The organism is Paraconexibacter antarcticus, from assembly GCF_024220175.1.
GTDB lineage: Bacteria > Actinomycetota > Thermoleophilia > Solirubrobacterales > Solirubrobacteraceae > Paraconexibacter > Paraconexibacter antarcticus.
The window spans coordinates 4,076,858-4,132,136 of record NZ_CP098502.1 but is presented as its reverse complement, the minus strand read 5'-3'; the positions used below and the strand labels follow the sequence as shown (position 1 = coordinate 4,132,136).

Annotated in this window: 54 protein-coding genes (2 of these 54 cut by a window edge); 33 read left to right on the top strand and 21 right to left on the bottom strand. The window is 73.2% G+C overall.

The window, feature by feature from the left end; all coding sequences use genetic code 11:
• On the top strand, window positions 1–752 hold the 3' end of the coding sequence (locus NBH00_RS20200; RefSeq protein ID WP_254570377.1) for an MMPL family transporter. The gene continues 2,509 nt to the left of window position 1, outside the view; 752 of the gene's 3,261 nt are visible here — the last part of the coding sequence; its start codon lies beyond the left edge, outside the window; its stop codon occupies window positions 750–752.
• Between the two features lie 39 nt (window positions 753–791).
• On the opposite strand, the gene NBH00_RS20195 is transcribed toward NBH00_RS20200, so the two are convergent.
• From NBH00_RS20195 to NBH00_RS20185, 3 genes are all read right to left on the bottom strand, one after another.
• On the bottom strand, window positions 792–1,559 hold the full coding sequence (locus NBH00_RS20195) for a glutathione S-transferase family protein (RefSeq protein WP_254570376.1): 768 nt from the start codon (window positions 1,557–1,559) through the stop codon (window positions 792–794).
• 35 nt (window positions 1,560–1,594) lie between these two features.
• Window positions 1,595–3,301: a class I adenylate-forming enzyme family protein gene (locus NBH00_RS20190; RefSeq protein WP_254570375.1), complete on the bottom strand. Its 1,707-nt coding sequence runs from the start codon at window positions 3,299–3,301 to the stop codon at window positions 1,595–1,597.
• A gap of 74 nt (window positions 3,302–3,375) precedes the next feature.
• Window positions 3,376–4,227 (bottom strand): PhzF family phenazine biosynthesis protein, encoded by an 852-nt coding sequence (locus NBH00_RS20185; RefSeq protein ID WP_254570374.1) that lies wholly within the window; start codon window positions 4,225–4,227, stop codon window positions 3,376–3,378.
• 166 nt (window positions 4,228–4,393) lie between these two features.
• Between NBH00_RS20185 and NBH00_RS20180 the strand changes: the two genes are divergently transcribed.
• Both NBH00_RS20180 and NBH00_RS20175 read left to right on the top strand, forming a co-directional pair.
• Window positions 4,394–5,152, top strand: coding sequence for an enoyl-CoA hydratase/isomerase family protein (locus tag NBH00_RS20180; protein ID WP_254570373.1), 759 nt, complete (start codon window positions 4,394–4,396; stop codon window positions 5,150–5,152).
• Window positions 5,153–5,171: 19 nt separating this feature from the next.
• Window positions 5,172–6,320, top strand: coding sequence for a CaiB/BaiF CoA transferase family protein (locus NBH00_RS20175; protein WP_254570372.1), 1,149 nt, complete (start codon window positions 5,172–5,174; stop codon window positions 6,318–6,320).
• A gap of 108 nt (window positions 6,321–6,428) precedes the next feature.
• On the opposite strand, the gene NBH00_RS20170 is transcribed toward NBH00_RS20175, so the two are convergent.
• From NBH00_RS20170 to NBH00_RS20160, 3 genes are read right to left on the bottom strand one after another with little or no spacing between them, the layout of a single operon-like run.
• On the bottom strand, window positions 6,429–8,519 hold the full coding sequence (locus NBH00_RS20170; protein ID WP_254570371.1) for a xanthine dehydrogenase family protein molybdopterin-binding subunit: 2,091 nt from the start codon (window positions 8,517–8,519) through the stop codon (window positions 6,429–6,431).
• On the bottom strand, window positions 8,516–9,499 hold the full coding sequence (locus NBH00_RS20165) for an FAD binding domain-containing protein (protein WP_367401350.1): 984 nt from the start codon (window positions 9,497–9,499) through the stop codon (window positions 8,516–8,518). Before NBH00_RS20165 ends, NBH00_RS20170 begins: the two co-directional genes overlap by 4 nt.
• Before the next feature lie 11 nt (window positions 9,500–9,510).
• Entirely contained in the window at window positions 9,511–10,011 is a 501-nt protein-coding gene (locus NBH00_RS20160) for a 2Fe-2S iron-sulfur cluster-binding protein (protein ID WP_254570369.1), read from the bottom strand.
• Between the two features lie 145 nt (window positions 10,012–10,156).
• Between NBH00_RS20160 and NBH00_RS20155 the strand changes: the two genes are divergently transcribed.
• On the top strand, window positions 10,157–11,455 hold the full coding sequence (locus NBH00_RS20155; RefSeq protein ID WP_254570368.1) for a cytochrome P450: 1,299 nt from the start codon (window positions 10,157–10,159) through the stop codon (window positions 11,453–11,455).
• On the top strand, window positions 11,455–13,008 hold the full coding sequence (locus tag NBH00_RS20150; RefSeq protein ID WP_254570367.1) for an acyl-CoA synthetase: 1,554 nt from the start codon (window positions 11,455–11,457) through the stop codon (window positions 13,006–13,008). The genes NBH00_RS20155 and NBH00_RS20150 overlap by 1 nt, the downstream gene beginning before the upstream one ends.
• Window positions 13,009–13,289: 281 nt before the next feature.
• Here NBH00_RS20150 and NBH00_RS25330 read toward each other — a convergent pair whose 3' ends face one another.
• Complete coding sequence (locus NBH00_RS25330) at window positions 13,290–14,450, bottom strand: helix-turn-helix transcriptional regulator (RefSeq protein ID WP_302182657.1); 1,161 nt, start codon at window positions 14,448–14,450, stop codon at window positions 13,290–13,292.
• 84 nt (window positions 14,451–14,534) lie between these two features.
• A complete protein-coding gene (locus NBH00_RS20135) occupies window positions 14,535–15,788 on the bottom strand; it encodes an acyl-CoA dehydrogenase family protein (RefSeq protein WP_254570366.1) in 1,254 nt (417 codons plus the stop codon).
• A gap of 132 nt (window positions 15,789–15,920) precedes the next feature.
• On the opposite strand from NBH00_RS20135, the gene NBH00_RS20130 reads away from it, so the two are divergent.
• Together NBH00_RS20130 and NBH00_RS20125 are read left to right on the top strand one after the other, a co-directional pair.
• On the top strand, window positions 15,921–17,108 hold the full coding sequence (locus NBH00_RS20130) for an acyl-CoA dehydrogenase family protein (protein WP_254570365.1): 1,188 nt from the start codon (window positions 15,921–15,923) through the stop codon (window positions 17,106–17,108).
• Between the two features lie 77 nt (window positions 17,109–17,185).
• Entirely contained in the window at window positions 17,186–17,605 is a 420-nt protein-coding gene (locus NBH00_RS20125) for a GFA family protein (protein ID WP_254570364.1), read from the top strand.
• A gap of 38 nt (window positions 17,606–17,643) precedes the next feature.
• Here the strand turns inward: NBH00_RS20125 and NBH00_RS20120 are convergent, their stop codons facing one another.
• Entirely contained in the window at window positions 17,644–18,678 is a 1,035-nt protein-coding gene (locus NBH00_RS20120; RefSeq protein WP_254570363.1) for a helix-turn-helix transcriptional regulator, read from the bottom strand.
• Window positions 18,679–18,680: 2 nt separating this feature from the next.
• On the bottom strand, window positions 18,681–20,309 hold the full coding sequence (locus NBH00_RS20115; RefSeq protein ID WP_254570362.1) for a class I adenylate-forming enzyme family protein: 1,629 nt from the start codon (window positions 20,307–20,309) through the stop codon (window positions 18,681–18,683).
• Window positions 20,310–20,358: 49 nt separating this feature from the next.
• On the opposite strand from NBH00_RS20115, the gene NBH00_RS20110 reads away from it, so the two are divergent.
• Window positions 20,359–21,564 carry an FAS1-like dehydratase domain-containing protein gene (locus NBH00_RS20110; RefSeq protein ID WP_254570361.1) on the top strand — a complete coding sequence of 402 codons (1,206 nt, stop codon included), beginning with the start codon at window positions 20,359–20,361 and terminating at the stop codon, window positions 21,562–21,564.
• Window positions 21,565–21,577: 13 nt separating this feature from the next.
• A complete protein-coding gene (locus tag NBH00_RS20105; RefSeq protein ID WP_254570360.1) occupies window positions 21,578–22,093 on the top strand; it encodes a MarR family winged helix-turn-helix transcriptional regulator in 516 nt (171 codons plus the stop codon).
• A gap of 101 nt (window positions 22,094–22,194) precedes the next feature.
• On the opposite strand, the gene dmpG is transcribed toward NBH00_RS20105, so the two are convergent.
• The 3 genes from dmpG to NBH00_RS20090 are packed head-to-tail and all read right to left on the bottom strand — an operon-like array spanning window position 22,195 to window position 24,981.
• On the bottom strand, window positions 22,195–23,229 hold the full coding sequence (gene dmpG, locus NBH00_RS20100) for a 4-hydroxy-2-oxovalerate aldolase (RefSeq protein ID WP_254570359.1): 1,035 nt from the start codon (window positions 23,227–23,229) through the stop codon (window positions 22,195–22,197).
• Window positions 23,226–24,152: an acetaldehyde dehydrogenase (acetylating) gene (locus NBH00_RS20095; protein WP_254570358.1), complete on the bottom strand. Its 927-nt coding sequence runs from the start codon at window positions 24,150–24,152 to the stop codon at window positions 23,226–23,228. The genes dmpG and NBH00_RS20095 overlap by 4 nt, the downstream gene beginning before the upstream one ends.
• A 4-nt stretch (window positions 24,153–24,156) precedes the next feature.
• The gene (locus NBH00_RS20090) at window positions 24,157–24,981 is read right to left on the bottom strand and encodes a 2-keto-4-pentenoate hydratase (protein ID WP_254570357.1); all 825 of its coding nucleotides are present in this window, start codon (window positions 24,979–24,981) and stop codon (window positions 24,157–24,159) included.
• A gap of 63 nt (window positions 24,982–25,044) precedes the next feature.
• On the opposite strand from NBH00_RS20090, the gene NBH00_RS20085 reads away from it, so the two are divergent.
• From NBH00_RS20085 to NBH00_RS20045, 9 genes are all read left to right on the top strand, one after another.
• A complete protein-coding gene (locus tag NBH00_RS20085) occupies window positions 25,045–25,821 on the top strand; it encodes an IclR family transcriptional regulator (protein WP_254570356.1) in 777 nt (258 codons plus the stop codon).
• Window positions 25,822–25,900: 79 nt separating this feature from the next.
• The gene (locus NBH00_RS20080) at window positions 25,901–26,854 is read left to right on the top strand and encodes a VOC family protein (RefSeq protein WP_254570355.1); all 954 of its coding nucleotides are present in this window, start codon (window positions 25,901–25,903) and stop codon (window positions 26,852–26,854) included.
• Window positions 26,854–28,236: an aromatic ring-hydroxylating oxygenase subunit alpha gene (locus NBH00_RS20075; protein WP_254570354.1), complete on the top strand. Its 1,383-nt coding sequence runs from the start codon at window positions 26,854–26,856 to the stop codon at window positions 28,234–28,236. The genes NBH00_RS20080 and NBH00_RS20075 overlap by 1 nt, the downstream gene beginning before the upstream one ends.
• A complete protein-coding gene (locus NBH00_RS20070; protein WP_254570353.1) occupies window positions 28,233–28,958 on the top strand; it encodes an SDR family NAD(P)-dependent oxidoreductase in 726 nt (241 codons plus the stop codon). Before NBH00_RS20075 ends, NBH00_RS20070 begins: the two co-directional genes overlap by 4 nt.
• Complete coding sequence (locus tag NBH00_RS20065; protein ID WP_254570352.1) at window positions 28,955–29,461, top strand: aromatic-ring-hydroxylating dioxygenase subunit beta; 507 nt, start codon at window positions 28,955–28,957, stop codon at window positions 29,459–29,461. Before NBH00_RS20070 ends, NBH00_RS20065 begins: the two co-directional genes overlap by 4 nt.
• Window positions 29,461–30,153 (top strand): class II aldolase/adducin family protein, encoded by a 693-nt coding sequence (locus tag NBH00_RS20060; protein WP_254570351.1) that lies wholly within the window; start codon window positions 29,461–29,463, stop codon window positions 30,151–30,153. The genes NBH00_RS20065 and NBH00_RS20060 overlap by 1 nt, the downstream gene beginning before the upstream one ends.
• Window positions 30,154–30,173: 20 nt before the next feature.
• Window positions 30,174–31,076, top strand: a complete 903-nt coding sequence (locus tag NBH00_RS20055) for an alpha/beta fold hydrolase (protein ID WP_254570350.1) — start codon at window positions 30,174–30,176, stop codon at window positions 31,074–31,076.
• 2 nt (window positions 31,077–31,078) lie between these two features.
• Window positions 31,079–32,776 carry an acetate--CoA ligase gene (locus tag NBH00_RS20050; protein WP_254570349.1) on the top strand — a complete coding sequence of 566 codons (1,698 nt, stop codon included), beginning with the start codon at window positions 31,079–31,081 and terminating at the stop codon, window positions 32,774–32,776.
• Between the two features lie 72 nt (window positions 32,777–32,848).
• Complete coding sequence (locus tag NBH00_RS20045; RefSeq protein ID WP_254570348.1) at window positions 32,849–32,992, top strand: hypothetical protein; 144 nt, start codon at window positions 32,849–32,851, stop codon at window positions 32,990–32,992.
• Window positions 32,993–32,995: 3 nt separating this feature from the next.
• Here NBH00_RS20045 and NBH00_RS20040 read toward each other — a convergent pair whose 3' ends face one another.
• On the bottom strand, window positions 32,996–33,757 hold the full coding sequence (locus NBH00_RS20040) for a hypothetical protein (RefSeq protein ID WP_254570347.1): 762 nt from the start codon (window positions 33,755–33,757) through the stop codon (window positions 32,996–32,998).
• Window positions 33,758–33,869: 112 nt separating this feature from the next.
• Between NBH00_RS20040 and NBH00_RS20035 the strand changes: the two genes are divergently transcribed.
• Window positions 33,870–34,739, top strand: a complete 870-nt coding sequence (locus NBH00_RS20035) for an alpha/beta hydrolase (RefSeq protein ID WP_254570346.1) — start codon at window positions 33,870–33,872, stop codon at window positions 34,737–34,739.
• Here NBH00_RS20035 and NBH00_RS20030 read toward each other — a convergent pair.
• The gene (locus NBH00_RS20030; RefSeq protein WP_254570345.1) at window positions 34,736–36,544 is read right to left on the bottom strand and encodes an AMP-dependent synthetase/ligase; all 1,809 of its coding nucleotides are present in this window, start codon (window positions 36,542–36,544) and stop codon (window positions 34,736–34,738) included. The two genes, NBH00_RS20035 and NBH00_RS20030, sit on opposite strands and share 4 nt — an antisense overlap.
• Window positions 36,544–37,803 (bottom strand): cytochrome P450, encoded by a 1,260-nt coding sequence (locus NBH00_RS20025; protein WP_254570344.1) that lies wholly within the window; start codon window positions 37,801–37,803, stop codon window positions 36,544–36,546. Before NBH00_RS20025 ends, NBH00_RS20030 begins: the two co-directional genes overlap by 1 nt.
• A gap of 108 nt (window positions 37,804–37,911) precedes the next feature.
• Between NBH00_RS20025 and NBH00_RS20020 the strand changes: the two genes are divergently transcribed.
• The 3 genes from NBH00_RS20020 (at window position 37,912) to NBH00_RS20010 (ending at window position 39,902) form a co-directional block, all read left to right on the top strand.
• Complete coding sequence (locus tag NBH00_RS20020; RefSeq protein ID WP_254570343.1) at window positions 37,912–38,730, top strand: enoyl-CoA hydratase/isomerase family protein; 819 nt, start codon at window positions 37,912–37,914, stop codon at window positions 38,728–38,730.
• 111 nt (window positions 38,731–38,841) lie between these two features.
• Window positions 38,842–39,258 (top strand): cobalamin B12-binding domain-containing protein, encoded by a 417-nt coding sequence (locus NBH00_RS20015; RefSeq protein ID WP_254570342.1) that lies wholly within the window; start codon window positions 38,842–38,844, stop codon window positions 39,256–39,258.
• A complete protein-coding gene (locus NBH00_RS20010; protein ID WP_254570341.1) occupies window positions 39,258–39,902 on the top strand; it encodes a hypothetical protein in 645 nt (214 codons plus the stop codon). The genes NBH00_RS20015 and NBH00_RS20010 overlap by 1 nt, the downstream gene beginning before the upstream one ends.
• Before the next feature lie 89 nt (window positions 39,903–39,991).
• On the opposite strand, the gene NBH00_RS20005 is transcribed toward NBH00_RS20010, so the two are convergent.
• Window positions 39,992–41,092, bottom strand: a complete 1,101-nt coding sequence (locus tag NBH00_RS20005; protein ID WP_254570340.1) for an NAD(P)-dependent alcohol dehydrogenase — start codon at window positions 41,090–41,092, stop codon at window positions 39,992–39,994.
• Window positions 41,093–41,330: 238 nt separating this feature from the next.
• Here NBH00_RS20005 and NBH00_RS20000 point away from each other — a divergent pair, with 238 nt between their 5' ends.
• The 3 genes from NBH00_RS20000 (at window position 41,331) to NBH00_RS19990 (ending at window position 42,953) form a co-directional block, all read left to right on the top strand.
• Window positions 41,331–42,098 (top strand): enoyl-CoA hydratase/isomerase family protein, encoded by a 768-nt coding sequence (locus NBH00_RS20000; protein WP_254570339.1) that lies wholly within the window; start codon window positions 41,331–41,333, stop codon window positions 42,096–42,098.
• Entirely contained in the window at window positions 42,095–42,520 is a 426-nt protein-coding gene (locus NBH00_RS19995; RefSeq protein ID WP_254570338.1) for an FAS1-like dehydratase domain-containing protein, read from the top strand. Before NBH00_RS20000 ends, NBH00_RS19995 begins: the two co-directional genes overlap by 4 nt.
• Before the next feature lie 67 nt (window positions 42,521–42,587).
• Window positions 42,588–42,953: a MaoC/PaaZ C-terminal domain-containing protein gene (locus tag NBH00_RS19990; RefSeq protein ID WP_254570337.1), complete on the top strand. Its 366-nt coding sequence runs from the start codon at window positions 42,588–42,590 to the stop codon at window positions 42,951–42,953.
• A 164-nt stretch (window positions 42,954–43,117) separates the two neighbouring features.
• On the opposite strand, the gene NBH00_RS19985 is transcribed toward NBH00_RS19990, so the two are convergent.
• Window positions 43,118–44,161 (bottom strand): acyl-CoA dehydrogenase family protein, encoded by a 1,044-nt coding sequence (locus NBH00_RS19985; RefSeq protein ID WP_254570336.1) that lies wholly within the window; start codon window positions 44,159–44,161, stop codon window positions 43,118–43,120.
• Between the two features lie 67 nt (window positions 44,162–44,228).
• On the opposite strand from NBH00_RS19985, the gene NBH00_RS19980 reads away from it, so the two are divergent.
• Together NBH00_RS19980 and NBH00_RS19975 are read left to right on the top strand one after the other, a co-directional pair.
• Complete coding sequence (locus tag NBH00_RS19980) at window positions 44,229–44,987, top strand: SDR family NAD(P)-dependent oxidoreductase (RefSeq protein ID WP_254570335.1); 759 nt, start codon at window positions 44,229–44,231, stop codon at window positions 44,985–44,987.
• A gap of 88 nt (window positions 44,988–45,075) precedes the next feature.
• Window positions 45,076–45,879 (top strand): enoyl-CoA hydratase-related protein, encoded by an 804-nt coding sequence (locus NBH00_RS19975; protein WP_254570334.1) that lies wholly within the window; start codon window positions 45,076–45,078, stop codon window positions 45,877–45,879.
• A 151-nt stretch (window positions 45,880–46,030) separates the two neighbouring features.
• On the opposite strand, the gene NBH00_RS19970 is transcribed toward NBH00_RS19975, so the two are convergent.
• The 3 genes from NBH00_RS19970 to NBH00_RS19960 form a co-directional block, all read right to left on the bottom strand.
• Window positions 46,031–47,014: a zinc-binding dehydrogenase gene (locus tag NBH00_RS19970; RefSeq protein WP_254570333.1), complete on the bottom strand. Its 984-nt coding sequence runs from the start codon at window positions 47,012–47,014 to the stop codon at window positions 46,031–46,033.
• Window positions 47,015–47,024: 10 nt separating this feature from the next.
• Window positions 47,025–48,194: an acyl-CoA dehydrogenase family protein gene (locus NBH00_RS19965; protein WP_254570332.1), complete on the bottom strand. Its 1,170-nt coding sequence runs from the start codon at window positions 48,192–48,194 to the stop codon at window positions 47,025–47,027.
• A gap of 105 nt (window positions 48,195–48,299) precedes the next feature.
• Window positions 48,300–49,127, bottom strand: coding sequence for an alpha/beta fold hydrolase (locus tag NBH00_RS19960; RefSeq protein ID WP_254570331.1), 828 nt, complete (start codon window positions 49,125–49,127; stop codon window positions 48,300–48,302).
• A gap of 186 nt (window positions 49,128–49,313) precedes the next feature.
• On the opposite strand from NBH00_RS19960, the gene NBH00_RS19955 reads away from it, so the two are divergent.
• The 6 genes from NBH00_RS19955 to NBH00_RS19930 all read left to right on the top strand — a co-directional run.
• Complete coding sequence (locus NBH00_RS19955; protein WP_254570330.1) at window positions 49,314–50,486, top strand: acyl-CoA dehydrogenase family protein; 1,173 nt, start codon at window positions 49,314–49,316, stop codon at window positions 50,484–50,486.
• 2 nt (window positions 50,487–50,488) lie between these two features.
• Window positions 50,489–51,229 (top strand): SDR family NAD(P)-dependent oxidoreductase, encoded by a 741-nt coding sequence (locus NBH00_RS19950; RefSeq protein WP_254570329.1) that lies wholly within the window; start codon window positions 50,489–50,491, stop codon window positions 51,227–51,229.
• The gene (locus NBH00_RS19945; protein ID WP_254570328.1) at window positions 51,230–52,423 is read left to right on the top strand and encodes a thiolase family protein; all 1,194 of its coding nucleotides are present in this window, start codon (window positions 51,230–51,232) and stop codon (window positions 52,421–52,423) included.
• Window positions 52,424–52,429: 6 nt separating this feature from the next.
• Window positions 52,430–53,626, top strand: coding sequence for an acetyl-CoA hydrolase/transferase family protein (locus NBH00_RS19940; RefSeq protein ID WP_254570327.1), 1,197 nt, complete (start codon window positions 52,430–52,432; stop codon window positions 53,624–53,626).
• 91 nt (window positions 53,627–53,717) lie between these two features.
• Window positions 53,718–54,641 (top strand): LLM class flavin-dependent oxidoreductase, encoded by a 924-nt coding sequence (locus tag NBH00_RS19935; protein ID WP_254570326.1) that lies wholly within the window; start codon window positions 53,718–53,720, stop codon window positions 54,639–54,641.
• A 132-nt stretch (window positions 54,642–54,773) separates the two neighbouring features.
• Window positions 54,774–55,279, top strand: the beginning of a protein-coding gene (locus NBH00_RS19930; protein ID WP_254570325.1) for an aldehyde dehydrogenase. Its footprint extends 976 nt past the window's final position; only the first 506 of its 1,482 coding nucleotides appear in the window; it begins with the start codon at window positions 54,774–54,776; its stop codon lies beyond the right edge, outside the window.

Below are 55,279 nucleotides of genomic sequence, written 5' to 3'. Positions count from 1 at the left end.
GCCTGAACGTCGACCGCGGCGGCCAGGCCGCGCGGATCCTCATCGTCCCGCGGCTGGGCCCGAGCGATCCCGGGGCGGGCGCCCTCTATCACCGCCTGACGCTCGCCGCGCAGCGCTTCGGCCGGGCGACGGGGAGCGACACGGCCGTCGGCGGCTCGTCGGCGCTGCTGCTCGACTACGAGCACGCCGCGCACACCCGGTTCCCCGGCATCGTGCTCGTCCTCGCGCTCGCGACGACGCTCCTGCTCGCGGTGCTCCTGCGGTCGCTCCTCGTCCCGCTCATCGGCGTCGGGCTGACGCTCCTCACCGTTGCCGCGACGATCGGCCTGATGGGGACGCTCTTCGCCGGGAGCCTCGACGCGACGACCGTCATCGCCGTCTTCGCGGTGATGTTCGCCCTCTCGATCGACTACCAGCTGTTCATCGTCGGCCGGATCCGCGAGGAGGTCGACCGGCACGGTGACCCGCGGCGCGCGATCACCGCGGGCCTGTCCTCCACCGCCCACGTCGTCAGCGGTGCGGCGATCTCGATGCTCGCGGTCTTCGCCGCCTTCGCGACGACCGACGTGCCGTCGATCCGCGAGTTCGGTGTCGGCCTCGGCATCGCCGTCGCCCTCGACGCGACCCTCGTGCGCCTCGTCGTCCTGCCCGCGGCGCTGAAGCTCGCGGGACGGCGGGCGTGGGGGCCGGCGCGTCCGCTCAGCGGGGTTCACGTCCCGGGCGGGCTCGTCCCGGTGCCGGAAGCGACCTGAGCGCTCGGGCCCGCCGGGCGCCGGCCGGTCCTGCCCCGGTCAGCTCGCGACGAGGCGCCGCTCGCGTGCGAAGAGCGCCAGCGCGAACCGGCCCGCGGGGGTCTCGCGCAGGCGCCGGACCTCGCGGGCGTAGGCCGTGGGCATGGCGTCGAGGGACGGCAGCGGTGACCCGTACTGCTCGGGGCAGATGACCGGCGCGGAGAGGGCGGCGAAGGTGATGTCGGCGGCGGTGAGGCGGTCGCCGCAGAGGTAGGGCCGGCCGTCCTGCAGGCGGTCGCCGATCGTCGCGAAGACGTCGTCCACCCGGGCGAGCGCGGCCGCGGCCGTCTCCGCGTTCACGCCGAGGTAGCGGCAGACGAAGGCGTTCAGCGGCGTCCGGCCGCGACGGAAGAGGTGCCGCTCCCAGGCCGGGATGCCGTGGACGACCGAGGCCTCCAGCGTCTGCACCGCGGGCAGCGTCTCGTGGTACATCCACAGCCGCCCGTCCGCGCCGAAGTCCCCGTCGAGCCACGCCTCCAGGCGCGCGGCCTCGGCGCCGGCGACCCCGACGGGGTAGAGCCGCCGCTCCGGGTCGGCGAGCTGGCCGTCCGCCCAGCGCATGATCGCCGAGGACTCCGGGACGACGTCGCCGTCGGCGGTGAGGAGCACGGGGACCGTCCGGCTGCGACCGCGCCGCAGCGCGTGCGCGACGTGGACGCCCTGCAGGTGCGGCTCCTCGACGTAGGGGACCCCCGCCCGCTCGAGCGCCCAGCGCGCCTTCTCGCAGAAGTGGCTGATCGGGATCGTGATGAGGCGGTGCTCGGCCACGCCCGGACGGTAGCCGAGCGGCGGGCCGCCGGCCGCTATCCCGTCCGCCCGGCCAGCCGCTCGGCCGCCCGCGCGGCGAGGCGGAACTTCTGCACCTTGCCCGTCGGCGTCGTCGGCAGCTCGCCGGCGGTGATGAGGAACACGTGCCTGGGGACCTTGAAGCGCGCGAGCTGCTCGCGGCAGAGCGCGATGAGCTCGGCGGGGTCGAGGTCCGCGCCGGGCTCGGCGACGATCCACGCGCAGCCGACCTCGCCCCAGCGGTCGTCCGGGACCCCGACCGCGTAGGCCTGGCTCACACGGGGGTGGCGCGTGAGGAGGTCCTCGACCTCCTTCGGCATGACGAGCTCGCCGCCGGACTTGTAGAGCTCCTTGCTGCGCCCGGTGAGCTGCAGGTATCCGTCGGCCCCGACGCGTCCGAGGTCGCCCGAGTGCACCCAGCCGTCCCGCAGCGCCGCCGCCGTCTCCTCGGTCTTCTCCCAGAAGCCGAGCATGTGGGTCGGGCCCGAGGAGACGAGCTCGCCCTCCTCGCCCTCGGGCAGCGCCTCGCCGGTGAGCGGGTCGATGGTGCGGTAGTGGCAGAGGTCGCCGCCGCGGCCGCGCAGGCCGGCGACGCCCGCGAGCTTCGGCCGCCCGACGGTCGACGCGTGGCGCTCGAGCCCGTCCTCCGGCAGCGTCATCGTCATCGCGCCGCCGCACTCGGTCATGCCGTAGCCCGTCGTCATCTCGGTGATGCCGAGCTCGTCACGGACCTTCTCCCACAGCCACACCGGGGCGGGCGCCGCGCCCGACAGCAGCGCGAAGACCGACGACAGGTCGCGTGTGCGCCGGTCGGGATGCTCGAGCAGCGCGACGGTCATCGTCGGGACGCAGAGGATCTCGGTCGCCCGGTGGCGCTCGATCGCGGCGAAGTGGTCGGCGGCGGAGAAGGCCGTCCGCGGGACGATCGCGCCGCCCGCGATCATCGCCGCGATCAGCCCCTCGACGTACCCGAACATGTGGTAGCAGGGAAGCGAGAAGAGGACGCGCCGGCCGTCCTCGAACGCCCGGGTCAGCGCCGACGCGTAACCCGTCCGCTGGACCGCGTCGTGGGTGACCATGACGCCCTTCGGCGAGCCGGTGGTGCCGGAGGTGTAGAGGATGTCCCCGAGGTCGCCGGGGCTGACCCCGGTGGCGTCCGCGGCGCCCGGATGCCGGTCGCCGAGGCCGGCGAGCGCGTCGACCGTCAGGACGCCCTCGCGCGCGGGACCCTCGGCCGGGAACTGGACGACCGCCCGCAGGTCGGGGAGCGCCTCGGCCTGCCCGGTCTCCCAGCCGGGGGCGATGCGGTCGAGCATCCCGACGTGGTCGAGCCCCGCGAACCCCGTCATCGTCACGAGCACCGTGCAGCGCGACTGGCGCAGGACGTAGAGCAGCTCGTCCTCGCGGTAGAGGTAGTTGAACGGGATCGCGGCGGCGCCCGTCCGCGCGACGGCGAACTTCAGCGGGACGAACTCGAGGTAATTGGCCATGAGCAGGCCGACACGGGCACCCGGCCCCGCGCCGAGCGTCGCCAGCCCGTCCGCCAGCCGCGCCGCCCACGCCGCCGTCTCCGCGTAGGTGACGGTGCGCGCGTCGGTGATGACGAGCGGGCGGTCCGCGAACGCCGCCGCCCGCTCGTCGAGGAAGTCGCCCAGCGTCCGCGGGGTCCACGCTCCGAACCGCGCCTGCAGCGCGGCTCGCCGCTCGTCGATCGTGCCGGGCATGGGCGTGCTCTCCTCGTCAGACATGGTCTCCGGGCATTATGTCCGAGCTGGATGCGCCGGGGCGCGGGTCGCGGTCAGATCGCCACCGTCCCCGTGACGACCGTCGTCGTCGCGCCGCCGACCCACACGCCGCCGTCCTCGTCCTGCGTGATGTGGATCCGGCCGGACCGTCCGAGCACCGTCCCCTGCCGGGCGAGGTAGGGCGCGCGCAGCCGCGCGGCCCCGAGCAGCCACCCGGCGAGGGACGCGTTGAGGCTGCCGGTGACCGGATCCTCGAGGACGCCCTGCCCGTCGCCGTCGCGGCAGAACGCCCGCACCTCGAGGGCCGCGCCGTCCGGGTCCTCGCCCGCCGCGGTGAGCGCCGCGACCCCGACGTCGACCGGCAGCGGGCCCGGCCGCAGCGCGAGGACCGCGTCCACCGAGCCGAGCAGCACCGCGGCCCAGCCCGGGCCGTTGTCCGCCCACGCCGCGTCGACGATGTCCCCGCGCGCGACGCCGAGCGCGGCGGCGATCTCGTCCAGCAGCGCCTCCTCCACCGGCCCCGAGCGCAGGAGCGGCGGTGCCGCGAACGCGAGCCCGTCCGGCGTGCGCCGGATGGCGATGAGCCCCGCGGCGCACTCCTGCACGACATGCTCGCGACCCGGCTCGCCGACGGCCTCGAGCCACGCGTGGCAGGTGCCGAGCGTCGGGTGGCCGGCGAACGGGAACTCCGTCGTCGGCGTGAGGATCCGGACGCGGTAGTCGGCGCCGGGCTGCGTCGGCGGGAGGACGAACGTCGTCTCCGAGAGGTTCGTCCAGCGGGCGACGCGGCGCAGCTCCTCGTCCTCCCAGCCCTCGGCGTCGAGGACGACCGCGACGGGGTTGCCGCCGCACGGCTGCGCCGAGAAGACGTCGACCTGGGCGAAGGGGCGGGGGCGCGACGGCATGGGGCCAGGGTACGCCTGCGGCGCACCGGCGATGCAGCCAGTCAGGCCTGGCCTGACTGGCTGCATCGCGGTGGGCGGCTGCGCCTGCCCCTCCGCTGTCGTTGCCGCCGTCGACGCCGGCCCCGCCGACACGCAGGCGGATGACCGGCCCGATACGGTCCGCCGCATGGGAACCGTGACGCTCACCAACGACGGCGCCGTCGCCGAGCTGCAGATCAGCGGCGCGATCGACCTCGCCTGGACGCAGCAGCTGCGCGACCACGCGGCGGCGCTCCGCGCGGACGGCGGCGTCCGCGTCGTGAAGCTCACCGGCGAGGGGCGCTTCTTCTGCCCCGGCGGCGACCTCGCGTGGATGGACGGGCAGCCGGACCGCCAGGCGGCGATCCACGAGCTCGCCTCGACCCTGCACACCGGCCTGAAGGACCTCATGGCTCTCGACGCCCCGGTCGTCGCGCGAGTCCACGGGCCCGCCGCGGGCGCCGGCCTCTCGCTCGTCCTCGGCGCCGACATCGCGATCGCCGCCGAGAGCGCGACGCTCGTCATGGCCTACGCCGGCGTCGGCCTCTCGCCGGACGGCGGCTCCTCGTGGCTGCTCCCGCGGCTCGTCGGCCGCCGCCGCGCCGCGGAGATCATGATGCTCAACGGGCCGATCAAGGCGCCCGACGCGGTCGGCATGGGGATCCTCACGAAGGCCGTCCCGGAGGACGAGCTCGACGCCGCGGTCGACGCCGTCGTCACCCGGTTCGCGACCGGCCCGACGGCGACCTACGGCGCCATCAAGCGGCTGCTCGGCAGCTCCTCGCAGAACGACTACGAGACCCAGCTCGGGCTCGAGGCCGACCAGATCGCCGCGCTCGCCGGGTCACCGACCGGGGCGGAGGGCATCGCCGCCTTCCTCGAGAAGCGCAAGCCGAGCTTCGGGTGAACCTGATTCACTTCCGCGCATGAGCGAGAACACCGACCGGCCGCGCGGCCCCCTCCACGGCGTCAAGGTCCTCGAGATCGGCGGGATCGGACCCGTCCCGTTCGCCGGGATGATGCTCTCGGACATGGGGGCGGACATCCTCCGCATCGAGCGCCCGAACGACCCCGGCCTCGCGTTCCCGCCCGCGTTCGACCCGACGAAGCGCGGCCGCGCCGCCGTCCCGGTCGACACGCGCAGCGAGGCGGGCCGCGAGCTCGTCCTCGGCCTCGCCGAGCAGGCCGACGCGCTCATCGAGGGCTTCCGCCCCGGCGTCATGGAGAAGCTCGGGCTCGGCCCGGAGGACGTCCACGCCCGCAACCCGCGCCTGACGTACGGCCGCATGACCGGCTTCGGCCAGGACGGCCCGATGGCGAAGGTCGCCGGCCACGACATCAACTACATCTCGGTCGCGGGCGCGCTCGGCGCGATGCGCCGGGCCGGCGAGGCGCCCCTCGCGCCGCTGAACCTCGTCGGGGACTACGGCGGCGGCGCGATGTTCCTCGCCTTCGGCATCGTCTGCGGCATCGTCGAGGCCCGGACCTCCGGCCAGGGCCAGGTCGTCGACGCCGCGATGGTCGACGGCACCGCGCTGCTCACGTCGCTGCAGCTCGGCCTCAGCGCGGGCGGCGCCTGGGCGGCCGACAAGCCCGGCACGAACCTCCTGGACTCCGGCGCGCACTTCTACGAGACGTACGAGACCTCCGACGGCGGCCACGTCTCGGTCGGCGCGATCGAGCCGCAGTTCTACGCGAAGCTCATCGAGCTCATGGGCCTCACCCACGAGGAGGTCCCGCAGTTCGAGACCGCCCGCTGGCCCGAGTTCAAGGGTCGCTTCGCCGAGGTCTTCAGGACGAAGACGCGGCAGGAGTGGGCGGACCTCCTCGAGCCCGAGGACACCTGCGCGACGGCGGTCCTCACGCTCGGCGAGGCCGCCGGCCACCCGCACATGCAGGCGCGCGGGACGTTCGTCGAGGTCGGCGGGGTCCTGCAGGCGCAGGCCGCGCCGCGCTTCAGCCGGACGCCCGGCGAGGCCCGCCCGCGCCGCGAGGACTCAGGTGCCGCGCTCGCGGAGTGGGGCATCGACGCCGGCGCGCAGGACGCGCTGCGCGCCGCGGGCGCCTTCGGCTGAGCGCGCGCCCCTCGCCGAACCCCGAGGGCACCCTTAGGGTGGCGCGGCGCCGTGCCCATGCAGCCACTGTCGCCCGGCGACAGTGGCTGCATCCGCGGCGGCTCAGGCCTACCCGAGCCCCAGCAGCTTGTCCGGGGTGATCGGCAGCTCGCGCACCCGCCGCCCGGTCGCGTGGTGGACGGCGTTGCCGATCGCCGCGGCGGCGCCGACGATGCCGATCTCCCCGATGCCCTTCGAGCCCATCGGGTTGACGTAGGGGTCCTCCTCGTCGATCCAGTGGACCTCGAGGGCGGGCACGTCCGCGTGCGAGGCGACGTGGTACTCGGCGAGGTCGGGGGTGACGATCGCGCCGTGGCGGTGGTCGAGGATCGTCGCCTCGTGGAGCGCCATCCCGAGGCCCATCGTCATGCCGCCCATGAACTGCGAGCGCGCCGTCCGGGGGTTGACGATGCGGCCCGCGGCGAAGACGCCGAGCATCCGCGCGACGCGGGCCTCGCCGGTGTCGGAGTCGACGCGCACCTCGGCGAAGTGCGCGCCGAACGCGTGCATCGCGACGTCGTCCGCGTGGGGGTTCGGCGGCGCGTCGGCGGTCACCTCGGCGCCGGCGGGCGGGTCGCCGTCGTGCTCGGCCAGGAGCTTCTGCGCCGCGGTGACGATCGCGGTGCCCCAGGTCGTCGTCCCGGACGAGCCGCCGGCGACGCTCGCCGGCGGCAGGGCGCTGTCCCCGATGCGCAGCTCGATGTCCTCGACGGCGACGCCGAGCGCGTCGGCCGCGATCTGCGCGAGGACGGTCCACGCCCCGGTCCCGATGTCCGCGGCGGCGATCGTGACGCCGAAGCGCCCGCCGCCGAAGGCCCGGACGCGGGCGGTCGCGCTCTGCCGGTAGACGGGGTAGGTCGCGGCCGCGACGCCGGAGCCGACGAGCCACCGGCCGTCCCGCCGGACGCCGGGCTCGGGGTCGCGTCCCGCCCACCCGAAGCGCTCGGCGCCCTCGCGCAGGCAGGCGACGAGCCCGCGGCTCGAGAACGGCTTGCCGCTCGACGGATCGGTCTCCGGCTCGTTGCGCACGCGCAGCTCGATCGGGTCGATCCCGGCGGCGCAGGCGAGCTCGTCGAGCGCCGACTCGAGCGCGTACATCCCCGGCGTCTCGCCCGGTGCGCGCATCCACGAGGGCGCGGGCACGTCGAGGGCGACGAGCCGGTGGCGCGTGCGGCGGGCGCCCGCCGCGTACATCATCCGCGTGGCGACGGCCGTCTGCTCGGCGAACTCGGTGATGCGCGAGGTGTGCTCGGCGACGTCGTGCTCGATGGCGACGAGCCGCCCGTCCGCCTCCGCGCCGAGGCGCACCCGCTGGATCGTCGGCGTCCGGTGCCCCGCGTTCGGGACGAGCTGGCGCCGCGTCAGCGCGAGCTTCACCGGACGGCCCGGCACCGTCTGCGCCGCCATGCACGCGAGGACGGCGTGCGCGTGCAGCTGGCCCTTGCCGCCGAAGCCGCCGCCGACGTACGGCGCGACGACGCGCACCGTCTCCGGGTCCAGGCCGAAGAGCTCGGCGACGGTGGCGCGCACGCCGTGCGGGTGCTGCGTCGACTCGTGGAGCTCGACCCCGGCGTCCGACCACGTGACGACCGTCGTGTGCGGCTCCATCGGGTGGTTGTGGTGCATCGGCGTGCGGTACGTCACGTCGACCGCGTGGGCGGCGGACGCGAGCGCCCCGTCGACGTCGCCGTCCTCGGTGACCGCCGGGTAGTCGGGGTTCACCGTGTCGGGGACGTAGGCGTCCGGGTGGTCCCAGGCGAGCGCCGTGTCGTGCGCCGCGGCGTCGACCTCGACGCGCACGAGCCCCGCGGCCCGCGCCGCCGCCTCCGGGGTGTCCGCGAGGACGCCGCCGACGAACTGCCCGCGGTGTGTGATGTCGGGCGACTGCAGGATGCGCAGCGGCGGCCGCGCGTGCTCGGGCAGGGCCGGCGCGTTCTCGTGGGTGAGGACCCCGAGGACGCCGTCGACCGCGAGGGCGGCCGCGGCGTCGATCGCGGTGATCCGGCCGCGGGCGACCGGCGCGAGCAGCGGGACGAGATAGGCGGCGCCGGCCGGCAACTGCTCGAAGGCGTACCGGGCCTGGCCGAGGACCTTCAGGCGGCCGTCCGCGCGGCGGCGGTCCTCGCCGACGGCGGCGCGGCGGGTGAGCTGATCGGTCATGCGAGCTCCTCGGTGAGCAGGTCGCGCAGCACGGCGACGATCGTCGCGCGGGCGAGCGGGATCTTGAAGGCGTTCTCGCCCTGCGCCGTCGCGGCGGCGAGCTCGGCGTCGGCGGCCTCGCCGAGCCGCGCGGCGGTCGGCACGGCGCCGCGCAGGACGGCCTCGGCCTGCTCGGCGCGCCACGGCTTGGGGGCCACGCCACCGAGCGCGATGCGGACGTCGTGCAGGACCCCGTCGCGGACGTCGACGGCGGCGGCGACCGACACGAGGGCGAAGGCGTAGGACGCGCGGTCGCGGACCTTGCGGTAGGCCGACCGCGCGGTCGGGGACGGCGGCGGGAGCGTCACGGCGACGATGAGCTCGCCGTGCTCGAGGACGGTGTCGCGCTCGGGCTCGTCGCCGGGCAGGCGGTGCAGCTCGGTCAGCGGGAGCGTCCGGCCGCCGCCGGGCCCGGCGGTCTCGACCGTCGCGTCGAGCGCGGCGAGCCCGACGGCCATGTCGGACGGGTGGGTCGCGATGCAGTGCTCGGAGGCGCCGAGGATCGCGTGGCCGCGGGTCACGCCGCCGATCGCGCTGCACCCGGCACCGGGGTCGCGCTTGCCGCAGGCCATCGTCACGTCCTGGAAGTACGGGCAGCGGGTGCGCTGGAGGAGGTTCCCGCCGGTCGTCGCGACGTTGCGCAGCTGGCCGGAGGCGCCGGCGAGCAGCGCCTCGGCGAGGACGGGATAGGACGCGCGCACCCGCGGGTCCGCGGCGAGGTCCGCGTTCGTCACGCCGGCGCCGATCCGCAGGCCGCCGCCCGGGACGTCCTCGATCTCGCGCAGCGGCAGGCGGGTGACGTCGACGAGCAGGTCGGGGTCGAGGAGCCCGAGCTTCAGGTGGTCGACGAGGTTCGTCCCGCCCGCGAGGAAGCGCGCGCCGGGACGGCCCGCGACGGCGGCCACGGCCGCGTCGACGTCGGTCGCCCGCTCGTAGGCCATGGCGGGGGTGCTCACGACGCCACCTCGCGGATCGCGGAGACGATGTTCGCGTAGGCGCCGCAGCGGCAGAGGTTCCCGCTCATGCGCTCGCGGATCTCCTCGTCGGTCAGGGTCGGGACCGCGGCGACGTCGGCGGTCGCGTGGCTCGCGTGCCCGCGGCCGGCCTCGTCGAGCATCCCGACCGCCGAGCACAGCTGCCCCGGCGTGCAGTAGCCGCACTGCAGGGCGTCGTGGTCGAGGAAGGCCTCCGCGAGCGGGTGCAGCCCGTCGCCCTCGCCGAGCCCGGCGGCGGTCGTCACCTGCGCGCCGTCCTGCTGGACGGCGAGCGTGAGGCAGCTCAGCACGCGGCGCCCGTCGACGAGGACGGTGCAGGCCCCGCACTGGCCGTGGTCGCAGCCCTTCTTCGGGGCGGTGACGTCGAGGCGCTCCCGGAGGGCGTCGAGCAGCGTCGTTCGCGGATCGACGGCGAGCGGGCGGGTCACGCCGTCGACCGTCAGGGTGATGTCGAGCATGGCCCGGGCCTACCCGAACGGCCTCGGCGCTACGCGCGCGAGGGGGTGCGTACGCGCCGGAACACCGCTCATCCTCCTTATGGGGAGGGCATACCCCCCGCACGTGCGATGGTGCGCAAACCACAAGCTTGGGACCGTAGACATCATGTCCACGCCTACCGCCACCCGCCCGTCCCTCGAGGGTTCTCGCTACGACATCTCGGCCCGCTCGTTCTGGGAGCAGGACTTCTGGGCCCGCAACGAGGTCTTCTCCGAGTTCCGCCGCGACTGCCCGGTCTCCTGGCACCGGCCGTACGAGTCCACCCTGCTGCCCCCCGACGAGGACACGCCCGGGTTCTGGTCGGTGTGGAAGTACGACGACATCAAGTACGTCTCGCGCAACGCGAAGCTCTTCGACTCCGGTCGCGGCATGCTCATGGAGGACTTCCCGGAGGTCGTCGCCCAGGCCTCGCAGTCCTTCCTCTGCATGGACGACCCCGAGCACGCGCAGCTCCGCGCGATCGTCTCGCAGGCCTTCACGCCGCGGCGCATGCGCAAGATCGAGGACTGGATCCGCCAGGAGGTCGTCTCCGCCGTCGACGACGTCATCGAGCTCGGCGAGGCCAACGTCTCCGAGGCGCTCGCCAAGCAGATCCCCGGCCGCATCTTCGCCGACTTCTTCGGCCTCGAGGGCGACGCCGACCGCAGGATGGTCATGGATGCCGCCGAGGCGATGCTCGCGTGGGACGACCCGACGATCGCCCAGGGCCGCGACGCGCTCGAGGTCTACGGCGAGGAGTCGATGAAGCTCCTCGACCTCTGCTACGAGCTCATCGACGAGCGGCGCACGAAGCCCGGCGAGGACCTGCTCAGCTGGTGCGTCCAGGCCGAGGTCGACGGGCGCAAGCTCGAGGACTGGGAGATCGGCGCGTTCTTCACGCTGCTCGCCGCGGCCGGCAATGACACGACCCGCCACTCGATCGCCCACGCGCTGCAGCTCTTCACGGTCCACGAGGACCAGCGCGAGCTCCTGCTCGGCGACCTCGACGGCCGGCTCGACGGCGCGGTCGAGGAGATCCTCCGCTACGTCGGCCCGGTGCAGCAGTTCCGCCGCAACGCGACCGAGGACACCGAGATCCGCGGCCAGCAGATCAGGAAGGACGACAAGGTCGTCATCTGGTACTGCTCGGGCTCCTACGACGAGGACGTCTTCACCGACCCGACGAAGTTCGACATCACGCGGACCGACAACAAGCACCTCGGCTTCGGCGGCGGCGGTCCGCACTTCTGCCTCGGCTCGGCCCTCGGGCGCATGATGGTGAAGTACGCGCTGCACGAGGTCTACACGCGCATGCCGGACCTGCGCACCGGCGAGCCCGAGTATCAGGTGAACAACTTCATCCACGGCGTGCACCACCTCGGCGCGACGTGGACCCCCGGCCCGAAGACCGGGACGTCCGCCTGATGCTGCCCGGCGCCTACCCCTCGGACCGCGTCGCCATCCGCATGGCGACGTCGGGCCGGGAGATGACGTACGGCGAGCTCGACGAGGCCGCGAACCGCCTCGCGCGCTTCTTCCGCGACAGCGGCCTGCAGCCCGGCGACCACGTCGCCTTCACGATCGAGAACAGCCCCGAGTTCCTCGCGGTCTGCTGGGGCGCGCACTACGCGGGCCTCCTCTACACGGCGTGCTCGACGCGCCTGACCGACGAGGAGATGGCCTACCTCGTCGAGGACTGCGGCGCGCGCGTCTTCATCCTCTCCTCGCGGTACGCCGAGCGCGGCCCCGGCGTCAAGGAGCGCACGCCCGGCGTCGAGCGGTACCTCGCCCTCGGCGGCGCGATCGACGGCTACGAGGACTACGACGCCGTCGTCGGCGCGGTCGATCCGGCGCCGCTGCCGGAGCCGCGGATCGCCGGCCGCGACATGCTCTACTCGTCGGGGACGACGGGCCGCCCCAAGGGCATCCGGCCCGCCGACCTCACCGCGACGCTCGCGGAGTCACCGGTCATCGTCACCCCGGTCCTGGAGGGCATGTTCGGCGTGGGCGAGGACGACGTCTACCTCTCGCCGGCCCCGCTCTACCACGCGGCGCCGCTGCGCTTCTGCATGGCGATCCACCAGCTCGGCGGCCGGTGCGTCGTCATGGAGCGGTGGGACGAGGCGCAGGCGCTGAAGCTCATCGAGGAGCAGGGCGTCACGCTCGGCCAGTTCGTCCCGACGATGTTCGTCCGGGCGCTGCGGCTCCCCGCCGACGTCCGCGAGGCGGCCGACGTCTCGTCGCTGCGGCTCGTCATCCACGCGGCCGCCCCGTGCCCGCGGGACGTCAAGCAGCAGATGCTCGACTGGTGGGGCGACATCATCCACGAGTACTACGCGTCCACCGAGGGCTGCGGCATGACGTGGGTCACCCCCCAGCAGTGGCGCGAGAAGCCCGGCACGGTCGGCAAGGCGCTCATCGGCGTCGCCCACATCGTCGACGAGGACGGACGCGAGGTGCCGGCCGGCACCGACGGCGCCGTCTGGTTCTCGGACGGGCCCGTCTTCGAGTACCACAACGACCCGGACAAGACGGCCGCCGCGACCGACGCGCGCGGCTGGCAGACGTTCGGCGACATCGGCCACCTCGACGAGGACGGCTTCTTGTTCCTCACCGACCGCGCCTCGTACATGATCATCACCGGCGGGGTGAACGTCTACCCGCAGGAGGCGGAGGACGCGCTCCTCTCGCACCCGAAGGTCATGGACGCCGCCGTCTTCGGCATCCCGCACGCGGAGATGGGCGAGGAGGTCAAGGCCGTCGTCCAGCCGCTCGAGATGCCCGCCGACGAGGAGGCCGCCGCCGCGCTCGCCGACGAGCTCATCGCCTTCTGCAAGGAGCGCCTGGCGAGCCTGAAGTGCCCGCGCTCGGTCGACTTCCGCGCCGACCTGCCGCGCACCGAGACCGGCAAGCTCGTCAAGCGCCTGCTGAAGGACGAGTACGTGGCGGCGGCGAACGCCGCGGCCGCCGTGGGCTGAGGGCCGGCCGGTCGTCCGCCGGCGCCGTCTGGGCGCCGGCGTCGACGGCGGCGCAGACGGGGGAGGCCGGAGTGGCCGCTTGTCCGCGAGGACGAGTGGAATCCTGCTGCCGGCAGACGACACCAGGATTCCACGCGTATCGCGAGCAGCGGGACCCGCACGAACACCCCGTCATCCGTGCGTTTCGTGCGCCTCGTCCCCGCGGCAGCTCCCGTCCGCCGTCTCCAGACGCCGTTCGGCGCCCCGCACGACGAGCGCGCCGGCGGACGACCCGGCGATCCTCAGACCTCCAGGCCCGCGCGCTGCGTCAGGCGCAGGTACTTCGACACCGCCTCCGCGCGATTGCTCGCACGGAGCTTGCGGAGGATGTGCTTCACGTGGGACTTCACGGTCCCCTCGGAGATGACGAGCCGCTCGCCGATGCCGGCGTTCGTGTGCCCGGCGGCGAGCAGCGCGAGCACCTCGAGCTCGCGCGCGGTGAGGAGCGTGTGGAGGCGGTGGTCGCCGGGAGCGGGCGGCGCGAGCCGCGGCTGGCCGTCGGCGGTCGGCTCGGAGTCCCCGGCGATGCGGACCTCGGAGTCGCGGATCTCGCCGAGGACCGCCTCGAGCGACGCGGCCATCGCGCTGACCTGCGCGCCCTGGGCCCGGATGCGGCCGGCGAGCACGACGCGCTCGAAGACGTAGCCGAACGCCTCGGCGAACGCGAACAGGACGTCGCGGTCGATCTCGTCGGGGTGCCGCTGGGTGACGTAGTAGTCGGCGTGGAAGAACCCGATGACGTTGCCCTCGGGCATGATCGGCGCGGCGACGTACGAGCGGGAGTCGGAGACCTCCGCGATCGGCCGGTGCACCTGCCGCGACTCCTGGACGTCGAAGACGAGCATCGGCGCGCGGCGGCGGGCCATCTCGGACTCGAGGATCATGTGGTCGAGCGGCTGCGGCGCGAAGCTCGCCGCCTTGAGGATCTCCTCGGCCCAGCCGTCGTCGCCCTCGACGTGGATCTTCACCGGGATCCACAGGGAGTCCTCGACGCGCGAGAGGATGACGCGGTCGAAGCCGAGGCCACGCGCGATCTCGCCCGGGGCGCGCTCCACCATCTCCTCGGTCGAGGAGATCCCGCGCAGGCGAGCGAGCGTCTTCTGCATGCGGCCGAGCGCGTCGTAGCGGCGGCGCAGGCGGTACTCGCGCAGGTCGCCGTGGACCTGATGCAGCGCGGCGAGCAGGTCGCCGCGCTCGGGGTCCGTCCGCGGCATCTCGGTCGCGAGCTCGATGAGGCCGTCGAGCTGGCTCAGGCTCTCGTCGACGCCGCGGGGGACGGCGGCCGGCCCACCCTCGGGCGGAAGGAGCCTCCCGGCGCTGACCAGGACGTCCGCGAGGCGCTCACGGAGCTCGGCGTCGCTGATCGCCGGGCCGCGGGCACGCCAGTTCTCGATCCTTCCCATGGGCGGACTTTGAACCATCCTGTGAACGCGTGCGTCGGCGGCCGGGCATAAGGCAGCCACCCGCGGTGGTGGTGCGGGGCCGTATCAGCCGGTGACGTCCCTCCCGATGAGGTGGCGGGCGATGACCCACTGCAGGACCTCGTTCGCGCCCTCGAAGATCTCGAGGATCTTCGCGTCGCGGTAGATCTCCTCCAGGCGGAACTCCTCGCCCGTCGCCGCGATCCTCCGGGCGAAGCCGTAGCCGCCGTGGACCTGGATCGCGTCGCGCGCGACGTCGTTCGCCAGGCGGGTCGCGAAGGACTTCGCCATCGACGCCTCGGGCTCGCCCGCGCGGTCGCCCCGGTCGAGGCGGACGGCGGCCTTGTAGTACATCGAGCGGGCGGCCTCGAGCTGCGTGGCGTGCTCGGCGAGGCGGTACTGCCAGTGCTGCATCTCGCCGATCTTCTTGCCGAAGAGCTCGCGGGTGCGGGTGCGCTCGACGGCGAGGTCGAGGGCCGCCTGCGCGACGCCGACCCCGGCGGCGGCGATGCCGACCCGGCCGGCGGCGAGCGACGCGAGCGCCGTCGCGAGGCCCTTGCCCGCGGCGCCGAGCGCGTGGTCGGCGGGGACGTGGACGTCCTCGAGCACGATGTCCGCGGTGATCTGCCCGCGGTGGCCCATCTTCAGGTCCGGCTCGCCGACGGTGACGCCGGGGCTCTTCATGTCGACGAGCAGCATCGTGCACGCCTCGTTCTCGCCGTCGCGGCAGAGGATGCAGAGCCAGTCGGCGACGATCGAGTTCGTGATCCACCGCTTGCGGCCGTTGACGACGAAGCCGTCCTCGGTCCGCGTCGCGATGGTCTTCAGCGCGGACGGCGTGAGGTCGGAGGAGGCGTCGGGCTCGGTCGTCGCGAAGGAGAACGCGAGCTCGCCGGAGATGAGGCCGGGGAGGACCTTCGCGCGCACGTGGTCCTGGGCGAAGGAGAGGCAGCGGGCGTTGAGGATGCACTGCCCGTCGTAGACGCCGGCGAGCGACGAGGACTCGTAGGCGATCTCCTCGGTGACGATGCACGTCGCGAGCATCGGGTGGTCGAGGCCCGCGCCGTAGGGCTCCGGGAACGGGACCGCGAAGCAGCCCTCGGACGCGAGCCCGCGGAACGCGCTCCACGGGAAGGCGTCGCGCGACTCGATCTGCGAGCCGATCTCGCGGGCGACGGGGGCGAGGTGGGTGGCGACCGCGTCGCGCGCCATCCGGCGGACGTGCCGGACGTCCTCGGGGAGGAAGACGTCGTGCCAGGTGCGATCCTGGGTGCGCGGCGGGGCGGCGGACGCGCCCGCGGGCTGCTCGGTGGTGGCCATCGCCCGATCTTCGCGGATCGCCGCGGCGGTCCCCACGCCCTCGCGGGGGGCCGTTGCCCTCCGGATGGGGGACCCGGTGCTCCGCATGGGAGGTCGAGCCGTCCCGGGCGCCCGCCTAGCGTCCCGCTGACGATGAGCACTCCGACGTCCGCCCCCGGCCCGACGATGCAGCGAGACCTCTACGAGCCCGAGCACGAAGACCTCCGCGAGAGCTTCGGCCGCTTCCTCGACGCCGAGGTCGTGCCGCACTACGAGGCCTGGGAGGCCGAGGGCCGTATCCCGCGCGAGGTCCTGCGCCGCGTCGGCGAGCTCGGGTTCCTCGCCTTCGCCGTGCCGGAGGAGCACGGCGGCCCGGGCATCGGCGACTTCCGCTTCAACGCGATCGTCAACGAGGAGTGCTGCGTCCGCGGGCTGCAGGCGTTCGCGCTCTCGGTGACGATGCAGAACGACGTCGCGCTGCCGTACTTCCTCGAGCTGACGAGCGCCGAGCAGCAGGCGCGCTGGTTGCCCGGGATCGTCTCCGGCGAGCTCGTCCTCGGCATCGCGATGAGCGAGCCGCAGACGGGGTCCGACCTCCAGGCCATCGGCACGACCGCGGTCCGGACCGACGACGGCTACGTCGTGAACGGCTCCAAGACGTTCATCACGAACGGGCTCAACGCCGAGCTCATCATCACCGCCGTGCGCACCGGCGGCCGCGGCGAGCTGAGCCTCCTCATCGTCGAGGACGGCACCCCCGGCTTCACGCGCGGGCGCAACCTCGAGAAGCTCGGCCAGCACGCGCAGGACACCGCCGAGCTCTTCTTCGACGACGCCCTCGTCCCGCACGAGAACCTCCTCGGCGCCGAGGGCAGCGCCTTCCACCAGCTGACCCACAACCTCGCGCAGGAGCGTCTGTCGATCGCGATCGGCTCGGTCGCCTCGGCCAAGGGGACGCTGCAGCGGACGCTCGCGTACGTGAAGGACCGACACGCGTTCGGCCGCCCGATCGGCACGTTCCAGAACTCGCGCTTCGTCATGGCGGGGTGCCGGACGGAGGTCGAGGTCGCGCAGGCGTTCGTCGACCGCTGCGTGCAGGCGCATGTCGAAGGACGCCTCGGCGTCGACGAGGCCGCGATGGCGAAGTACTGGTGCTCGGAGATGCAGGGCCGCGTCGTCGACCAGTGCCTCCAGCTCCACGGCGGGTACGGCTACATGCTCGAGTACCCGGTCGCGCGCGACTACGCCGACGCCCGCATCTCGCGGATCTACGGCGGCACGACCGAGATCATGAAGGAGGTCATCGGCCGCGCGATGGGCCTCCGCGAGCCGAAGGCCTGAGCCCTCCTCACTAAGAGGGGTGACCGTCATCCCGTGGGAGGATTCGCGCCCCGGGGGCCGGAGGAGAGGATGGTCCCATGTCACTCTCCGGTCACTGCCTCTGCGGCGCTGTCACGTACAGCACCGACTCCGATCCGATCATGGTCGCGATCTGCCACTGCACCGACTGCCAGCGGCAGAGCGGCGCGCCGTTCTCCCTGAACGTCGCCGTGGACCGCGACGCGCTGACGATCGGCGGCGACTCGCTCACGACGTACGAGACGGTCGGCGGCGCGATGGACATGAAGCGCGAGCGGATGTTCTGCAACCGGTGCGGCTCGCCGCTCATCTCCGTCCTCGAGGAGGCGGGCGACATGGCGTTCATCAAGGCCGGCACCCTCGACGACACGAGCGTCATCACGCCCGAGCTCGAGGTCTACACCGACAGCGCCCAGCCGTGGTTCCACGCCGCGGAGGCCGAGGAGCGCGGCCTCTTCCCGGCGGGCATCCCCACCTAGCCGGATCTGCGCCCAGAGGGCTTGTTCCGGCCGTCTGCTCAGCGTCGCGTGAGCTGCAGATAGCGGGCGACCGCCTCGGCGCGGTTGCTCACCCGCAGCTTGCGCATGATGCGCTTGACGTGCGACTTCACGGTGCCGGGGGCGATGACGAGCTGCGCGGCGATCTCGACGTTCGTCGCGCCCGAGGCGACGAGCTCGAGGACCTCGCGCTCGCGCGCCGACAGGAGCGTCGCGAGCGGCGAGACGCGCGCCCCCGGCCGCGCGGCGAGCGCGTGCTCGGGCGGCCGCTCGTGGTGCGCGAGCCCGAGCTCCTCCTCCGCGAGCGCGTTCACCGCGTCCGCCGCGGCCATGAGCGTCGCGTGGATCTCCGCCCGCTGGCGCTCGAGCCGCTCGACGATGACCGCGCGCTCGAAGAGGAGGCCGAAGTGCTCGGCGAACGCCCACAGCGTGTCGCGGTCGACGGCGTCGACCTCGCTCCCCTGGCCGGCGCGGTCGGCGTGGAGGAAGCCGATGACCCGGCGCGTCGGCATGATCGGCGCGGCGACGTAGGACGTCGTCCCGGCGACGTCGACGAGGTTGCGGAAGGTGCCGGCGTTGCGGGCGGCGGGATCCAGGACGAGGACCGGGATGCGACGGCGCACGAGCTCGGTCTCGACGAGCATGTGCTCGAGCGGGATCTCGAGGTCCCCGATGAAGCTCGTGAAGGCGTCGTTCTCCGGTGCCGCCTCGGCGAGGTGCAGCACCTCCGGGATCCAGCGGGAGCCCTCCACCCGCGAGATCATCGCGCGCGTGAACCCGCAGCAGCGGCACAGCTCGGCCGGGACCTGCTCGATGAGGGCGGCGGTGCCGTCGAGCTCGCGCAGCCGGCCGATCGCGCCGTTGATCGCGATGAGCGCGCGGGTGCGGCGTCCACCGTCATGGGACGCCTCGCTCGCCCCGCGGAGCTCGGCGGTGAGCCGGTCGAGCTCCCGCAGCCGGGCGGCGAGCGCGGCGGCGTCGTGGGCGTCGCCGGCGCGGACGTCCTTCGCGAGGCGGTCGCGCTCGGCGGCCGCCGTTGCCGCGTCGCGGACCATCGTCAGCCGCCGGGCGTGGCCTCGGTCGCCGCCGGGAACACGACCCGCAGGCGCTTCTTGTCGGCCTTGCCGGCGTCGGTCATCGGGAGGTCGTCCTCGGTCAGCCACCAGCGGCTCGGCACCGCGAAGGCGGCGATCCGCTCGCGGGCGTAGGCGTCGAGCTCGGGCACACCCGCCGTCGCCCCCGGGCGGAGCTTCACGGCCGCCGCGACCTCCTCGCCGAGGTCGGGATGGGGGAGGCCGACGACGGCGACGTCCGCGACGTCCGGATGCTGGTGGAGCGTCGCCTCGACGTGCGGCGCGGCGATGTTCTCGCCGCCGCGGATGACGACGTCCTTCGAGCGCCCGGTGACGTAGAGGCGGCCGTCGACGAGCTTCCCGAGGTCGCCCGAGTGGACGAAGCCGTCGGCGTCGATCGTCGCGGCGGTCGCCTCCTCGTCCCGCCAGTAGCCGAGCATCTGGCCGGGGGTGCGCGCGAGGATCTCGCCGACGCCGTCCTCGTCGGGGCTTGAGATGACGAGGTCGACGGCGGGCAGGGGGTAGCCGGTCGTCCCGGGGAACTCGGTGATCGTCCGCGTGCTCGCGCGGGCAAGGGTGCCGCTCGTCTCGGTCATGCCGTAGACGTTGTTCACCCGCTGCGCGGTGTTCGGGAACGCGGCCTGCAGGCGCTCGAGCAGCTCGGGGGAGACCGGGGCGCCCCCGAGCGGGATCGAGCGCATCGAGCTGACGTCGCGGTCCTTCAGCGACGGGTGCTCGAGGACCCGGATCGTCATCGTCGGGATCGCGCCCCAGACCTCCACGCGGTGCCTCTCGATGACCTCGAGGACCTGGGCGGGGTCGAACTTCCCCTCGAGGAAGACGAGCGTCCCGCCGCCGATGAGCGCGAGGCCCAGGGCCTGCAGGCCGCCGATGTGGAAGAGGGGCCCGGTGAGGAGGGAGACGAAGCCGCGGTCGTCGGGCTTCAGCATGTGGGGGAGGCGGCGCGACACGGCAAGCGACTGGTGCATCGTCGCGATCCACGAGCGGTGCGCGAGGGTCGCGCCCTTCGGCAGGCCGGTCGTGCCGGCGGTGAAGACGATGAGGCCGGGGTCGTTCTCGTCCCCGTCCGAGACGCGGTCGACCGGCGGGGGCGGCGTGCCCGCGCGGGCCGCGGCGATGGCTGCATCGACCATCGGGCGCAGGTCGTCGACGTCGATCGTCGCCGTGCCGGCCGGGACCTTGGCCAGGCGCTTGGCGTCCCCGATGACGAGGGCCGGCTCGGTGAGGGCGATCGCGTGCTCGACCTCCTCCTCGCTCCACCACCCGTTGCCGGGGGCGGCGATCGCGCCGATCGCGAGGCTCGCCCACAGCGAGACGACCCACTCCGGGGAGTTGACGGCGAGGATGAGGACGCGGTCGCCGGGGGCGACGCCGAGGTCGCGCAGGTGCGCGCCGACGGCGTCGACGACCGCGAGGGTGTCGTCGAAGGTCAGCGTGCGGTCGCCCTGGACGAGGTGGGGACGGTCGCCCCAGCGCGCGCCGTCCTCGAGCAGCTGCGGCAGGCGGGTGCGGCGGGGCTCGTAGAGGAGGAACGGGATTCCGCCGGTTTCGGAGCGCGCGACCGTGTCGCCCCAGACGAAGGTGCTGACCATACGGAAAAGTCTACACCTCATTGGTTGGACAGTAGAGTAATATCGGGGCATGACCGAGACGACGACCCGCCGCGCCGGGGAGATGCCCGAGGCGCTGCTGACCGATGAGCTCATCGCGTCGATGAGCAAGCGCGCCGGCACGCAGCTGCGCATCGAGCACTCGACGAACAACGAGGAGGCGACCCGGATCGCCGTCGCGAAGTTCGCGGCGGGCATCGGGGACATCAACCCGCTGTGGACCGACGCCGAGTACGCGGAGTCCTCGCCCTACGGCGCGCGCGTCGCCCCGCCGAGCTTCTTCATCGGCTGCTTCTCCGGCATCCAGTTCGGGTGGCCGGGCCTCGGCTCGTTCCACAACCTCACGCGCGTGACGTTCCGCAAGCCGGTGTACGTCGGCGACACGGTGAACGCGACGTGCACGTACGACGGCTTCACGGGCCCGCGACCCTCGAACTTCGCTGGGAACATGGTCACCGATCTCTTCACGAACCGGTACGCGAACCAGCACGGCGAGGAGCTCGCCCAGATCCACTGGGAGGTCGTGAACTTCGAGCGGTCCGCCGCGAAGGAGAAGACGAAGGACAAGTCCGAGCAGGGCTCCGGGCCGAAGCTGCCGCACCCGTGGGACGCGGCGGACCTCGAGCGGATCGAGGCGCAGGTGCTCGCCGAGGCGCCGCGCGGCGCGACGCCCCGCTACGTCGAGGACGTGAAGGTCGGTGACCACGTCGACACGCTCACGAAGGGGCCGATCGGCCTCACGGACGAGATCGCGTTCGTCGTCGGCGGCGGCACGCCGATCCCGCGCCTCAGCGCGCACGCCGTCGCGCTGCACTCCTACGCCAAGCACCCGGCGTGGTCCTTCCGCGACCCCGAGACGAGCGCGCAGGAGCCGATCTACTCCGTCCACTACAACAAGCACGCGGCCCGGGCGATGGGCGTCGGGTACCCGTACGACGTCGGCTTCCAGCGTCAGGCCTGGCAGATCCACCACCTCTCGCACTGGTGCGGGGACGCGGGCTTCATCAAGGCGTGCGAGTCGCGCTACCGGCGCTTCGTCTTCCTCTCCGACGTCGTCGAGCTCAGTGGCACCGTGACGGGGATCCGGGTCGACGAGGACGGCGAGCACGTCGTGGACATCGAGACGCGCGCGGTGAACCAGCGCGGCGAGGACTGCATGCCCGGCAAGGCGACCGTCGCGCTGCCGAGCCGCGACGACGACGCGAGCCAGAGCCCCGCGGCCCGCCGGGCGCGCTGACAGACTCCGTCCCGTGGCGACCGCGCGCGAGCCCGAACCCGATGCCGTCGAGTGGGTGCGCGAGCGCTGGGCGGCGCAGGACCTGCCCGAGGCGGGGCGCTTCGCCGCCGTCGCCGCGGTCATGCGGGCCCACGCGGTCATCGTCGCGGAGCTCGACCGGGCGCTGCGCCCGGTCGGCATCGGGCGCACGTCGTACCTCGCGCTGCTGACGCTCGCGCTGTCGAAGGGCGGCGCGCGGCCCCCGAGCTACCTGAGCCGCTACCTCCTCGTCCACCAGACGACGGTGACGAACCTCCTCGACCACGCCGAGAAGCAGGGCTGGGTGAGGCGCGAGCCGCACCCGACCGACCGCCGCGCCTCGCTCGCCGTGCTGCTCCCGCCGGGGCGCGCGATCGTGCGCGAGGCGACGGCCGCGGCCGCCGCCGTCGGGTTCGGCGTCGGCGACGTCGACGAGGCGACGCTCGCCACGCTCACCCAGGCGCTGCGCGGCGTGCGCGAGGCCGTCGGCGACCTGCCCCGCGCCCGGTGAGCGACACCGGGCCGGACGCGCCGGGCCCCGGCGCCGACTGACAGCTCACGCCGGAGGGGTCTGCGTCAGCTGTCAGTCGGCGGCTTGGCGGGCGGACGCGCTCAGGCCGACGGCGCGCCCGTGGCCGCCGCCGCCCGGGCGAGGTCCTCGGCGACGTCGACGATCCAGTCCTCCTGGCCGGCGACCGCCTTGCGGTTGCCGAGCTCGACGAGGATGTCGCGGGGGTCGAGGCCGAGGCGCTCACCGTGGCGCTTGGCGTGCAGGAGGAAGGTCGAGTAGACCCCGGCGTAGCCGATGGCGAGCGACTCGCGATCGGGGAACGGCTGGAAGGGCATGAACGGCAGGACGACGTGCTCGGCCGCGTCGCTCAGCGCGAACGTGTCGAGCGGCGTGTCGTAGCCCATGCGGTCGAGCGTCGCGGCGAGCAGCTCGGTCGCGGCGTTGCCCGCCCCGGCGCCGAGCCCGCGCAGGCAGCCGTCGACCCGGGCGGCGCCCGCCTCGATCGCGGCGACCGTGTTGCCGATGGCCAGGCCGAGGTTGTTGTGGGCGTGGAAGCCGACGTCGCCGGTGACGTCGCGCAGCGCGGCGACCCGTTCGCGGGCGCCCGCGGGGACGAGGGCCCCGGCCGAGTCGACGATGTAGATCGCGTCCGCGCCGAAGCCCGCCATCAGGCCCGCCTGCTCGGCCAGCGCGGCCGGCTCGAGCATGTGGCTCATCATGAGGAAGCCGATCGCCTCCATGCCGAGCGCCTTCGCCGCGGCGAAGTGCTGCTCGGAGACGTCGGCCTCGGTGCAGTGCGTGGCGATGCGGACGGCCCTCGCGCCGCGCTCGGCCGCGGCCTTCAGCGTCACGCGCGTCCCGATGCCGGGGATGAGCAGGACGGCGATCCGCGCGCGCTCGGCGGTCTCGGCGGCGCGGGCGATGAGGTCCAGCTCGTCGACGGCGCTCATGCCGTACTGCAGCGAGGAGCCGCCGAGCCCGTCACCGTGCGCGACCTCGATCATCTCCACGCCGGCGCGGTCGAGCGCGCGCACGACGGCCTCGACCTGCTCGGCCGTGTACGTGTGGCGCATCGGGTGCGACCCGTCGCGCAGGGTCGTGTCGCAGACGAGCGGGGCCTTCGGTTTCGGGCTCACGCGGGAACCTCGGTGGTGGGGGAGGGAGCCGCAGGGGAGAGCTCCGCCGCGATGCGCCGCCCGATCCGGCACGCGGCGGCGGTCATGATGTCCAGGTTGCCCGCGTAGGCCGGGAGGAAGTCGCCGGCGCCCTCGACCTCGAGCAGGGCGATGACGACCGGGACGCGGCCCCAGCGCGTGTCCTGCTCGTCGACGACGACGGACTTGCAGCGGTAGCCGGGGACGTAGGCGGCGACCTCGGCGACGCGGGCGTCGATCGAGGCGCGCACCGCGGCCTCGTCGAGGGTGCCGGCCGCGGGCACCGCGTACAGCGTGTTGCGCATGAGGATCGGCGGGTCGGCCGGGTTGAGGACCATGATCGCCTTGCCCTCCTGCGCGCCGCCGACGCGCTCGATGGCGCGGGCGGTCGTGAAGGTGAACTCGTCGATGTTCTTCCGCGTCCCCGGCCCGGCCGAGAGCGACGCGATCGTCGAGACCATCTCCGCGTAGGCGAGCGGCGCGGCGTCGTTGATCGCCGCGACGATCGGGATCGTCGCCTGCCCGCCGCAGGTGATGAGGTTGACGTTCGGCGCGGCCGCGTGCTCCTCGAGGTTCACGGCCGGGACGACGAGCGGCCCGACCGCGGCGGGGGTGAGGTCGACGGCGACCTTGCCCGCCGCCTGCAGGCGCGGCGCCGCCTCGCGGTGCGCGTACGCGGAGGTCGCGTCGAAGACGATCCGGACCTCGTCGTCGGCGAGGATCGCCTCCAGGCCCGCGTGGGAGACCGGCACGCCGAGCTGCGCCGCGCGGGCGAGCCCCGCGGAGGCCGGGTCGATCCCGGCGAACAGCGCCACCTCGATCTCGTCGACCGCCCGCAGCTTCATGAGCAGGTCGGTGCCGATGTTGCCGGTGCCGAGGATCGCGACCTTCACGGGGGTGCTCATCCGCTCAGGCCTCGATCGTGACGGTGACGGTGCCGAGCAGCGGCCCGAAGTCGGCGACGTACACGCCGGGGGTCGCGTCGATGGCCGGGGTGAGGGAGCCCGAGAGGATCGGGACGCCGGCGGGCAGCTCGTCGCCGCGGCGGCCGAGCTCGTTCGCGAGCCAGGCGACGGCCTCGGCCGGGTCACCGAGCACCGCGCTGCCCTCGCCGGCCATGACGACCTCGCCGTCGCGGGCGAGGGTCATCTTCGTCTGCGGCAGCGGGCCGGCGTCCGGGAGCGTGACGTGATCGGCGATCACCGCGCCGAGGCAGGAGGCGTTGTCGGCGACCGTGTCGACGAGCGTGATCCGCCAGTCGCGGATGCGCGAGTCGATGAGCTCGAAGACCGGCATGACCCCGGCGGTCGCGTCGCGCACGTCCTGCGCGGTGATCGCGTCCCCACCCACCCCTCCGGCCAGCGGCCGCGACAGGAGGAAGCCGACCTCGCCCTCGATGCGCGGGGTGATCGTGTGGAGCGCGGCGAGCGAGACGGTCGCGCCGTCGCCGAAGGTGTGCGTGTCGAAGAGGACGCCGAAGTCCGGCTGGTCGACGCCGAGCTGCTGCTGGATGCCCGCGCTCGTCAGGCCGATCTTGCGGCCGGTGACGGTCCGGCCCGCCGCCGCGTGACCGGCGATGAGCGCCCGCTGGATCGCGTAGGCGTCGTCCACCGTGAGGTCGGCGTGCGTGGCCGAGATCGGGTCCAGCGGGCGGCCGGTCTCGAACGCGTCGAGCAGCGCGGTCGCGACGGCACCGGCCCGGGAGAGGTCGAGCGAGGACGGGGGAGAGGGCACGCCTGCACCCGACCAGCTGCCCGTTCCGCCCGCAAGCGCTGTCCTGATAGTTTGGACGGGACGATGCTGCTCACGGTGAAGAACGTCGGCCGGATCCTCGACCTCTACGACCTCGATCAGCCCGAGCTCGGGCCGACCGAGGTCGCCGCGAAGCTCGCGATGAGCAAGTCGAAGGCGCACCTGCTGCTCACCTCGATGGCCGAGATCGGCCTCCTGCGCCGCGGTCACGGCGGTCGCTACGCCATCGGCTGGCGGGCGCTGTCGCTCGAGCGCCTCGTCACCGGCAACGCCCCGTTCCGTCCGCTCGCCCGGGCGATGGCGCTGCGGCTCGCCCGCCACTGCGGCGAGATGATCCACGTCGCCGCCCTCGACAGCGGGCGCGTCGTCTACGTCGACCGCGTGCCCGGCGCGCGGGCCGCCGCCGTCCCCGTCTCCGCCGTGGGCGCCACGCTTCCGGCCCACTGCAGCGGGGTCGGCAAGCTTCTCCTGGCCCACCTGGAGCCGGCCGAGATCGACGCCGTCCTCGACCAGCACGGCATGCCGCAGCTCACCGTCGCCACGATCTGCGACCGCGAGGCCCTGTACGCCGAGCTGCACCGCATCCGCCGCGACGGCGTCGCCTTCGACCGCGAGGAGGTCCAGCGCGGCCTCTCGTGCGTCGCCGCCCCGATCGTCGACGCCGACGGGCACGTCGTCGCCGCGATGTCGATCTCGGCGCCGACCGCCCGCTTCGGGCAGCAGGAGCACGCCTACCGCGCGACGATCGTCGGCGCCGCGGAGGGCGTCAGCCGCCAGCTCCGTGCCGCGGTCCTCCCCGAGGCCGCCGCGGTATTGTCCTAGATAGACGGACGTCCATTGCGCCGGGCCGCGAGGCACCGATAGACCTAACGATCGTTACCCGTCCTGGAGGAATCTCGTCATGCCGATCACCCATCTGGGCCACGCCGAACTCGTCGTGACCGACCTTGCCGCCTCCCGGGCGTTCTTCACCGACATCATCGGGCTGCAGGTCAGCGAGGAGCGCGAGGGCACCGTGTTCCTCCGGGCCTGGCAGGACTGGGACCACCACACGCTGCAGCTCACCGAGGGTCCCGAGTCGGGCCTCGCGCACCTCGGCTGGCGCGTCCCCGCGAAGGCCGACGCCGACGAGATCCGCACCCGGCTCGAGGGCAGGGGCATCACCGTCGAGGAGCGCGCCGGCGCGGGCAACGACGGCCACGGCGACTCCTACCGCTTCACGACGCCGGGCGGCCTGCCCTTCGAGCTGTACTGGGAGGTCGAGTACTTCCAGGCCGAGGGCGACCAGGTCTCCCGCATGGCGAGCCACCCGAGCCGCATCCCGCTCACCGGCGCCGCGCCGCGCCGCTTCGACCACGTGACGTTCATCGCGGACGACGTCGTCGCCGAGCAGGAGTTCCTCACCGAGGTCCTCGGCATCCGCCACAACTACTTCGTCAAGGACACCGAGGGCGTGCGCTGGGGCTCGTGGCTCTCGTGCAACAACGTCAGCCACGAGACCGCCGTCACCCGCAACGCGGCGCAGACCGGCGGCCTGCTGCATCACATCGCGTACTACGCGGATACGGTGGACGAGGTGACCAAGGCGGCGTCGATCCTCGTGGACCACGGCTTCGAGCTCGAGTGGGGCCCGGGCAAGCACGGCACCTCCGGCGCGACGTTCCTCTACTTCCGCGAGCCCTCGGGCAACCGCGTCGAGATCTGGACCGGCGGCATGCTCATCTTCGACCCGGACTGGAAGGCGATCGAGTGGGGCCCGGAGATCGGCCACCTCGGCAACTCGATGTGGGGCACCCCGCTCCCGGACTCCTTCCGCGAGGGGACGAGGCTCGGCGAGCCCGAGAAGGTCGCGTGATGTCAGGAGGCAACGGCAGCGGGCCCGGCGCCTCAGACCGGGAGCGGGTGCGGTCGTTCATCGTCGACGACAAGGAGCGCGGCGTCTTCCGGGTCGACCGCGCGTCGATGACCGATCCGCTCGTCCTCCAGCGCGAGATGCGCAAGGTCTTCGAGCAGTCGTGGCTCTACCTCGGCCACACCTCGGAGATCGCCGGCGAGGGCGACTACGTGCGCCGCAGCGTCGGCGGCCGCTCGATCATCTTCGTGCGCTCGCGGGACGGCGAGGTGCGGGCCTTCCACAACGCGTGCCCGCACCGCGGCGCGATCGTCTGCCGGCAGGACGCGGGGACGGCGAAGGCCTTCCAGTGCTTCTACCACGCGTGGACGTTCGACACCCAGGGCGCGCTCGTCGGCATCCCCGGCAAGGAGGCGTACGCGGACGGCTGCTTCGACAAGGCCGACCGCTCGCTCACCCCGGTGCCGCGGCTGGAGGAGTACCGCGGCCTGTGGTTCATGTCCTTCAAGCCGGACATCATGTCGCTCGGCGACTGGCTCGCGGGCGCGAAGGAGTACATCGACCTCATCATCGACCAGTCGCCGTCGCAGGAGCTGCGCGTCATCGACGGGTCGCACCGGTACTCGATGCGGGCGAACTGGAAGCTCCTCGTCGAGAACTCCGTCGACGGCTACCACGGCATGCCGACCCACCAGACGTACTTCGACTACGTCATCGGCGCCGGCGGCCTGGGCGCGGGCGGCAAGAAGCTCCACGGTCGCGGCTACTCGCTCGGCAACGGGCACGCGGTCATCGAGTACTGGTCGCCCTGGGGACGGCCGGTCGCGCGCTGGGCGCCGCAGATGGGGGAGGCGGCGAAGGCCGAGATCGAGGCGACGAAGCGCGACCTCCAGGAGCGGCTGGGCACCGACCGGGCCGAGCGGATCTCCGAGTGGAACCGCAACATGATCATCTACCCGAACCTCGTGATCAACGACATCATGGCCGCGACGATCCGGACGATCAACCCGATCGCGCCGGACATGATGGAGATCGACGCGTGGGCCGTGGCGCCGGTCGAGGAGGAGTCAGGCCGCCTCGAGACGCGGCTGCAGAACTTCCTCGAGTTCCTCGGGCCGGGCGGCTTCGCGACCCCCGACGACGTCGAGGCGCTCGAGTCCTGCCAGATGGGGTTCAACGCCGGCGGCGACCAGTACAACGACATCTCCCGCGGGATGCTCCGCGAGGCCCAGATGGACGACGAGCTGCAGATGCGCACGTGGTGGCGCCAGTGGGCGGCCCAGATGTCCGGGGTGCAGGTCGACGACTGGGGCGACGCGCCGCCGCCCGAGAACGTCGAGCACGCCCCGCCCGGCTGGCAGACCCCGCAGCCGACGTCGGCATGACCGAGCCTCGCGTAGCCCTCGTCACCGGCGGCGGCGGGACCGGCGGCATCGGCGCCGCGATCGTCGCGGCGCTGAAGGAGGACGGCTGGAGCGTCGTCGTCGCCGACCTCGGGGGCGACGCCGACGTGACGGGCGACCTCTCGACGTCCGCAGGCGCGGCCGGCGCGGTGCAGGCGACGCTCGACCGCCACGGCCGCCTCGACGCCCTCGTGAACAACGCCGGCGGCGGGGTGCTGCGCGCGTTCGTCGACCACGACGAGGAGTCGATCGCGAAGACGATCGGCGGCAACCTCCTGACGACGATCCACTGCACGCAGGCGGCGATCCCGCACCTGCCGGCTCCCGGCGGACGGATCGTGAACATCGGTGCCGAGTCCGTCCGCAACGGCCTCTCCCTCCACGCGATGTACAACGCGGCGAAGGGCGGCGTGCACGGCCTCACGACCGGCCTCGCCCGTGAGTTCGCCCCGCGCGGCATCACGGTCAACTGCGTCGCGCCCTCGATCATCGCGACCGACGCGGTGCAGGAGATGCTCGCCGACCCGTCCGGGTTCCCGGAGGAGTGGAACGCGATGATCGACGAGGCCGTCGCGCTCATCCCCACCGGCCGCGCCGGCACCGTCGAGGAGGTCGCCGCGGTCGTGCGCTTCCTCGCCTCGCCGGAGGCCTCGTTCGTCACCGGTCAGATCATCAGCGTCAACGGCGGGAGCAGCATGTCATGAGCACCACGCACGCCCTCACCGAGCGCATGCTCCTGCGGCTCGAGGCCGAGGAGTTCCTCATCGACGAAGCCGCCCTCCTCGACGCCTGGAGGATGGACGAGTGGCTCGCCCTCTTCACCGAGGACTGCCGCTACATCGTCCCCTCGACCGACCGGCCGCACGGCGACCCGTCGCGGGACCTGACGCTCGTCGACGACGATCACGAGCGGCTCTACTGGCGGGTGAACCGGCTCAAGAGCCGCCACGCCCACCGCGAGTTCCCCTCCTCGCGCACGCGCCGGCTCATCACGAACGTCCGCGTCCTCGAGCACGACGAGGACGGCATGACCGTCACCTGCACGATCGTCGTGCACCGCTTCCGCCACCAGCAGCAGGACCAGTTCGTCGGCCGCTACGAGCACGTCCTCGTCCGCACGCCCGACGGGCTGCGCATCAAGGGTCGCCGCGCCGAGCTCGACCTCGAGCGCCTGAGCCCGAACGGCTCGATCTCGATGGTCTTCTGATGGAGCGCGAGGCCGCCCTGCGCGACCTGCTCGCCGGCTGCGCGATCCTCGACGGCGAAGGGCTGACGAGCGCCTTCGGCCACCTCAGCGCGCGGCTGGACGACGGCACGCTGCTCGTCTCCGGCAACCTCGGGCCCGGACTCGTGCGGACCGCCGCCGACGTCATCCGCGTCGACGCCGAGGGGACGGTCGTCGAGGGCGACGCCGCCCTGCGCGCGGGGGAGCTGCCGATCCACCTCGGGCTCCTGGCGGCCCCGGCGGGTGGGGGCCGACACAGCGTCGCCCGCTTCCACGGCCCCGCCGTCCTCGCCTGGGGGACGCTGAACCGGCCGCTGCCCGGCGTGCTCGGCATGGGCCTCTTCTGCGGCCACGAGGTCCCGGTCTTCGACACGGAGACGACGGTGACGACCGCCGCCCAGGGCGCGGCGCTGGCGGCGGCCGCGGCCGGCGCGCCCGCCGTCCTCCTGCGCGGCTTCGGCGCCGCGACCGCCGGCCGGACCGTCCGCGAGGCGGTCACCCGCGCGTGGCTGCTCGAGCGCAACGCCGCCGCCGCGCTCGCCGCCTCCGCCGCCGGCACCCCGCAGCCCTTCGGCCCCGAGGCCGCCGCCCCCTTCGCGGCCGCCGAGGGCCCGGCCGCCGCCCAGCTCGCCCGCCTCTGGCACTACCTCTGCCGCCGTCACGGCGTCACCTGACACCCCGGAAGGACCACCCGATGAGCACCCCCACCGCCTCCGACACGACGACCTCGATCTGGCTCGACCTGCTCGGCTCGGGCGCCGGCGAGCGCTTCTACGACGTGGGCGGCGTGCGCACCCGCGTCATCGAGGCCGGCTCGCCGGAGCTGCCGGCCCTCGTCCTCATTCACGGGACCGGCGGCCACGCCGAGACGTACTGCCGCAACATGGGCCCGCTGTCGGAGCACTTCCGCGTCCTCGCGCTCGACCTGCCGGGGCACGGGTTCACCGACCGGCCGGCCACGGCGCCGACCGTCGCCGACCACGCGGCGCACATCGTCGGCCTGCTCGACGCGCTGGGCATCGAGCGCGCGCACGTCTCCGGCGAGTCGCTCGGCGGGATGGTCGCCGCGTGGTGCGGCATCGCGCACCCGGAGCGCTTCGACAAGGTCGTCATGAACACGGGGACGCTCGCCCGGCCGGACGCCGCCGGGCAGGCGCAGCTCGACGACCTCGAGCAGCGCACGCTCGCGCTCCGCGACAACGGCGTCACGCGCGAGGGCACGCGCCACCGGATGAACTGGCTCGTCGCCGACCCCTCGCGGATGACCGACGAGATGGTCGAGGTCCGCATGCGCGTCTACTCCCAGCCGGGGATGCTCGACTCGGTCGCGATGATCATGTCGTGGGTGGTCGGGATGCTCCGCGGCGACCACGGCGAGGAGTTCATGGCGCCCGGCGTGCTGAAGCGCCTGGAGCGCCCGACGCTCGTCCTGTGGACCGAGGACAACCCGGGGCAGACGACCGAGCTCGCCGAGCGCGTCTCGCAGGACATCCCCGACCACCGCTTCGAGGTCCTCACCGACTGCGCGCACTGGCCGCAGTTCGAGCGCCCGGACGTCTTCAACCAGACCCACCTCGACTTCCTCCTGGGGGCCTGACCGTGCACGCCGACCTCCTCGCCGCCCTCGACCGTCCCGGCCGGGACGCGCCGCCGCGCCTGAGCGACTACGACGACGAGCGGGCGTCCTTCTCGCTCGAGGTCCCCGAGCGCTTCAACCCGGTCCTCGCGATCGTCGAGACGTGGGCGGCCGAGTCCCCTGACGACCCCGCGGTGCTGACGCTCGACGGCGCCGGGGACGTCGTCGCGCTGCAGTCGATCGCCGAGCTCGCGCAGGCCTCCCGCGAGGCGGCGCGCGCCTTCCTCGCGGCCGGGGTCACGAAGGGCGACCACGTCTTCATCATGCTGCCGCGCGTGCCCGAGTGGTACGCGGCGATGCTCGGCGCGATGCGCATCGGCGCGGTACCGATGCCGGGGCCGAACCTCCTGACCGCCAAGGACATCTCCGACCGGATCGACCGCGCCGAGGCGGTGGCGGCGGTCACCGACGTCGCCGGGGCGGCGAAGGTCGACGCCGCGTGGGGCGGGCTGACGGCGCGCTTCTGCGTCGGCGCCGGCAACCACGCGCCCGAGGGCTGGACGGACTTCGGCGCCGCCTGTGCGGCGGCGGGCGACGGCGAGACGCCGCAGGACCCGACCCACCGCGACGACCCCCTGCTGCTGTACTTCACGAGCGGCACGGTCTCGGCGCCGAAGATGGTCCAGCACACGCAGGCCTACGGCCTGGGGCACGTCGTCACCGCGCGCTTCTGGCACGACCTGCGCCCGGGAGACCTGCACTGGACGGTCACCGACACCGGGTGGGCGAAGGCGGCGTGGGGCGGGCTCTTCGGCCAGCTCCACGAGCTCGCGTGCATCGTCCAGGTCGCGCTCGGCAAGCCCGACGCGGACACGATCTTCGGGGTCCTCGCGCGGCATGGCGTCACGTCGTTCTGCGCGCCGCCGACGCTCTACCGCACGCTCGTCCAGGGCGACTTCGGCAAGCACGACCTGTCGAAGCTGCGCCACTGCACGAGCGCCGGCGAGCCGCTGAACCCCGAGGTCATCCGCGCCTGGAAGGACGGCACCGGCGGCCTGACCGTCTACGACGGGTACGGGCAGACCGAGACGTGCTGCGTCGTCGCGAACTACCGGTCGATGGAGGTCCGGCCCGGCTCGATGGGGCGCCCCGTCCCCGGCTGGGACATGACGGTCGTCGACGACGACGGACAGCCGGTGGAGACGGGTGAGGTCGGCAACGTCGTCGTCCGCCACGAGCCCGTCCGTCCCGTCGGCCTCTTCCCCGGCTACCACGGCGACGAGAGGGCGACGGAGGGCGTCTTCCGCGGCCCCTTCTACTACACCGGTGACAAGGCCGCCCTCGACGAGGACGGCTACTTCTGGTTCGAGGGCCGGGGCGACGACGTCATCACCTCGTCCGCCTACCGGATCGGCCCCTTCGAGGTCGAGTCCGCCGTGCTCGCGCACCCCGCCGTCATGGAGTGCGCGGTCGTCGGCCGCGACGACCCCGAGCGCACCCAGCTCGTCGTCGCGATCTGCATCCTCGCCCCGGGGCACGAGGGGACGCCCGAGCTCGCGAAGGACATCCAGGACTTCGTCAAGCAGCAGAGCGCGCCGTACAAGTACCCGCGCGAGGTGCACTTCGTCGACGAGCTCCCGAAGACCGTCAGCGGCAAGATCCGCCGCGTCGAGCTGCGCGGCTGGCTCGCGGACGAGCGCCTGCCGCGGGGCGGTGCCTGACGCACGGCGTCGTCGCGCGCTGTGTCGCGACGGGCACACGACGAGCGTCGCCGCCCGCACCGTGCGCTCAACGTGTCCGCCGGCCGCATCCTCGGCTGGGTCGGCGTCGGCGTGTGGGACGGCAGCGAGTACGAGGATACGTACGCGTGGGGCGACCACGACATCGACAGCGCGCCCTGGGGCAGCATCACCGCGGCGAGCTGGCGGCTCTCCTGACCCCTACGGCGTGACGCTCGCGGCCGGGACGGGGTCCCCGTCGACGGCCGCGCCGCCGCCGCCGCCGCCCGCCTCGAGCACCTCCGCCTCGCCCCGGCGCAGCACCCGCAGGACGAGCACGAGCGTCGAGAGGAGGGCCAGCGTCGCGAGCGTGATCTGGACGCTCACCACGCCCTCCTCGGTCCAGTAGACGTCGTCGAGCTTCAGCAGCAGCGCGGACTCGTCGAGGGTCAGCGCGACGCCCGCCCCGAAGGGCACCGCGAGCCACGGGTCCAGGCCCTCGTCCCGCGAGATGATCGACGCGGCGCCGGCGAGGAACGCCATCGCGATCCCCGGCACGAAGTGGTGGATGTGGTCCTCGCCGACGTGCAGGTCGCGGAAGGGGCCGAAGCGGCCGCGCCGGTGGATGACCGTCGTCGAGAGCCGCACGAACCCCCACGTCGCCGAGAAGGAGGCGAGGAGGTTCAGCAGGGCGTGCTCGCGCGTGGACCCGCCGCGGTACCCGGCCACCGCGACCTCGACGGTCTGCTCGATCGCCTGCTCGGCGGCGAGGACGACGTCGTCGGTCTCGGTCGGCAGCGGGGCGTCGCCGCGGCGCCAGACGCGCGCGACCTCGATGACCGCGACGCCGCCGGTCGTGAGGAAGGCGACGGCCGCGATCACCTGCGTCCGGCGCGCGGCGAGCACCCGCTGCGGGCGCCGCCGCGGCAGGGTGATCCCGGGCAGGCGCGGGGCGGGACGGCGGGCGCGGAACGGCATCGGCATCGGCGGGATCATCGCGGATAAGGTCGGCCCATGGCCTGGGAACTCGACGCCGAGGTGGGGCGGGCGCTCGCGCCGGCCCTCGAACAGCTCGCGGGGGGGGACGCCGCCGCCGGTGGGGGACGTCGCCGCGCGCCGGGCCGCCGTCACCGCCCTGCTCTCCGTGTACTTCGGGCAGGTCCCCGCCGCGCCGGAGGTGACCGTGACGCACCACGCGTGCACGGCGCCCGACGGGGCCGAGGTGCCGCTCTCGCTCTACCTGCCGCCGGGCGGCGCCGGCGGCGGCCTCGTCGTCTACTGCCACGGCGGGGGCATGATCATGGGCAGCGTCCCGCTGTACGACCCGTGGCTGCGGATGCTCGCCTCGCGCTCCGGCGTCGCGCTGCTCGCACCGGACTACCGCGTCGCCCCGGAGCACCCGCACCCGGCGCCGGTCGAGGACTGCTTCGCCGCGCTGCGCTGGGCGGCGGACAACGCCGCCGTCCACGGCTGCGATCCCGCGCGCCTCGGTGTCGCCGGGGACAGCGCCGGCGGCGGGCTCGCCGCGGCGCTCGCCCTCCTGGCGCGCGACCGGCGCGGCCCGGCGCTCCGGCGGCAGATCCTCGTCTATCCGATGCTCGACGACCGCAACCGCACGGCGTCGCCCTCGACGCCCGGCCTCGTGCTGTGGAGCCACGACGACAACGCGACCGGCTGGGGCGCCCTGCTCGGCGACGGGGCCGGCGGCCCGGACGTCGAACCGTACGCGGCGCCCGCCCGCGCGACCGACCTCGCGGGGCTGCCGCCCGCCTACGTCATGGTCGGGGACGGCGACATCTTCCTCGCGGAGGACCTCGAGTACGCCCGGGCGCTTGTGGCGGCCGGCGTCCCGGTCGAGCTGCACGTGCACCTCGGCGGTCCGCATGCCTTCGACTTCTTCGCGCCGGACTCCGGGATCGGCGCGCGCGCCCTCGCGGACGAGGTGCGCGCGCTGCAGTCCGTCTAGGAGGCCGACGCGTACATCGCGTCGATCTCCGCCTCGTACTTCTCGGTGATGATGCGGCGCTTGAGCTTCATCGTCGGGGTGATCTCGTCGCCGCCCGGCTGCCAGGCGGTCGGGAGGATCGTGTGCGTCTTGATCTGCTCGACGCGCGCGAGGCTCTCGTTCGCGGTCGCGATGGCCGCGGCGACCTGCGCGCAGACGCCGGGGTCGGTGCAGAGCTTCGCGATGTCCGGCTCGAGGCCGTGCTTCTCGGCGTAGGCGGTGGCCGCCTCCTCGTCGAGCGACACGAGCGCGGTGACGTAGAGCTTGCCGTCGCCGATCGCGGCGACCTGCCCGATAAGCGAGCACGTCTCCTTGATCGCCATCTCGATCTTCTGCGGGGACATGTTCTTCCCCGCGGAGTTGATGATGAGCTCCTTCTTGCGGTCGACGATCCGGTAGAAGTCGCCCTCCTGGACCGCGACGTCGCCGGACCACAGCCAGCCGTCCTCGTCGATGGCCTCCTTCGTCTTCTCCGGCTCGTTGCGGTAGCCGGACATGAGGTTCCTGCCCCGGACGAGGATCTCCCCGTCCTCGGCGAGCTTCACCTCGACGCCCGGGACCTGGCGCCCGACCGTGCCGATCTTGATGCGGTCGATCGGGGTGATGCAGGAGAAGACGCACTCCGACATGCCCCAGATCTGGAGCATCGGGATGCCGATCGCGTGGTACGTCTCGTGCATGGCGTTCGTCGACGGGGCGGCCGCGACGCACGTCCACTCCAGGCAGTCGAGGCCGAGCTTCGCCCGGACGCCGGCGAGCGTCGCCCGCTGGGTCTCGGTGAGCCCGTCGTCGGGGTTCTTCGCGTCGGTCGTGCCGGCGGCCTGCTCGGCGCGCACGCGGGCCAGGCCGGCGTTCAGCGCGTCGGCGAGCGGCCCCTCGGGATCGGCCGCCGCCATGCCCTCGACCGCGGCGGCGAGCTTCTCGAAGACGCGCGGGACGCCGAAGAGCCGCGTCGGGCGGGTGCTGCCGAGGGCGGCCGCGAGCTGCTTGGGATCCGGGCAGGCGGTGATCGCGTGGCCCCACACCATCGAGGCGTAGTGGCTGATCCAGCGCTCGGCGATGTGCGCCATGGGCAGGAACGACACGAGCCGCCCCCCGGGCGTCACGTGGTCGAACTCCTCCAGCCCGCGCAGGCCGTGGAGCAGCGAGAGGTGGGTGTGCTGCACGCCCTTCGGCTCGCCGGTGGTGCCCGACGTGTAGACGAGCGTCACGACGTCCTCGGGCTCGAGCGCCCGCCAGCAGGCGTCGAAGTCGAACCCCTCGAGCCTGCGCCCGGCGAGCTCGGCGAACGTCAGGTCGGCGCCGCCTCGGGCCTCGTCGACGACGACGATCGTCTCGAGCGTCGGGGCGAGCTCGCGCGTCTTCAGCGCGACCTCGAGGAAGGCCGGCTCGGTGACGAGGACCTTCGCGCCCGAGTTGTTGATGAGCGGGATGTTCGCCTTGGCCGGGTTCGTCTGGTAGATCGAGAACGCCGCCGCGCCGAGGTGGATCGCCGCGGTGTCCGCGAGGTTCACCTCGGGCCGGTTGGACATGAGCAGCGCGACGGCGCCGCCCCGCTCGACGCCGAGGGACGCGAGGCCCTCGGCGAGCTCGCGGACCCGCTCGGCGTACTCGGTCCACGTCATCGAGAACGAGTCGTCCGGGAGCCGGAGCGCGACGGCATCGCCGCGCCCCGCCGCCGTCATCTGGAACGCCTCGCAGAGCGTGGAGGCGGCCAGCGCCGAGGACGCGTCGTAGGCGGTCGCCCCCGCAGGCGCCGGAGCCATCAGACGCCCTTGTCCGGCGACCACGTGGCCGGCAGGTGCTTCACGCCGTGCATGAAGCTCGACGCGAGGTACTCGGGCTCGCCGATGCTCAGGTCGGGCATGCGCGTGTAGACCTCGCGGATCGCGTGCTTGAGCATCTGCTTGCCGAGGACCGAGCCGAGGCAGAAGTGCGGGCCGCCGCCGCCGAACGTGATGTGGCGGTTCGGGGAGCGCGTGATGTCGAACTCCATCGGGTGCTCGAAGATGTCCTCGTCCCGGTTGCCGGAGCAGTAGAAGAGCGCGAGCTTGTCGCCCTTCTTCAGGGTCTTGCCGCCGATCTCGTAGTCCTCCATGACCTGGCGGCGCATGTGGAGGATGACCGAGGACCAGCGCAGCACCTCGTCCACGGCGCCGTCGAGGTACTTCTCCATGTCCGACAGGAGGAGGGCCTTCTGCTCGGGGAACTGCTCGAAGGCGAGCATCCCGTGGGCCATCGCGTGGCGGGTCGTGTCGTTCGCCGCGCCGGCCATGAGGACGAAGAAGCCGCCGATCTCCCAGTCCTCGAGCTTGCGGCCCTCGAACTCGGCGTCGACGATCCAGCTCATGAGGTCCTCGCCCGGGTTCTTGCGGCGGTCCTCGGCGAGCGCGTAGGCGACGTCCTGGAGCATCTCCGCGGCGTTCGCGAAGACCATGATCGGCTCGTGGTCCTTCGTGAAGTCGGGGTCGTTCCAGGAGACGATCATCTCCGCGCCCTCGATCGCGTCGTGCACCTGCTGGGGCTCGGTGATGTTGAAGAACGAGCAGAAGATGCGGCCCGGGAGCTGCTTCGTGAACTCCTCGCAGATGTCGGCCTCGCCCTTCGGGCGGATGCTCTCGATGAGGTCGATGACGAGGTCGCGCGTCCAGTCCTCGAGCGTCTTCATGTGCCGCGGCGAGAACGCGTTGGAGACGATGCCGCGCAGGAACGTGTGCTCCGGCGCGTCCTGGACGATGAACGAGAGGGCGCCGACGCGCACCGGCTCGGGCAGGTCCTCGAGGAAGATGCCCTCGGAGTTCGAGAAGACCTTCGGCTTCCGCGAGATCTCCCGGATGTGCTCGTACTTCGTGATCGCCCAGAAGCCGTCGGTGTTCTGCTCGGGCTCGACGAGGAGCGAGTCCGGGGGACCCTGCCAGGAGATGGGATCGTTCGCGCGCAGCTCCGCGAAGACCTTCTCGCGGACGTCGAACGGCGTCTCCCAGAACTCGAACGATCCGACGTTCAGCGGTGAAAAAGTGGCCATGAGCGGACGCTAACCGGGGTGGCGCGGCCCGCGAATCCCCCCGCGGGGGGAACGCTGGGTCCCGCGGGGAGGATGCGCCCGCCACGAGGGCGGTGCAGGCTTGCCGGTATGAGCCTCCCGACTCCCACCGACGCCGCGACGTACACGGCCTTCACCCTCGACGTCGACGGCGGCGTCGCGCGCATCCGCCTCGCGCAGGACGAGCGGGGCAACCCGTTCGACGAGACCTTCTGCGCCGACCTCGCCGCGGTCATCACCGAGTGCGACGTCCGCGACGACGTGCGCTGCGTCCTCATCACCGGGGCCGGCCGCTTCTTCAGCGTGGGCGGGGACCTGCGCTCGATGACCGGCGGCGGGCAGGACGGCCTGCGGCAGTTCATCAAGGCGGCGACGATCGACCTGCACGCCGCGGTCTCGCGGATGGCCCGCATGGACGCGCCGGTGATCGTCGCAGTGCACGCGCTCGCGGCCGGCGGCGGCGTCTCGCTCGCGGCGGCCGCCGACTTCCTCCTCGCCGGGCGCTCGGCGACGTTCTACGCCGCCTACCAGGGCATCGGCCTCGCGATCGACGGCGGCGGCTCGCACTTCGTCCCCCGCCGCGTCGGGTCGCGGCGGGCGACGGCGTTCTACCTGCGCAACGAGACGTGGACCGCGGAGGAGGCACACGCCTACGGGCTCGTCTCCGAGGTCTGCGACGACGACGCGCTCGAGGAGGCCGCCGTCGCGCTCGCCCGGCAGCTCGCCGTCGGCCCGACCCGGACCTTCGGCGAGGTGAAGAACCTCCTCCTCTCCAGCGCCGACACGCCGCTGGAGACGCAGCTCGAGCTCGAGTCGCGCGCGATGGCCGCGACGACGCGGACCGCCGACACCTGGGAGGGCATCACCGCCGTCGCCGCGCGTCGCGCCCCGGAGTTCCGCGGCGCCTGACCTGACCCGGCCGTTCGGGGGGACACACCCTCCGGCGGCCGGACACCCCCGCGGCCCGACCGGTACGGTCGGTCCGGCCGCCTCCACACCATCACCACGAGGACCCCACCCATGACCGCCACTGCCGTCAATCGCAAGATCCGCGTCGTCGTCGCCAAGCCCGGGTTGGATGGGCATGATCGTGGGGCGAAGATCATCGCCCGTGCGCTCCGTGATGCCGGGATGGAGGTCATCTATACGGGGTTGCATCAGACGCCGGAGCAGATCGTGGAGACGGTCATCCAGGAGGATGCGGATGCGGTGGGGCTGTCGATCCTCTCGGGGGCGCATATGACGCTCGTGCCGAAGGTCGTGGACCTGCTGGCGGCGCAGGGGGTGACCGATGTGCTGGTGACGGTCGGGGGGACGATTCCGGCGGATGACATCCCGGAGCTGAAGAAGCTCGGGGTCGCCGAGGTGTTCACCCCGGGCGCGCCGACGCAGGCGATCATCGACTTCATCCAGGGAGCGGTCGGCGAACGCGTCTGATGACGCGCGCAGCGGAGGAGGGCTGGGTCGGCGCCGAGGTCCTTGCTGAGTTCCCGGGTCTGGGCCTCGCGTTCCTGCCCGTCCGCCTCGGCGACCACCGGGACGCGGCGACGACGAAGGCGCGACTCGCCGAGCTCGAGGACTACTTCAGCGGGCCGTGGCTCACCGGTCTCGCCGCGCGACCGCTGACGGCCGCGTACCGCGTGTTCTACCGGCAGGTCGGCCTGGACCCGGACGCCGACCGCACCCCCGTCGAACGGCTGGCGCTCACCCGGCTGCAGCACGGGAGCTTCGCGTCGCGCGGGCTCCTCGGCGACGCGCTGACGATCGCGGCCATCGAGACGGAGATCCCCGTGCTCGCCCTGCGCGGGGAGGACGTCGTCGGTCCGCTCGGCCTCACGACCGCCCGCGACGGCGAGACGCTCGGCGGCCGGCCGCTGCCGGCGTCGACGCTCGTCGTCGCCGACGCCGCGCGCCCGCTGGCGGTGCTCTTCGGGGACGACGGGCACCCCGGCCCGCACGCGCCGCGCCGGTCGGACGCGGACGTCGTGCTCTACGCGCCGATCGTGCCCGGGGTCGCGCCGGTGATCGCCCACGAGGCGCTGTGGCTGGCCGCCGAGCTCCTCGGCGGCCAGGAGAGCTGACCGGCGCCGGCGCCCGTCACGGCCGGGGGTTGCGAGCCTCTGGGCGAGCAACCCCCAAGGTCATCCGAGCCGCCAGGCGAGGATGACCCTCAGTCGAAGACGACGACCGGCTTGATGACCTCGCCGGATTCGGAGTCGGCGAACGCCTGGTTGATCTCGTCGAGCTTGTAGGTCTTGATGAGCTTGTCGAAGGGGAACCTGCCCTCCTTGTACCACTCGATCATCTTCGGGATGAAGGTCTGGGGGACCGCGTCGCCCTCGACGACTCCGGAGAACGTCCGGCCGAGCAGGAGGTGGCCCTGGTCGATCGTGATCTCGTTCTCCAGGCCCTGGAAGCCGACCGACGCGCAGTGGCCGGGGGAGCCGAGCACCTCGAGCGCCTGACGAATGACGGCGCCGTGGCCGACGGCATCGAAGCTCAGGTCGACGCCAGGGGCGACGACGAGCATGACGTCCCAGACGAGGTCCTTGTGCTGCGACGGGTTGAACGTGTGCGTCGCCCCGAGTTCCTTCGCGAGCTCGAGCCGCTTGTCGTTGAGGTCGAAGACGACGATCGGGTCGCAGCCGATGGCCTTCGCGGCCATGAGCGCCGACAGGCCGACGCCGCCGAGGCCGAAGATCGCGATCGACTGGCCGGGCTGCGCCTTCAGGACGTTGACGACCGAGCCGGCGCCGGTCTGCAGGCCGCAGCCGAGCGGCCCGAGCAGCTCGAGCGGCAGGTCCTTGTCGACCTTGACGGCGTTGTTCTTCGAGCAGATCGCGTGGCCCGCGAACGAGGACTGGCCGAAGAAGCTGCCGTGGACCTCCTCGTCGCCGTTGCTGAGCGTCGTCGTGCCGTCCATGCGGGTGCCGAAGTAGTTCAGCGCGCCGAAGACCTCGCAGTAGGCGGGGTGCCCGCCGGTGCAGCGCGAGCACTCGCCGCAGTGGTCGAAGGAGATGGCGACGTGGTCGCCGACCTCGAAGCCCTCGACGTCGTCGGCCAGCGCGACGACGACGCCCGAGCCCTCGTGGCCGAGGACGGTCGGCAGCGGGATCGGGATCATGCCGTGGGCGGCGGAGATGTCGGTGTGGCAGATGCCGACGCCGGCGATCTTGATGAGCAGCTCCCCTGCGGAGAGCTCCCCGACCTCGAGCTCCTCGATCGTCATCGGGGCGTCGTTGTCGCGCACAACAGCGGCAGTCGTCTTCATTCGGATCTCCTTGGAACAGTCGACGGCGACGGTGCGGGGCACCGGCGCGCAAAGGTGATCGCAACCTATGTGGCGGGACGCCCCGGGCGCCTGCCGCGAGCGGGAGAACCGCACCCCCCAGGGTGGGGAGTGCCCCGTCCGGGGGAGCACGTGCACGCTTTGGAGCGACGCCGCGGGCGGGTGCCTCTCGTACCGTTCGCGGCGATGATCACCACCGTGTCCTGCCCCCGCCGGCGCCATGTCTGAGTCCGTCGTCCGCCTCGAGACCGAGGGCCGCGTCCTGCACGTCGTGCTCGACCGGCCGCCCGCCAACGCGCTCGGGCAGCCCATCATCGAGGGCCTCGCCGCCGCCGCCGACGCGCTCGAGTCCCGCGAGGAGCTGAAGGCCTGCGTCGTGAGCTCCGCGCTGGACGGGTTCTTCGCGGCCGGCGCCGACATCAAGCAGATGGGGTCGCTCACGCCCGCGTCGTTCGCGGAGTACCGCGACGCGCTCCGCGCCCCCGTCGAGCGCCTCGCCGCGTGCGGGAAGCCGATCGTCGCGGCGATCGACGGGCTCGCGCTCGGCGGTGGGCTCGAGCTCGCGATGGCCTGCACGCTGCGCTTCGCGACGCCGGAGTCGAAGCTCGGCCTGCCCGAGGTGAAGCTCGGCCTCATCCCCGGGGCCGGGGGGACGCAGCGCCTCCCGCGGCTCGTCGGCCGCGGCCGTGCGCTGGAGATCATGCTCAGCGGCCGCAGCATCGACGGCGAGGAGGGGGCGCAGATCGGTCTCGTCGACCGCCTCGTGGAGGGTGACGTCGTCGCCGAGGCCCTCGCCTACGCCGAGCGGCTCGCGAACTTCCCGGCCTCCGCGATGAAGGCGATCATCGACTGCGTCGACGCGGCCGGCCTCACCTCGGCCGAGGGCATGGCGCTCGAGGGCGACCTCGTCGTCGAGATGCTCGCGAGCGGCGAGGCGGGCGAGGGCATCGCCGCGTTCCTCGAGCGGCGGACGGCGACCTTCGCATGAGCGCCGACGCCGCGGCGTCCGGACCCGCGGCCGGCCTCGTCGTCGACTCGGTCTCCTTCCCGATCGAGGAGGGCAAGCTCCGCGAGTTCGCGATCGCGTCCGGGGCCGACCCGGACGCGGTGCTCGCGGCCGGCGTCCTCCCGCCGACGTTCGCGGCGGTCGCCGGCCACTGGCGCGACCAGGCGGCGATGGTCGAGGCCTGCGGCCTGGACATCCGCCGCGTCGTCGTCGGTGGCAGCGAGTGGGAGTACGGCGCCCCCGCCTGGATCGGCGACCGGCTGACCGGCGACCGCGTCGTCACCGACGTGCAGACGAAGCCCTCCGGGATGCGGCTGCTCACCCTCACCACGACGCTGCGGCGCGAGCCCGGCGGCGAGATCGCCGTCACGCAGCGCGACACCGTCATCGAGCTGCCGGCATGAGCGCGAAAAGCTTCGCCCAGGGGGCTCGCTTTCCGTCGACGCAGGCGGCAGTCCGGACGGTCGCGCCGTGAGCGACCTCGACGTCACCACCCCGCCGGTCACCCGCACGCAGATCGTCCGCTTCGCGGGCGCCGCGGGGGACTTCAACCCGATGCACCACGACGAGCCCTTCGCGCAGGCGGCGGGCCAGGACTCGGTCTTCGCGATGGGGCAGCTCACCGCCGCGATCCTCGGCGACGCCGTCGCCGCGTGGCTCGGCCGCGACCGTCTCGCCGGCTACGGCGTCCGCTTCAAGGCGAAGGTGCTGCCGGGTGACGATCTCGTCCTGACGGGCGCGCCCGTCGACGGCGAGCCCGGCCGCTACGAGCTGCAGGCGGCGAAGGCCGACGGCGGCGAGGTCGTCCTCACCGGCTGGGCCACGACGCGGGCCTGACCCCGCCGCCGCCCCACGGACCCCGCCGCCCCCCAGGGCGGCGTGCGGCCTCGTGGGGGGATATGACCCACGAGGCCGCACGCCGCCGTGATTGCGCGCCGCTGTGATTGCGCGGCGCCGTGATTGCGCGGCGCCCGCGGGGGCGGACGCGGGCGGCGGTGGCGCTAGACGAGCGCCAGCGCGTCGGCGATGCGGTCCTCGTAGGCGGCGGCGCCGCCGAGGAGGGCCGCGTCCGACTTCGCCCGCTTGAACAGCAGCTGCAGGTCGTGCTCCCACGTGTAGCCGACGGCGCCGTGCAGGAAGAGCGCCTTGTCGGCGACGAGGACGGCGGCGCGTGCCGCGCGAGACTTGGCGACCCACGCCTCGGTGAGGGCCCCGGGCTCGCGCTCGCCGACGGCCCACGCGGCGTACTGGACGGCGGCGCGCGTGCCCTCGATCGCGACGACCATCTCCGAGGCCGCGTGCTTGACGGCCTGGAAGGACCCCACGGCCACGCCGAACTGCACCCGCTGCCCGACGTACTCGACGGTGAGGTCGAGCATCCGCTGGCAGGCGCCCAGCGCGTCGGCGGCGACGAGGACCGCGCCCCAGGCGGCGAGGTCGGTGAGCGTGCCGGGCGTCACGCCGCCTACGTCGGTGGACGAGCCGCCGAGCGTCACGTCGCCGACCGAGCGGGTGCGGTCGACCATGAGGCGCGGGACGACGGTGGCCGCCTCGGCGTCGTGGATCGCGACCCGGCCGCCGTCGGCGCTGACGAAGCGCTGGGCGTGCGGTGCGCCGAGCACGAGCGGGCGGACCCCGTCTGGCGCGGGCGTGTCGAGCGGGGCGCCGCCGGGCTGGGCGAGCGCGAGGACGACCTCGCCCTCGGCGGCCTGCCCGACGAGCTCGGCGGTCGCCGCGCCGTCGGCGGCGCCGAGGAGGACGGAGCCGAGGAGCGTCGCGTAGAGGGGGTCGGCCGGGACGGCGGCGCGGCCGAGCTCCTCCGCGAGGATCGTGAGCTCGACGAGGCCACCGCCCTGGCCGCCGCGCTCCTCCGGGACGCCGATGCCGGTCCAGCCGGCGCCGGCCGCGAGGTCGAGCGCGGGGCGGTGGTCGACGCCCTCCTCGAGCACCCAGCCGCGCACCTTCGCGAACGTCGCCTCGCGCTCCAGCGTGCCCCGGACGGCCTCGCGGAGGAACTGCTGCTCGTCGGTGTAGGACAGATCCATGCGCAGAGCATAACGATCGTTTCATCCGTGTGGTAACGATCGTTTCGGATCTGTTACCGTCGGCGCCATGAGCACGAACGGAGAACCCCGCATCGCCCTCGTCACCGGCGGCGCGAGCGGCATCGGCCTCGCGATCGCGCAGCGCCTCGCCGCCGACGGCAACGAGGTCGCGATCGCCGATCTGTCGATCGACGCGGCCGAGGCCGCGGCCGGCCAGATCGGCGGCGGCGCCATCGCGGTCGAGATGGACGTGGCCGACAGCGAGAGCGTCGCGGCGGGCATCGCCCAGACCGTCGGGCAGCTCGGCCAGGTCGAGATCCTCGTCAACTGCGCCGGCTGGGACGACCTCATGCCGTTCGTGAAGAGCGACGAGGCCCTCTGGGACAAGGTCATCGAGATCAACTACAAGGGCGTCCTGCGCACGAGCCGTGCCGTCCTCCCGAACATGATCGACAAGGGCTTCGGCCGGATCGTCAACATCGGCTCCGACGCCGGCCGTGTCGGCTCGTCGATGGAGGCGGTCTACGCGGGCGCCAAGGGCGGCGTCATCGCGTTCACGAAGACCGTCGCCCGCGAGGCGGCCCGGAAGGGCGTCACCGCGAACGTCGTCTGCCCCGGCCCGACGGACACGCCGATGCTGCGCGCGGTCGTCGACGCGGCCCCCGACGCCGACAAGGTCATCGCCGCGATGACCTCCGGCGTCGCCATGAAGCGCCTCGGCAAGCCCGAGGAGGTCGCGGCCGCCGTCGCGTTCTTCGCCCGCGACGAAGCGGGATTCATCACCGGCCAGACGCTCTCCGTGAGCGGTGGCCTGACGATGGCCTGATCCACCAGACCTGTCCCGTCATGAGCGCGACGAGCGCCCGGAGGGCCTGCCCTCCGTCGACGCCTTCCCAGAATCGAAAGGTAGTGCTGTGAGCATCCTCGACAACCTCACCGACATCACGTACGAGGTCGACAACGGCCTCGCGACGATCACGATCAACCGCCCCGAGCGCTTCAACTCGTTCCGGGCCCGGACGGTCGACGAGATGATCGCGGCCTTCAAGAACGCGTGGGCGAGCGCCGGCGTCGGCGTCGTCTGCCTCACCGGTGCGGGCGATCGCGCCTTCTCCACCGGCGGCGACCAGAAGCAGCGCGCGGAGACCGGCGACTACGGCCCGTCCGAGACCGGCCTCTTCGAGATCGACTCGCTGCACCGCGTGATCCGCGACTGCCCGAAGCCGACGATCGCGGCCGTGAACGGCTTCGCCATCGGCGGTGGCCACGTCCTCCACGTCCTCTGCGACCTGAGCATCGCCGCCGACAACGCGAAGTTCGGCCAGGTCGGCCCGAAGGTCGGCTCGTTCGATGCCGGGTTCGGCTCGGCCTACCTCGCCCGGGTCGTCGGCGAGAAGAAGGCCCGCGAGATCTGGTTCATGCTCAAGCAGTACACCGCCGAGGAGGCGCTCGACATGGGCCTCGTCAACAAGGTCGTCCCGCAGGCCGAGCTCATGACCGAGGTCCGGGCCTGGGCCGACCAGATGCTCGGCCACTCGCCGACCGCGATGAAGGTCCTCAAGCAGTCGCTGAACCAGGACACCGAGCACTTTGCCGCGATGGGCCAGATGGCGTTCTCGCACCTCGCGCTCTTCACGAAGACCGACGAGGCCCAGGAGGGCCTGAAGGCCTTCAACGAGAAGCGCAAGCCCGACTTCGCGCCCTTCCGCGGGGCCTGAGCCGCCCGCCGCCCGCCCGCCGGAGGGGACGCCGTCCATTTCCCCCGAGCGGGATCGGGGGAAGCGGACGTCGTCCCGGCGGTGCTGCGAGCGCCGTCCATTTCCCCCGAGTGGGATCGGGGGAAATGGACGGGCTCACCGCACTGCTGGGTCAGGAGGCGATGTGCAGCACGACCTTGCCGCTGTGCCCGCGCGACTCCATGAGCGCGTGGGCCTCGGCGACCTCCTCGAGGGGGAGGATGCGGTCGACGAGCGGCCGCCAGGCGGGCAGGCGGGCGACGAGGCCGAGGAGCCCCGCGAAGTCGCGCGGGCTGCCCATGGTCGTCCCGAGGATCGTCTGCTGGGCGAAGTAGAAGCGACGCACGTCGACCTCGGTCGTGGCGGTCTGCGTCGCGCCGAAGGTCACGAGGCGGCCGCCGGCGGCGGTGGCCGCGAGCGCCTGCTCCCAGGCGCCGGCGGAGTCGATGACGAGGTCGGCGCCGCGACCGCCGGACAGCGCCCGGATCCGCTCGGGCCACGCGTCCGACGTGTAGAGCGCGCCGTCCTCCGCGCCGAGCGCCTGGGCGAGCTCGAGCTTGTCCTCGCTCGACGTCGTCACGAGGACCCGGGCCCCGGCCGCGTGCGCGAGCGCGATCGCCATCGACGCGACGCCGCCGCCCGCGCCGAGCACGAGGACGGTCTCGCCGGCCCGCAGCTCGCCGCGCACGAACAGCGCACGGAAGGCCGTCAGCCCGGCGAGGGGGAGCGCGGCCGCGTCGGTGAACGACCACCCCGCGGGGAGCGGCAGGACGTTCGCCGCCGGCACGCTGACGCGCTCGGCGTACGTGCCGGGGGTCCGGTCGCCGAGGATCTCCCACTCGGGGCCCGGTGCCCGCTCGTCGTCGCCCCAGAAGAGCGACGGCAGGATGACGACGCGCTCGCCGGTGTCGCTGCGCACGCCCGCGCCGTCGGAGCCGATGACGTGGGGGAGGGGGACGCCGGGGTAGCGACCCTGCCGGACGAGGCAGTCGTGCCAGTTCAGCGCGCACGCCTTGACGTCGACGGTGACCCAGCCCTCCCGGGGCTCGGGGTCGGGGACCTCGCGGGTCGCCAGGACCTCCGGTCCGCCGAACCGCTCAAGCACCACTGCCCGCATGACGGCGAGCCTACTTACGCGGGAGCCCCAGGACGCGCTCGGCGACGATGTTGCGCTGGATGAACGTCGTCCCGCCCGCGATCGAGGTGCCGCGGGCCTGGTAGGAGAGGCGCAGCCAGCGCGGGCACGGCGAGGGGTGGGCGGGGTCGTCGTCATCCGGCTCGAGCTGCCCGGCGAGGCCGTGGCGGGACACCGCGAAGTCGGCCATGTCCTCCAGCAGCGGCGCGGACATGAGCTTGCCGAGCGACGACGTCGGGCCGGGGGTGCCGGCCGCCATGTCGCTGACGGCGCGCAGGCCGTTGAGTCGGTAGACGCTCGTGCGGGCGTAGAGGTCGGCGATCGTGCGACGGACCTGCGGGTCGGCGCCGGTCCCGGACTCGCGCACCTCGGCGATGAGGTCGTCGAGCAGCCGCTGCATGTTCACGCGCCCGGTCGCGAGGACGACGCGCTCGTAGCCGAGGGTCGCCATCGCGATCTTCCAGCCGCCGTCGACCGGGCCGACGACGAGCTCGTCGGGGATGAAGACGTCGTCGAGGAAGACCTCGTTGAACTCGGCCTCGCCGAGGATGTGGCGCAGCGGCCGGACCGTCACGCCCTCCTGGTCCATCGGCAGCAGGAAGTACGTGATGCCGGCGTGGCGCGGGCCGCCTCCGGTGCGGGCGAGGAGGATGCCGTAGCTCGAGACCTGCGCGCGGCTCGTCCAGACCTTCTGGCCGGTGATGCGCCAGCCGCCGCTCTCGTCGTCGCGCTCGGCACGCGCCTCGAGGGCCGCGAGATCGGACCCGGCGGCCGGCTCGGAGAAGAGCTGGCACCAGACCTCCTCGCCCTTGAGGATCGCGGGGAGGAAGCGCTCCTTCTGCGCCTCGGTGCCGAAGTCGATGATCGTCGGGCCGGCGAGGCCCTCGCCGAGGACGTTGAGGCGGTCGGGCGCGCCGGCGCGGTCGTACTCTTGGGCGAAGATGACCTGCTGCATGAGCGAGGCATCCTGTCCGCCGTACGCCTTCGGCCACGCGAGGCCCGCGTAGCCCGCCTCGTGCAGCCGCTTCTGCCACGGCTGCCAGTACGGCAGGCGCTCGGAGATCGTCGCGGGCTCGGGCCCGAGCTCGGCCACGGCCTGGGTCAGCCAGGCCCTCACCTGCTCGCGGTACTGCGCGTCCTCGGCACTGTCGCGAAAATCCATGACCCGTTCCTCCGGCGTCCAGACGCCCCGCGGACCGGGGCGTATAACGATCGTTACCCTAGCGGACACCGACGTCCCGCACCAGCCCGCCGGGCCGGCGGCGGCTCAGGCGACGTCGAGCAGCGGGGCGAGCTCGAGCCCCGCAGTGACCCGGAGGATCGTGCGGGCGACGAGCGCCGGATCGTCAAACATCGGCACGTGGCCGACGCCCTCCATGACGATGAACTCGGCCCCCGGCACGAGCGTGCGGTACGGCTCGCCGTAGCGGTCGAAGGGGATCGTGCGGTCGCAGTCGCCCCACGCGATCCGGACGCGGCAGTCGAGCGGCTCGTCGAGGCCCTGAAAGCCGCCCTCGTGGATGCTCTGGAGGATCTCGTCGAAGCCGATGCACCCCTTGGGGTCGGCCATCATCTGCCGGATCGTGGCGGCCGGCATCCGCTCGCCGTGCTCCATCATCGGCCGCAGGAACGCCTTGCGCAGCGCTCCGGAGTTCAGCGTCCAGCCGATGTACGGGCCGAGCCGGATGCCCTGCCTGGTCGCCTCGCGGATGAGGTGGACGACCCGGTGCAGGTCCTCCTCCTCGGTCCAGGCGCCGGCGGGGGAGAGGGCGACGACGGACAGGGCGCGGCCGCGCCTGCCGAGCTCGAGCGCGAGCCAGCCGCCGAGCGAGTTGCCGACGAGGTGCGCCGCCTCGATGCCCTGCGCGTCGAGCATCCGCTCGACGCCGTCGGTGAGCTCGGCGACCGTCGTGTTCGCGCGGCCGATCGGCGGCCCGCCGTGGTGGTCGGGCAGCGTCGGCGCGTAGACGTCGTGGGCGGCCGTGAGGGCGGGAAGGACCGGGTCCCAGACGTGCCAGGTCCCGGTGAATCCGTGCAGGCAGACGAGCGGCTCGCCCTCGCCGGAACGGTGATGCGGGCTCGGGGCGCCGTTCATCGCACCAACCATCCAGGAGCGCCGACGCGGGGGCGATCCACCTTCGGACGAACCTGCCCCCTCCAACGGGGGCACCCGGGGCCCATCCGGGCGTCGCGGCGCCATCCGGGTCCGCCGGGTCGTGTATAACGATCGTTACCCCCCGTGGCCGTTCCGGGGGCTTGTTCCGACACAGGAGACGTGGTCATGGATTTCGAGCTGACAGAGGACCAGCAGTCGATTCGGGGTGCGGTCGCCGCGCTCGCGTCGCAGTTCGACGACGAATACTGGCTGCACAAGGACACGAACCACGAGTTCCCCACGGAGTTCTACGACGCGTTCGCCCGCGACGGATGGCTCGGCATCTGCGTCCCGGAGGAGCACGGCGGCACCGGCCTCGGCATCACCGAGGCCTCGATCATGCTCGAGGAGATCTCCGCGAGCGGCGGCGGCATGAACGCCGCGAGCTCCCTCCACGGGATGATCTTCGGCATGCACCCGGTCATCAAGCACGGGTCCCCCGAGATGAAGGCGCGCCTGCTGCCGAAGATCGTCTCCGGTGAGATGCACGTCTGCTTCGGCATCACCGAGCCCGACGCCGGCCTCGACACGACCGCCACGAAGACGTTCGCGAGGCTCTCCGAGGACGGCACGCAGTACACGGTCAACGGGCGCAAGGTGTGGATCTCCAAGGCGCTGCACTCCGACAAGGTCCTGCTCCTGACGCGCACGACGAAGGTCGAGGACTGCGCGAAGAAGACGGACGGCATGACGCTCTTCCTCACGGACGTGAAGTCGCCGAACATCGAGATCCGGCCGATCCCGAAGATGGGCCGTGAGGCGGTCGACTCCAACGAGCTCTACATCGACGACCTGAAGATCCCCGCCGAGGACCGCGTCGGCGACGAGGGCCAGGGCTTCAAGTACCTCCTCGACGGCCTGAACCCCGAGCGCATCCTCATCGCCGCCGAGGCCCTGGGGCTGGGCCGCGTCGCGCTGAAGAAGGCCGTCGCCTACGCCAACGAGCGGGTCGTCTTCGGTCGTCCGATCGGCAAGAACCAGGGCATCGCCTTCCCGCTGGCCGACAGCCGCATGCGCCTGGACGCGGCGGAGCTCATCCTCCGCAAGGCCTCGTGGAAGTACGACCAGGGCGTTAACGCCGGCCAGGAGGCGAACGCGGCGAAGTTCCTCTGCAGCGAGGCCGCGACCGAGGCGTGCGACCGCGCGATCCAGACGCACGGCGGCTTCGGCTACGCCCGCGAGTACCACGTGGAGCGCTACTACAAGGAGGCGCGCCTGCTCAAGCTCGCGCCCCTCCCGCAGGAGATGGTCCTGAACTACATGGCCGAGCACGTGCTCGGCCTCCCGAGGAGCTACTAGCCATGCGCGGGCTGACCGGGCGGATCGCCCTCGTGACCGGAGCGGGGGCCGGGGTCGGCGAGGCCGTCGCCCGCCGCCTCGCCGAGGAGGGCGCGCGCGTCGTGCTCGCCGACCGGGACGGCGACGCCGCCGCGCAGGTCGCGGCGACCCTGCCGAACGGGGCCGTCGGCGTCGCCTGCGACGTCGCGTCCCCGGACGACGTCACCGCGGCCGTGGAGGCCGCCGCCGCCCTGGGCGAGGGCACGATCCACATCGTCGTCTGCATCGCGGGCAACTCGCGCCCGGCGATGCTCAAGAACCTCGACGAGGAGACGTTCGCGTCGGTCGTCGACGTCCACCTCGGCGGGACGTACCGCACGGTGCGCAGCGCCCTCGCGCACCTGCCCGACGACGGCACCGGCCGCATCATCACGACGACGAGCGCCGCCGGCCAGAGCGGGACGATCGGCCAGGCGAACTACGCCGCGGCGAAGGCGGGCATCATCGGCTTCACGAAGTCCTGCGCGAAGGAGCTCGCGCGCCGGTCGATCACCGCGAACGCCGTGGCGCCCCTGGCCGCGACCGCGATGACCGAGAAGGTCCGCACGGACGAGAAGCTCGCGAAGCTCACGCTCGCGCGCATCCCGCTCGGGCGCTTCGCCGAGCCGAGCGAGGTCGCCGGGACGTTCGCGTTCCTCGCCTCCGACGACGCGGCGTACATGACGGGGCAGGTCCTCGCCGTCGACGGCGGGACGGTGATCTAGATGCCCCGCGAGCTCCACTCCCCACTGCTCGACGCCTCCCGCGAGGTCGTCGTCGTCGACGCGGTCCGCACCGCGATCGGCCGCTCCCACCCCGAGAAGGGCGCCTTCCGCGACACGCACGCGGCCGACCTCCTCGAGGCCTGCCTCGTCGCGCTCGTCGAGCGCAGCGGCCTGGACCCGTCCGAGGTCGACGACGTCATCACCGGGTGCACCGCGCCGTTCGGCGAGCAGTCGCGCAACATCGCGCGGAGCGCGTGGCTGCAGGCGGGCTACCCGCCGTCGGTCCCCGGCATCCAGATCGATCGCCGCTGCGGGTCGGCGCAGTCGGCCGTCGCCTACGGCACGGCGATGATCGCGTCCGGCACCCACGAGCTCGTCATCGCGAGCGGCGTCGAGCACATGCAGCACGTCCCGATGCCGTCGGTCGCGGAGACGGAGCGGCTCTACGGGAACGCCTGGACCGCGAAGCTCACCGATCGCTACGACGTCAAGGGCCAGGGGTGGAGCGCCGAGGAGATCGCGCTGAGGTGGGACATCTCGCGGACGGAGATGGACCAGCTCGCGGTGACCTCCCACGAGCGCGCGATCCGCGCGACCGAGGAGGGGCGGTTCAAGAACGAGATCGTCCCGATCACGACGCCGCACGGCGTCGTCGACACCGACCAGGGCATGCGCCCCGGCACGTCGCTCGAGACCCTCGCGGGCCTCAAGACGCCGTTCCGCGAGAACGGCCGCGTCACCGCGGGCACCTCCTCGCAGATCTCCGACGGCGCCGCCGCGGTGCTGCTCGCGTCGCGGGCGACCGCCGAGCGCCTCGGCCTCCGGATCCGTGCCCGCATCGTCGACCACGTCACCGTCGGCGTGGACCCCGTCCTCATGCTCACCGGGCCCATCCCGGCGACCCAGAAGCTCCTCGCCCGGACCGGGCTGCAGATCGGCGACATCGACCTCTTCGAGTGCAACGAGGCGTTCGCGTCGGTCGTCCTCGCGTGGGCCCGGGAGCTCGGCCCGGACATGGACCGGGTGAACGTCAACGGCGGCGCGATGGCGATCGGTCACCCCGTCGGCATCACCGGCGCGCGGATGTTCGGCACGATCCTCAACGAGCTCGAGCGCACCGGCGGCGAGCTGGGCCTCGTCACGATGTGCTGCGGCGGCGGTCAGGGCACCGGCTCGATCCTCCAGCGGCTGTAGCCCGCCATGCCCCCGGTCCTCCTCGACCCCGTGGCGCCCGACCTGTCCCCGTGGCTGCGCGCCGGAGACGGGATCGTCGTCGCGCAGGCGGGGGCGGAGCCGACCGCGCTCGTCGAGGCGGCCGGCGCGCACGCGCAGGCGCTCGGCCTGTCGCTCTTCGCGGGCATGAGCTACACGGACGTCTTCCCGCGGCTCGCGGCGGAGGGGGCGCGCGTCGTCTCCTACGGCGCGCTCGGAGGGACCGCGAAGGCGCTGGGCCTCGAGATCGTCCCGTGCAACTACTCGGCGCTCCCGGCGCTGCTCGCGAGTGGCCGCATCGCGTGCGACGTCGTCCTCCTGCAGGTCTCCCCGCCCGGCGCGGACGGACGCTGCAGCCTCGGGCCGAGCGCCGACTACCCGGCCGACGCGCTCGCCCACGCGCGGGTCATCGTCGCCGAGGTCAACGAGCGCTGCCCGCGGACGGCCGGGACGACGGTCGCCTACGACGACCTGCACGCCGTCCTGCCGACGCGCCGCGAGCTCGCCGCGTCCGCCGGCGTGACGCCCGGCCCCGTCGAGCAGCAGATCGCCGCCCACGTCGCCGCCCTCGTCCAGGACGGGGACACGATCCAGCTCGGCGTCGGCGCGCTGCCCGAGGCGATCCTCGGCGCGCTCGCCGGCCACCGCGACCTCGGCGTCCACTCCGGGATGGTGAGCGACGGCGTCCTCGCCCTCATCGACGCGGGCGTCGTCACGAACGCGCGCAAGGCGGGCGCCGACCGCGGCGTGACGGTCACGGGCTCCGCGCTCGGGACGACGGCGATGCTCGACGCCCTCGACGGCCGCACCGACATCGACTTCCGCCCGACGAGCCGGACGCACGGCCTCGCGGGCCTCGCCGCGGCCGGGCGCCTGGCGACGATCAACAGCGCCCTCCAGGTCGACCTCGACGGGAACGCCGGCAGCGAGGGCATCTCCGGGCGCCGCCTCGGCTGCATCGGCGGCCAGGGGGACTTCCTCCGCGCCGCCGTCGCGAGCGGCGGCTCCGCCATCGTCACCCTGCGCGCGGACCGCATCGTCGAGCGCCTCGACGGCCCGGTGAGCGTCGCGCGCAGCGACGTGGACTGGGTCGTCACCGAGCACGGCGCGCGCTCGCTCCGCGGCCTCACCGACGCCGGGCGCCGCGCCGCGATGCGCGAGCTCGCCGGAGGACGTCTCGGATGACCGCCCCCAGCCCACCACGGCAGCGAACTCCACCGCCGCGGTGGGTCCCGCCGCCATACGCCCCCTCTGCCACCCACCCGGAGGTCCCCGCATGTCCGACGTAACCGCCCCACCCTGGGAGGGCATCGGCCTCGCGCTGCCCTGCGTCGACGCGTTCGGCACGGGGACCCCCGTCCTCGAGGTCGCGCGGCTCGCCGAGGACGCGGGCCTCGATCACGTCTGGGTCCCGGACCACCTCATCTTCCACCGGCCGATCCTCGAGTCGGTGACGACGCTCGCCGCCGTGGCGGGCGCGACGCAGCGCGTGGGGCTCGGCTTCGCGATCCTCAACGCCGTCCTGCGCGACGTCACCCAGCTCGCGAAGCAGCTCTCGTCGCTCGCGGTGCTCGCCCCCGACCGGCTCCTGCTCGGCGTCGGCCTCGGCGGCGAGATCGAGGCCGAGTTCGTCGCCGCGGGCGTCGACAAGAAGACACGCGGGCGGCGGCTCGACGAGACGCTCGAGCTCCTGCGACCGCTGCTCCTCGGCGAGGCCGTGAGCCACGCCGGCCTGCAGACCGTCGAGTGCCCCGGCCTCGCGCCGGTCCCGGCGACCGTCCCGCCGGTCATCGTCGGCGGGCGCTCCGGTGCCGCCCTGACGCGCGCCGCCCGCATCGGCGACGCCTGGATGCCGATGTGGATGGACCCCGCCCAGGTCGCCGAGCACCTCACGAGCCTCCGCGAACAGGCGGACGGCTTCGGCCGGCCCGCGCCCGGGGCGTGCCTCGTCGGCTTCTTCAACATCACGGACGACGAGGAGCTCGGCCACGAGCAGGCCGGGACGCTCATCAAGCAGCAGTACGCGATGCCCTACGAGAAGGTCCGCCGGTGGACGCTCGTCGGCAGCGTCGCGCAGGTCGCCGAGCAGATCCAGGCCTACCGCGACGCGGGCGTCCAGGGCTTCAGCCTCGCGACCGCCCATCCGGACCCGCGGACCCAGGTCGAGCCCCTCGCCGCGGTGCGCGCCGCGCTCGCCTGACCCCTGGGGTGGAAAGACCCCGCCCCAACGGGTCACACGCCCTGGCTATCGGCGGGCGGGCGCGGATAGGTTCGGAAGGTCCGCCGTGGCGTGCGTCCGCGGCGCCGAGTCCACGAACCAGGAGAGCGTCACATGAGCAGCACCGAGACCTTGATCGAAAGCAACGAGCTGTTCATCGGAGGGGAGTGGGTCGCGCCGGCGGGCTCGGACCGCATCGAGGTCTTCTCCGCGAGCACCGAGGAGCCGATCGGCTCCGTCCCGGACGGGTCGAACGGCGACATCGACGCCGCGGTGAAGGCCGCCCGCGCCGCGCTGGAGGATTCGCAGGGCTGGTCGTCCTGGAGCAAGGAGCAGCGCGCCGACGCGATGGAGCGCCTCGCCGACGCGATCGACAAGCGCGCGCCCGAGATCGCCCGTCGCGTCTCGATGCAGAACGGCATGCCGATCGCGATCGCCACGCAGCTCGAGGGCGCGTTCCCGCAGCTGCTCCTCCGGTACTACGCCGGGCTCGCGCGCTCGGTCTCGACCGAGGAGGTCCGCGACGGCCTGCTCGGCGGCAAGATCCTCGTCCAGAAGAAGCCGGTCGGCGTCGTCGGCGCGATCGTGCCGTGGAACTTCCCGCAGGCGCTCGCCGCCTT

Coding starts and splice junctions, on each gene's coding strand:
- NBH00_RS19980 (WP_254570335.1), top strand. CDS start 44,229: ATGAGCACGAACGGAGAACCCCGCATCGCCCTCGTCACCGGCGGCGCG.
- NBH00_RS20070 (WP_254570353.1), top strand. CDS start 28,233: ATGACCGAGCCTCGCGTAGCCCTCGTCACCGGCGGCGGCGGGACCGGC.
- NBH00_RS20185 (WP_254570374.1), bottom strand. CDS start 4,227: ATGCCGTCGCGCCCCCGCCCCTTCGCCCAGGTCGACGTCTTCTCGGCG.
- NBH00_RS20110 (WP_254570361.1), top strand. CDS start 20,359: ATGACCGAGACGACGACCCGCCGCGCCGGGGAGATGCCCGAGGCGCTG.
- NBH00_RS20005 (WP_254570340.1), bottom strand. CDS start 41,092: ATGAAGACGACTGCCGCTGTTGTGCGCGACAACGACGCCCCGATGACG.
- NBH00_RS19935 (WP_254570326.1), top strand. CDS start 53,718: ATGTCCGACGTAACCGCCCCACCCTGGGAGGGCATCGGCCTCGCGCTG.
- NBH00_RS20125 (WP_254570364.1), top strand. CDS start 17,186: ATGTCACTCTCCGGTCACTGCCTCTGCGGCGCTGTCACGTACAGCACC.
- NBH00_RS20175 (WP_254570372.1), top strand. CDS start 5,172: ATGAGCGAGAACACCGACCGGCCGCGCGGCCCCCTCCACGGCGTCAAG.
- NBH00_RS20055 (WP_254570350.1), top strand. CDS start 30,174: ATGAGCACCCCCACCGCCTCCGACACGACGACCTCGATCTGGCTCGAC.
- NBH00_RS20010 (WP_254570341.1), top strand. CDS start 39,258: ATGACGCGCGCAGCGGAGGAGGGCTGGGTCGGCGCCGAGGTCCTTGCT.
- NBH00_RS19940 (WP_254570327.1), top strand. CDS start 52,430: ATGCCCCCGGTCCTCCTCGACCCCGTGGCGCCCGACCTGTCCCCGTGG.
- NBH00_RS20095 (WP_254570358.1), bottom strand. CDS start 24,152: ATGAGCACCCCCGTGAAGGTCGCGATCCTCGGCACCGGCAACATCGGC.
- NBH00_RS20170 (WP_254570371.1), bottom strand. CDS start 8,519: ATGACCGATCAGCTCACCCGCCGCGCCGCCGTCGGCGAGGACCGCCGC.
- NBH00_RS20120 (WP_254570363.1), bottom strand. CDS start 18,678: ATGGTCCGCGACGCGGCAACGGCGGCCGCCGAGCGCGACCGCCTCGCG.
- NBH00_RS19970 (WP_254570333.1), bottom strand. CDS start 47,014: ATGCGGGCAGTGGTGCTTGAGCGGTTCGGCGGACCGGAGGTCCTGGCG.
- NBH00_RS20000 (WP_254570339.1), top strand. CDS start 41,331: ATGTCTGAGTCCGTCGTCCGCCTCGAGACCGAGGGCCGCGTCCTGCAC.
- NBH00_RS20150 (WP_254570367.1), top strand. CDS start 11,455: ATGCTGCCCGGCGCCTACCCCTCGGACCGCGTCGCCATCCGCATGGCG.
- NBH00_RS20015 (WP_254570342.1), top strand. CDS start 38,842: ATGACCGCCACTGCCGTCAATCGCAAGATCCGCGTCGTCGTCGCCAAG.
- NBH00_RS20060 (WP_254570351.1), top strand. CDS start 29,461: ATGGAGCGCGAGGCCGCCCTGCGCGACCTGCTCGCCGGCTGCGCGATC.
- NBH00_RS20030 (WP_254570345.1), bottom strand. CDS start 36,544: ATGGCTCCGGCGCCTGCGGGGGCGACCGCCTACGACGCGTCCTCGGCG.
- NBH00_RS19995 (WP_254570338.1), top strand. CDS start 42,095: ATGAGCGCCGACGCCGCGGCGTCCGGACCCGCGGCCGGCCTCGTCGTC.
- NBH00_RS20075 (WP_254570354.1), top strand. CDS start 26,854: ATGTCAGGAGGCAACGGCAGCGGGCCCGGCGCCTCAGACCGGGAGCGG.
- NBH00_RS19945 (WP_254570328.1), top strand. CDS start 51,230: ATGCCCCGCGAGCTCCACTCCCCACTGCTCGACGCCTCCCGCGAGGTC.
- NBH00_RS20160 (WP_254570369.1), bottom strand. CDS start 10,011: ATGCTCGACATCACCCTGACGGTCGACGGCGTGACCCGCCCGCTCGCC.
- NBH00_RS20155 (WP_254570368.1), top strand. CDS start 10,157: ATGTCCACGCCTACCGCCACCCGCCCGTCCCTCGAGGGTTCTCGCTAC.
- NBH00_RS20180 (WP_254570373.1), top strand. CDS start 4,394: ATGGGAACCGTGACGCTCACCAACGACGGCGCCGTCGCCGAGCTGCAG.
- NBH00_RS19985 (WP_254570336.1), bottom strand. CDS start 44,161: ATGGATCTGTCCTACACCGACGAGCAGCAGTTCCTCCGCGAGGCCGTC.
- NBH00_RS20135 (WP_254570366.1), bottom strand. CDS start 15,788: ATGGCCACCACCGAGCAGCCCGCGGGCGCGTCCGCCGCCCCGCCGCGC.
- NBH00_RS20130 (WP_254570365.1), top strand. CDS start 15,921: ATGAGCACTCCGACGTCCGCCCCCGGCCCGACGATGCAGCGAGACCTC.
- NBH00_RS20190 (WP_254570375.1), bottom strand. CDS start 3,301: ATGCCCGGCACGATCGACGAGCGGCGAGCCGCGCTGCAGGCGCGGTTC.
- NBH00_RS19950 (WP_254570329.1), top strand. CDS start 50,489: ATGCGCGGGCTGACCGGGCGGATCGCCCTCGTGACCGGAGCGGGGGCC.
- NBH00_RS20085 (WP_254570356.1), top strand. CDS start 25,045: ATGCTGCTCACGGTGAAGAACGTCGGCCGGATCCTCGACCTCTACGAC.
- NBH00_RS20080 (WP_254570355.1), top strand. CDS start 25,901: ATGCCGATCACCCATCTGGGCCACGCCGAACTCGTCGTGACCGACCTT.
- NBH00_RS19965 (WP_254570332.1), bottom strand. CDS start 48,194: ATGGATTTTCGCGACAGTGCCGAGGACGCGCAGTACCGCGAGCAGGTG.
- NBH00_RS20115 (WP_254570362.1), bottom strand. CDS start 20,309: ATGGTCAGCACCTTCGTCTGGGGCGACACGGTCGCGCGCTCCGAAACC.
- NBH00_RS20065 (WP_254570352.1), top strand. CDS start 28,955: ATGAGCACCACGCACGCCCTCACCGAGCGCATGCTCCTGCGGCTCGAG.
- NBH00_RS20165 (WP_367401350.1), bottom strand. CDS start 9,499: ATGGCCTACGAGCGGGCGACCGACGTCGACGCGGCCGTGGCCGCCGTC.
- NBH00_RS19955 (WP_254570330.1), top strand. CDS start 49,314: ATGGATTTCGAGCTGACAGAGGACCAGCAGTCGATTCGGGGTGCGGTC.
- NBH00_RS20025 (WP_254570344.1), bottom strand. CDS start 37,803: ATGGCCACTTTTTCACCGCTGAACGTCGGATCGTTCGAGTTCTGGGAG.
- NBH00_RS25330 (WP_302182657.1), bottom strand. CDS start 14,450: ATGGGAAGGATCGAGAACTGGCGTGCCCGCGGCCCGGCGATCAGCGAC.
- NBH00_RS20040 (WP_254570347.1), bottom strand. CDS start 33,757: ATGCCGATGCCGTTCCGCGCCCGCCGTCCCGCCCCGCGCCTGCCCGGG.
- NBH00_RS20020 (WP_254570343.1), top strand. CDS start 37,912: ATGAGCCTCCCGACTCCCACCGACGCCGCGACGTACACGGCCTTCACC.
- NBH00_RS19960 (WP_254570331.1), bottom strand. CDS start 49,127: ATGAACGGCGCCCCGAGCCCGCATCACCGTTCCGGCGAGGGCGAGCCG.